Below are 57,409 nucleotides of genomic sequence, written 5' to 3'. Positions count from 1 at the left end.
GAGAGTCTGGTTCTGGGAGGAGGCTCGGCTGATGAATTTAGTAGAAACATTAAACACATACGATTCAAACAGCGTCATTGAGGATTGTTCAGGAAGCATCAAGTAGACTAGTAGGTTGAGTAGGTAAATGGTAAATTTATTTTTTTGAATATAAACATACAAGACTTTATAGACTTTTTTCCAATAACGTTATTTTATGCGCTTAAAACTTCATTTTCAGGCTATATGATAACACCAACGTGCGCTTTATGTCGATTTTTACTACAACATCTACCGTAATTTCATTGCTCAGCTCGAAGCCAACATACCCAGAGGCAAGCATCCTGATTCGTTGGCCTATTATCTGACCGATCGCAATCAGCAGGATCGGTATCGGCGCTGGGCAAACTCTAAAACCACGGTCTACAACTATGGTTCCAGCCTGGGTTTCGGTAGTCGGCGGGGCGAAACTGGGTCTTGTCGGGGAGTGCGTCGCTGGCCCGGCTCGACCGAACCGACCAGGGCGATGGGCTGGAAGAAGCCTTTAATACGCCGAAATGGATCACAAACGTGGTCTCTCGGACACCGACTTGCGGAATAACGTAGGCTTTTCGGTGCATTACAAATACCAGAGTTCGTTTTTAGGGCAGTCGTCGCTGGCCACCGGGCTCGTTCCGGCCATCAATACATTCGATGCCAAATCAGCTATACGCTGGCGACGTCAAGCCAGGATAGTGCCCCATTATCGCTTAAACTTGGCGGCACGAACCTCCTCAATCGACCTTACACTACCTTCCCGGCCGGGCCGAGTGTAGGCGCTTTTTACTACGCCACAATCGTTGTCACGCCTGTTTTATAGCCCCGTTATTTCAGCAAATCTTTCCGGATGAAGCTGTAGGTATTCGGGTCGAAGCCGGGTTTGCGGATAAACGTCTGCGGAGGCTGCTCAATGAAGCGCTGCATACTCGTATCGTTTTTATAATACTGCGCAATTTCGGTTCGAAAAATGATCAGGTTAATGTCGTTTTGCTCGACGAACTTATAGAAATCGGAATACCGCTTGTACCGGTCATACGAGATCGACGTTCCGCTGAGGTGCGTTGGTAATTCATCCGGATTATCGAAAATACGAATCCGGGTTTTATCCGGTATCGGTGCCGTCAATTGCTTGGTGTACTGGAGCAGTTTACGTCCGTTTGTTGTCGCTGGGGTTTGATGCTGCCATTCCCAAACCATCCAGGCACCAACGGCGATAAGAAATAGTACCGTCAACGCCCTACCTACCAAGCGAATAGTCGGTTTTCGGGAAGTGATAAGATCCTTCACCCACGGACGAAATACAAGATTCATCACGATAACGCCGACGACGACCGGAATGAAGAAATAGAAAGCAGGCAGGTAACGTATCTTGATGCCCATAGAATAAACCGAGCTGACCACGGGCGGAATAATGGCCGTCGTAGCAACGATATACGGCCAGGGATTATCAAGAACCGCACGACTGACGCCGAGGGCTGTCTTCCGGACAGACACCAGCGCCAAAAAGCCAGCAAGCAGCAAAACCCAGGTAATTTTTCGGTTCAATAATGACTGAATCACGCTTCCGCCCGGCAGATGCGTCAGCGGCTGAAAATAGCTGTCGATCACCGTTCCAAGCAATACGCCAAAATTGTAGATGTTCGGCAGCAGGTGGTCGGCCAACACGATTTTAGGGTGTTTGATCAGTGCATCGCCGAATCCTTTGACCCGTTCGCCAAAAATAATCTGCGACATCACCTCCGAGTCGACCCAGTTGCTGTAGGTGCTAAGCCGCTTGTCTTCGGGATGGCGCATGGCATAATTGTAAGAAAAATCCTGTTTGAAGGCCTTCTCTCCTTTCTCGGACAGGGGGCTTCCTACACCAAAAAACAAGACCAGAACAACCGCGACAACGGCCGCTATTGGATAAATCGACTGCCGAAACCAGAACGTAGCCCCAATCAACAAGACCAGACAAAGCCCAAACGGCACCACAAACTCCGGCCGGAAATAGGCAAACACAAAGTACGAAAGCGTTAGTAACGTAAAGGACAGGTGCAGGCGATTCCGAAGATACCGGGCGCAGATAATAAACAGCAACAGCGTCAGCAGAAAGAGCAGGATAGAGACTTTAACGCCCTCCGGAAAGTTCATCCGGGAAAAATGAAACACCAGCGTAGCATATAAGGACCAGTACCAGCGGAAACCGGTCAGGCGTAAAGCGATATAAAGCGCAATCGTCGGTAAGGACGAAAGCAAAGCCATGTTCAGGTAGTATAGCCGAATCGTATCGGATTCAAATAAGGAAAGAAACTTGTACCAGAGTGAATAAGCAGGTCCCCAGTCGGTTTGTAGGCCCAAACGAAAATTACTGATTCCCTGATACATATAGAACCCTTCGTCGCCCATTTGCACATCGGATATGGTCGTGAGCTGGTGGTCGAGAACGAAGATAGCAAGGGCAATCAGAAGCAGGCTTAGTCCGTCGAAAAGTTTATCTTTCATTAAAACAAAGAAGTCATAATCAGTCGGCAAAGGTAGGTCTAAACTGATAAAGCATAAAAAAAACGCGTATCACCCAACGGTAATACGCGTTTTTATCCGGCAGTCTTCAGCTTCGGGCAGACCAGCGGGCTGTTGCTGTCCTATTTTTTTGCGGTGTACATCACCCGCCAAACCTTTCCTTTCACGGAATCAGAGATGTAAAGTGAGCCATCCGGTCCCTGCGCCAGACCTACCGGACGGGCTTTTGCATCACCGGGGCTGGCCAGGTCGAGTTTACCCGCGTTAACATCGGTGCCGGGCTTACCCAGCTCAGGTACACCCGCGAAGTTCTCGGCGAACACTTCATATTTACCCGATGGCCGACCATCTTTTCCGAACGGGATGAAAGCCACGAAATAGCCACCCTGCTTGAGCGGAGCCCGGTTCCAGGAACCGTGAAAACAAACGAACGCACCATTTTTATACTTGGCCGGAAAGGCGTTCGCGCCCCCTCCTGTATAAAACAACAGGTCATTGGGTGCCCAGTGACCCGGAAAGGCCATTATGGGCTTATCTTTTCCGGCACATCGGTCTACTTTCGTGCCATCGCCACCGTATTCCGGGGCTAGAAGTTTCTGATTCTTCGCGTGGTTGTTATAACAGTAGGGCCAGCCGAAATCGGAGCCTTCCTTCACCATCAAAAACTCTTCTGAAGGAAACTCAGCGCTATACTCATCGGTGAAAATACCACCCCAGTTGTTTAAGTTATCGCGACCGTGCTGAAGGGCATAGAGTGTATTCGTCGCGGTATTCCAGTCCAGCGAAACGGCGTTACGGATGCCGGTAGCATACCGTTTGCCATCGGCTTTGTGCTGGTTTAATTTATTGGCATCGAACTGCCAGATACCAGCGTATTCTTCCAGAATTGGGCAGGGGTCCATGCCTTTCGAGCCTTTTTGCCGGTCTTTCTCCTGACAGGCGTTGGAGGGCGCTCCAAAATTGACAAACAGTTTACCGTCGGGCGAGATCGCAAACGACTTACTGGCGTGCTGGCGCTGGAGCGTCAAACCAGAGATGATCGGCTCCATAGGCGTTGTCTCCATCACTTTACCGTTCGTCAATTTGTATCGGTATACCGACGTATCAGACGAGGCATAGAGGTAGCCATTATAAATGCCCATACCCGTTCCGGTGTTTTCGCCAAACTTGATGGTCTGATCAGCGCGCCCGTCACCGTTGGCATCAACCAGTTCAACGATACCTTTGCCCTCGTTGAGCTTTTCCAGCTTCACGAATACCGTTCCAACCTTGTCGACGGCAATGTGCCGGGCTTTGCCCAGGTTATCGGCGAAGGTCAACGCCCTGAAGCCGGAGGCTAACTTAAGGCCGCCATTGTCTGGATCCGGCGCAATGACGCGCTTATCCGCGTGCGTTTTAACCAAATTTGCTTTAACGTTTCTGGCGGGGGGTACCGTAGCCGGGCCAGCCATAGCCCCGGCGGCAACGACCGTCAGTAAGAGTAATGTAGCGTTCATAGGTAAACTAGAGATTGGGTTACGACAACAGTGGGGTAACGGGCGGTAAGAGGCAAAAGTTTTTAAAGGCTCGTTCGAATTAGTCGTGTTGTCGCAAAATAAATGGGGACAAAGTTATAAGTTCAGGCTTCGTTTTTGTACTGGCCAACAAACAGCTCGTTCACTACTGCTTTTCCAATCATACAATTCATTTTTAGTTAAGCTATTGCCCTTTCTACGACATGATACCAGACACCCTTAGCTGGACTGATTTCGACAAAGTCGATATTCGTACGGGAACCATCATCGCGGTCGAAGCTTTTCCAAAGGCCCGCAAACCAGCCTATAAACTAACCATCGATTTCGGCGAGTTGGGTATCAGGCGCAGTTCGGCCCAAATTACCAGCTTGTACCAACCCGACACCTTGCTTGGCAAACAGATAGTAGCCGTTGTTAATTTTCCCCCGAAACAAATTGCTACCTTTCTGAGCGAATGTCTGGTGCTTGGAGCCGTAGCTGACGATGGCACCGTAACGCTGCTTCAAACCGAACGCCCTACCGAAAATGGACAGCGCATCGGGTAATAACGCAGCCGTGAACGCTTATCCATATGTAGCGATACGTAGGCAGGGGCGTGATTATTTTTACGCTGTACAGCTACCTAAGTCCCTTTTTCGTTTTATCCGTATGCGAACCGTTTTACTATTCCCTATACTCCTGCTTTTTACTTTGTCAGCCAGCGCCCAACGTCGGCGAGACGACGACACATCACACTATCGCAATGCGCCGATTCCGGCGCATTTGCTGCCCATTGAGCGCGCCTACGGATCATCGTCGCTGGGAAGCCTGTATTTTTATGGCGGCAAGAAGCTCTCTTCGACCTATTCACTGGAAATCCCGTTTTACGAATTAAACGACCCAACGATAAACCATCGGTTCCAGACGTTCCGGACGCTAACGACCCTGAGCCGCCTGACGGCTCTGGTCCCGCTGGCTTATATTGTACTGAGCACCAACCGCACTGGCGGTACATACTGGACTGTGTACGGCGGCTCCATTGTTGCCTCTCTTACCCTGTCGATCATTGGCAATGGGCAGATCAACAAAGCCGTTATCCGCTATAACGAGCTACTGCGTCAGCCCCGAATGGGCGTGTCGTTGGCCCCCATCCCCCTCACAGGCCAAGTGGCCACGGGCGTGGGTATATCCTACGGCTTCTGAAGCCAGTGCGTGATGAATCAATCCCGACATCTGATTGTTGACCAGGAACGAACCATCCTGTTTTCTATGAGATGACATTTCCGTTTCGCTCAATGCAAAAAGCACCCATTGAGTCTTATTTTCAACAACACTTCTCCGACGAGCGGCTGAAGCGAGAGGTCCAGCGAGCAGGCGTACTATCGGCTATTTTCCTGTTTACGACACTTATTTTGCTGCTCTTGCAGCCTTTTCTTAAGGCCGACAACCTGATGTACCTGCCCGGTCCGATCATGCTCACCATTACGCCCTATTTTCTGGGGATGAGCGCGTATGAATGGAACATTCGTCGCTGGTTGAAGAGGCAGTTGCAACGGCACAGGGATTTACCGGCGATCTTCAAATTTGCCAATGCGTCGTTTGAAATCACATCGATTTCGTTCATTCTGTTCATTGTATCGCGGCACCTCTACGATCCATTGCTGATCCTGAATAGTCCGCTAGTGTACATGTATCTTTTTTTCATCATTCTTTCCACCCTGCGGCTTACCTTCTGGCTATCAGCCTATACGGGTATTATTGCCGGGGCCGAATTCATTGCCCTCTATTTTCTGATTACGCGCCCTACGCTGGTAGAGCCCTACCTGGAAATAGACATGTTCGTGCATTTACCGCTGATGTTTATTGCCAAAGGAGGGTTGCTGATGATGGCGGGTTTAGCCGCCGGATACGTCTCCCGCCAAATTCGGGACATCATTCGGGATACCATCCAGGCTACCGAAACCGAACAACAGGCCGTTCTGCTGTTTGGCCAGCAGGTATCGCCCGAAATTGCCCAGGCCGTGCTGGAGCAAAAAGGGAACTACAAGAGCCGACACATGCGGGTGGCGATCATGTTTCTGGATATTCGCAATTTCACCAATTACGCCAGTCACCATACGCCCGAGGAAGTGATGGATTACCAGAATACATTCTTCGGGATCATCATTCGGATTGTGGAAGAATACCACGGGGTTGTCAACCAGTTTCTGGGTGATGGGTGTATGATCACGTTCGGCGCACCCGTAGAAACCGAAAATCCGGCCGAGGTGGCTGTAGAAGCCGGATTTGCTATGCTTAAACAACTCCGAAAAGCAGTAAACGACGAGCTGATGATTCCCACAACGGTAGGCATCGGTATTCATATCGGCGACGCGGTAGTGGGTAACATTGGTACCGAAACACGCCAGCAATATTCCGTCACAGGCAATGTCGTGATTCTGTCAGCGCGGATCGAGCAGCTCAATAAATTTTTCAAAACGCAGTTTCTGGTTTCCAGCGACGTGTACAATGCCCTGGCCAATCCACCCGAAACCGCTCAATCACTCGGGCCAACGTTTATAAAAGGCGTCGATGAAGAAATCGAGTTGTATCAGTTGTTCTAGCAGATGCTGTCGTGCCGTCGGGTTTAAGAACCCGACGAGCAAGGTTTCTTAAAACCTCGTGCTACTAACTGGCTGATCGACAAGGCTTCGACAAACCTCGCCCGTCAGGTCTGAGGACCTGACTTCACAGACGCAAGCAACTTCTCAACCTGTCTCAAAAGAAGAACCCAACCCGAAGCATCGGAATACGATCCTCACGGGAAAGGGCGTAAATCAGCGAAATGACGGCGGTGTTATAGGGGGCCAACCAGATTCCACCGCCGTACCCATGATGCCAGGTTTGCGACCGTTCGCCGTCGAGCCACACGCGCCCGACGTCATTGAATGCCAGCACACCCGCATAAGCCGGGAAAAGGTAGGTTTTAATAGTGAACAAGCGCATCCGCAAATCGAGGTTGTGATAGAATGCGTTCTCCCCCGCAAATCGCGTCCGCCGGAAACCCCGCAGGTTGGTCAGACCGCCGAGTGTACTAGCCTGGAAAAATTCGTAATTATCGCTCAGATTCAGACTCGTACCTACCCGCGTAGCAATCGTTACGAGGGCCGGCAAACGGACACTGGCATAGAACGAGAGGTCGGACTGTAGCTGTGTAAATGAGTTGGACTGAGCATTTAGCCCTTTATAGGCCGTCAACGAGGTTCGCCAGAGTAAGCCACGAGTCGTCAGCAGCGGACTATTGCGGGTATCGACGGTGAAGCCCGCTTTCAGGCCGCCATACCAGAACGACTCAAACAGGTGCCTCCCGTTCGGAATACTTTGCGCATAGTCCTGAATGAATTTCTGCTGTTTCTCTTCGAGTTCGACCCGCTCGATGGCAGGCCCGTAATAAAAAGCAGCTTTCCCGATCCGGTGCTGAATCAGCGCATTCAGGTTCCAATTTTCGAACCGGACCCGGTAGTAATTAACACCCAGTGCTTTGTTAAACACCGTTTCATTGCCCAGGCCAAAGAAGTTCTGCACAAAATTCGGGGCTTTGATATCGGCATTCAGCACCAGATCGGCCCGACCAAACAAATCCGTATACGTCCCATCGTAGTGAAATGTAAAGGCATCTGTGGCAAAGGCGTGGCTGGCCGTCAGGCGGTGTTGCTGCGCGAAGGGTTCTTTGCGAAATCCCTGCGTACGGTGTAAAATACCCCCTCCCAGAAAGAGACCGTCATCGGGGTTCGCCTGAATAGTCAGCAGGGGCATGGTCAGGTTGTACCGAAACGCCATGCGGTCGTAGGTATTGACCGCTTTGTTATCAGACAGGCGACGGCGCGTTTCTGAACCACCCGTAATGGTCGTGTTTTTACGCAGGTCATACACCCACGTTTTTCGCGACAGCCCCCGAACGGATGAACTGTCGGAGATAACATCGTCACCCTTTCCGCCAATAATACGCACCAGGCTACCAGCGGGGGCATTTCCATGAAGAACGAACCGGTCATCGCCCCCTAATCCATACAAGCGAACCTCGTCGGTTTCGGACGGACTGAATCGGCGGGCGTATAGCTGCTGGGTAGGGGTATTGTCTTTATTCAATTTGTAAACCACCACATCGGTCTGGCCATCCGGCCGCCGGGTTACGTCAAACAACTCCTCTTTGTCGCTCCCCACCACATCGACCGCTTTTGCCAGAAACAGGTACTGTTCATCGGCATAGCGCGACAAATCAGCTCGGCGCTGACGAAGTTTAGCGGTAATTGTTTCCGCCGTCAGCTTCCGGGCCGACTCGGGCAGTTGACGCATGGCTTCGTCGATTGCCTGATCGGTCAGCTTTTGTTTGAGCGAATCGGCCATCGCCAGCCAATCGGCCCGGCTGGGTTCGGTCAGGAACGAACGGTCGAAAAAACGGGCGTTGGTATTGAAACCCGGCACATACCGCATCTTGTACCCAAAGCCCTGTATTTTAGGCATCAGCCAGCGCCGACTGGCAAAGCGGGGCAACACACCTTCGTTGACAAAAAACGCCTGATCGCGGTCGCGCGGGACGGGCTCAAACCGAAGTCCTTTGCCTGATTTGAAGCTGGCCCACCGCCACTGGTCGTCGTGCCGATCCCAGTCACCAATCCACATATCGAAAATTCGCGCCCGCAAAACCGACCGCTGGTCAACGCGATTGTCGTTATCGTCCTGCAATTTATCGAGCAATTTGGGCGTACTGTAGAGTTTGGTTGTATTACCGAACAGACCCGTTCCCTTATAATTCCCGTCGGCTCGCTCTTCATAGAGCATAAGCGTATTGGCAAAGTTCTGCTGGTAGTCGCGGAGGCTGGTATCGTTGGGCATCACGACAACGCGTGGGCGCGTATGGTACACCCCGGCAGCCTCGGCCAGTGGTGCGACAGCCAGCGCCCCAAACGGATGGGAAGCTGAAATCTGATCCTGCACAATGTCGTTCACCAGGCCACTGCGAAGCGTTGTCGGGATAGCCTTTTCAGGGTATTTCTCAATAGAGCGCACCGCAAACTCGTGTTTGCTTCGGTCCGTGAGCCGCAGGGAGAGGGTTTGCATACCGCCCCCCCGCTCGGTTGGGGTTAACCCTTCGGCCTGCAAATTCAACACGGGCACCATCAGGGGCTGCGCCCACACAGCGCGGTAGTTGGTGCCGAACCAGAAGCGCTTGCCTGGGCCAGCCGCGTAAAGGTTACTGGGAACAACACGAAGACTATCGGGCCGCTTTTCGGCACTACCTACCTTGGCGGCTGCCGGTGCCGGACGGAGTTGAATGGTAGTCTGGTACAGTAATTCGCCATCGGGCTTCTGCTCATTCGGTACGTAAAAAGAAATTGTCACCTGGTCGCCAACGCCAAAATCCAGCCGGGCAAACCCCTTCCGCTCGATAGCAAACAGCGTTTCTTTCCGCTTGCCAACCGGCTCATGTTTGGCTCCGCTGCCACTGGTAACATAATACAGGCTATCGTGCTGAATAAGCTGGAGGTTATGGTCATGGCCGTTGGTGTAAATCAGGTTCCGGTATTTAGTAAAAATGGCCACCATCCCATTGCGCATCTCGCGGTATACCGGGTTAGGCAAATCCTGCAAGCTCCCGAATACCGACCGATAGACCGGGTAAATGGAGCCAATAACGGGCAAGGGGATATAGAGCGGCTTCCGAATGGCCGTCAACGGAAACAGGTGGTCTCTGAGGGTGTAATGCCCGCCGTGCTGCCCGTGACTATACATGGGGTGATGCCCGGCCACAACCACCCGCCGGTGCCGGTTCCGGTACAGAATATCGTCCAGCTTCGCCAGGAAGTCGGGCAGGTTTTTGGTGGCGCAATCCGATCCTTCGCCTGGCTTATCCCAGGGATGAAGCCAATACTGCGTATCCATCAGGACCAGCGTCAGCGAATCCGACAACTGTATTTCGACCGGGCCAGGGCAGCCATCGCTGGGAAAAAACACATCGTCGCGGCCCGTATATTGCTGCACGTAGGCCTGCTGATTTTTGATCCGCTGCCACCCTTCCCGACCACTTCTATCCCAGTCGTGGTTACCCGGAATGGCAAATAGCCGCCCGCCGAACGCTGTCCGCAAATCGAGCTGTTCACGGATTCGGCGCTCGGCGTCGGCCCGTTCAGGATGGTCGGCATCGGGCATGCCATGCTGGTAAATGTTATCACCCAGCAGAATCAATGAACTGTTCGGGCCAGACTTCTGGAGTTGTGTACGCAGCGTATTCAACACCGGATCATGGCCACTGGCTTGCGGTGCGCCGGCATCGCCAAGCAAAAAAACGGTATAGCCCGTTTGCGGCTGCGCCCAGACGCTGACGTCGTCGAGACAATTGATAAGACCCAGAATGGTAAGGACGTATAGAAATCGCATATGGTAACGGTTAGTCGAATAGGTACTCTGGCACATTAAGAGGATCAAAAAGACTGATAACCAATAGTCTACAGACAAAGAATCCGGAACTAGTCGGCAACGAAATCGGAATTTTGTTCGTTAGGTTGTAGCTTACAACACGTATAGTAAAAGCAAACCCCATGATCGCCCAGGAAACCTCGCTGCTTCAACAAACCCAAATCTACGCCGAATCGTTGCTAAAGCACCTTGCGTTAGATTATACCTACCACAACCTGAGTCATACGCGGTCGGTAGTGGCGTTTGCCAAGGAGATTGCCGACCATGAAAAACTATCGGATACCGACCGGGAAACCGTGCTTATTGCGGCCTGGCTGCACGATGTAGGGTATAAAGAAGGCTGTGACAATCACGAAGCAAGCGGGATCAGCCTGGCACAGCCCTTTCTGGAGAAACAGGGTTTATCTCCTAAACGCATTGACGAAATAACGACCTGTATTCAGGCAACTAAAATGCCCCAGAATCCGCAGGGTAACCGATTAGCGGAAGTCCTGTGCGACGCCGATCTGGGCCACCTGTCGACCGACGATTTTCTGGAACGCAGCGAAGATCTCCGGCAGGAGCTGAAACATACGGCCGAAAAAATCAGCAAGAAGAAATGGCGAAAAAAGACGGCGGGTTTTCTGGAAAACCATCATTACTTCACGCACTACGGCAAAACGGTTCTGGAACCGCGTCAGCTGGCCAATCTGGAGAAACTCCGGCAGCAGTTGGATGACGATGATGCCGAAGAGGAGCCCAAACACGGCAAACACGAAAAAGACAAGCCGGATAAGGACAAGAGCAAGCACCACAAAGAGGTGACGGATGCGCTGAACGAACTGCCCAAAGAGGTAGACTCATACCGTCCACTGAGTGAACCAAAGCCAGCCGATAGTGCCAAGAAAGAGCGTAAGCCCGAGCGCGGTGTGGAGACAATGTTTCGCCTGACCTCAACCAACCATTTCCAGTTGAGTTCGATGGCCGATACCAAAGCAAACATCATGATTTCGATCAACACCATCGTGTTGTCATTGATTGTCAGCATCTTGACCCGTAAACTGGAAGAATGGCCTATTCTGACCATTCCAACCGTAATGCTGGTGGTAACATGCCTGGTGGCTACCGTCCTGGCGGTACTGGCTACCCGACCCAATGTAACGAGTGGTTTTGTGAGCCGAGAAGACATTGAAAACAAAACGGCCAATCTGCTCTTCTTTGGCAATTTCCACCAGATGGGGTTGTCTGATTACGAATGGGGCATGCGCCGGATGATGGATGATTCCGATTTTCTGTATTCCAGCATGATCCGCGACATCTACTTTCTAGGCAAAGTACTGGGCCGGAAATACAAGCTTCTGCGCTGGTCGTACTCTGTCTTTATGTTCGGACTGGTCATATCCGTCATTGCCTTTGGCGTTGCCACCTATATGAGCAAATAATCAATTATGTTATTTTGCACGAGTGCCAATTGACAAAATATTAATCGGCATGAAGTCGATCCAGAAGCGCAAACTAGGCTAGTTTGCGCTTTTTTAGTAGCTTCGCCTGTTCAATCAGCAAACTCATGCAAACAAAAACGTTACTCTCTTTTCTTCTCGCATCCGTTCTCGTTTCTCCTCTACTCAACGCCCAAACCATCGTAAACCGCGACCCTCAGATTGCGGACCTGGTCAGTCAGATTTCTGCCGATAGCCTGCGCGCGCACATCAATGGACTTGTCAGCTTTGGTACGCGCCATACCCTGAGCGTACCTGCCGATGCCACCACGCAGGTGGGTAAAAAGGGTCTGGGAGCCGCCCGCCAGTGGATTCTGGGTAAATTCAACCAATACGCCAAACAGTCGGGCGGACGCATGACGGCCACCCTTGACACCTGGATACTACAGCCCGATGGCCGACGTGTCGACAAGCCCGCCAACATGGGTAACGTGATGGCTACGCTCAAAGGCACCGATCCGAACGACACCCGCGTTTTTATTGTGCAGGGGCATATGGATAGCCGCGTCACGAATGTCATGAACCGAGAATCAGACGCGCCGGGGGCCAATGACGATGGCTCGGGTACGGCAGCCGTTATTGAACTCTGCCGAGTCATGAGCAAATCCTCATTTCCGGCTACGGTCATTTTTGTAACCCTGACGGGTGAAGAACAGGGACTACTCGGAGCCGAACACTTATCCGAACGGGCGCTGAAAGAGAAGTGGAACGTAGAAGCCGTTCTCAATAACGACATCATGGGCAGCAACAACAGCAGCGATACCCGCATCATCGATAACACACGGCTACGGGTGTTCAGTGAGGGGCTTCCGGGTGTGCTGCTCAAAGACACAACCGGCCGTATCGGCCAGATTCGGCAGTTTGGCAACGAAAACGACGGCAAAGCCCGTACGCTGGCCCGTTATCTGAAAGAAGTTGGCGAGCGGTATGTCGAAAATCTGGAAGTCGTCATGGTGTATCGGAATGACCGATACCTGCGTGGGGGTGATCACACGCCCTACGTCCAACGGGGCTTTGCGGCCGTTCGTTTGACAGAGATGAACGAGAACTACGAACACCAGCACCAGGATTTGCGAACGGAGAACGGGACTGAATTTGGGGATTATGCCAAGTTTATGGACTTCGAGTACCTCCGCAAAAATACTGCGGTCAATCTGGCCACGCTGGCCAATCTGGCGAAAGCCCCGGTAGTGCCCCAAAAAGTAACGGTCGACGTTCGGAACCTCACCAACGCCACGGTTCTGTATTGGCAGGCGCCCACGTCAGGCAAAGTAAAAGGCTATTATGTGCTCATGCGCGAAACCTACTGGCCCTTCTGGCAGAAGAAGTTTTTTACGACGAAGCTCGGCATGACCCTTCCTTATTCGAAAGACAATTATTATTTCGCCGTGCAGGCTGTCAGTGAAGACGGCAATGAGAGTTTACCCGTATTACCAGTGCCGAATCTGCGGTAAAAAATTCGCCGGGTTAATTGGTTTGCATTAAGTAAGCATCAACTAAATTTTTTAGTAGCCCCCGGTTGAAACCGGGGGAAACCGCCCATAAACACCCGCATTTCCTCAACCGTTTCAACGGTTTGCCGGATACCCAAACCGTTGAAACGATTGAGGAAATGCATTTTATTCTGGAAACCCACCACTAAAGAGCGATGGGCTGATAGAAGGTCGATTTGGCGCTCATTTAACGCAAACCAATCAATCCGGCGAATTATACACATCATCCCCTCCCCGCCTATGACCTCCCTCTCCAAGCGACAATTCCTCAAATCCCTCGTCGGTACAGCCGCGTTGTCAACCTGGGCGGGACTGAATGAGGCTCTGGCCAGCGCAGCAACGACACCGCCCCTTGTGCTGGCGCAGCAGGAGGATTTTTGGGCCACGATTCGGGCAGCGTATCCCGTCACGACCGATTTTATCCAGCTCGAAAACGGCTACTACTCGCTGGCCGCCCGGCCAGTGATGGACAGTTACCTGAAACACATTCAGGCGGTGAATTCGGTATCATCTTACTACATGCGAACGCGGCAGTTCGACGATAAGCGGGCTTCGCAAACGCAACTGGCCAAGCTGCTGGGCTGCTCCCCCGATGAATTGATCATCACCCGCAACACGACCGAATCGCTCGACACCGTGATTGGCGGCCTGAACTGGAAAGCAGGCGATGAAGCGGTTATGGCCCAGCAAGATTACGGGGCCATGCTGGATATGTTCAAGCTGCAGGCCCGCCGACACGGTATTGTTAACCGGATGGTGTCCCTGCCGAACCATCCTCAGTCTGATGCGGAGATTGTGCGTCTGTACGAGAAGGCCATCACACCCAAAACCCGGCTGCTGATGGTTTGCCACATGGTCAATATTACGGGCCAGATTTTACCGATTCGTCAACTTACGGAGATGGCCCATAAACACCGCGTTGAGGTATTGGTCGATGGTGCCCACGCGTTCGGGCAGTTGGCCTTTACGATGAGCGATCTGGGTAACGTTGATTATTATGCCAGCAGTTTGCACAAATGGCTTGGCGCCCCTCTGGGCGCGGGTATTCTGTATGTACGCCAGGACAACATTGCGAACCTGTGGCCTCTGTTTGCCGACAGCAGCGTGGCCGATACGGATATTCGAAAACTGAATCATACCGGTACCCATCCCGTAGCCACCGATCTGGCCATTCAGGATGCCATTGCCTTCCATAACAGCATCGGCATTGAGCGCAAAGAAGCCCGGCTTCGCTATCTGCAACGCTACTGGACGGATCAGGTGCGGCACCACCCGAACATCACGCTAAATACACCCGAAGCGCCCGCCCGCTCCTGCGCCATTGCGAACGTGAGGGTCGCCGGAAAAACGCCCGCCGAACTGGCTAAAACACTGTTCGACCACTACAAGATTTTCACCGTCGCTATCGACTCGCCCCCGGTACAGGGCGTCCGCGTTACGCCCCATCTGTATACGACTACGGCCGAACTGGACGCATTTGTGCGGGCGTTGACGGAACTGGCGGGGTAAATGACGATAGCGCGGACGTTTATGCTATCGATTGCCTTACTCACAACCTCTAGTAACCATGACAAACCGAATACTCTTAACATTCTTTACCCTCTCGGCGCTGGTCAGCGTGGCGCAGACGCCAGTAAAAAAGCGGCCCATTAGTACAAAAGATATTTACCGACTCCAAACGATCAGCGATCCGCAGGTGTCGCCCGACGGCAAATGGATTACCTACGGCCTGTCGACGGTTGATACAACAAAAGACAAACGCAATTCAGACATCTGGATGGTGAGTTGGGATGGAAAAGAATCTGTTCAGTTAACCAGCACACCCGACGGTGAATCGAGAGCGCGCTTCAGTCCGGATGGAAAATATATTTCGTTCGTATCAGCGCGGCAGGGCGCTACCAAAGGACAAATCTGGCTGATGGATCGGCGGGGGGGCGAGGCTAAGAAATTAACCGATCTGAAAACCGACCTGGAAGATTATGCCTGGTCGCCGGATGGCAAGAAGATCGCCATGACCCTGCGGGACCCCGACTATGCCGATTCGGCCAAAACGAAAGTCCGGAAGCCATATGTGCTTGATCGTTACCATTTCAAAGCCGACATCAAAGGCTATATCGAAAAAGGCTCTGTTCACTTGTATGTATTCGACGTAACAACCAAAAAACTGGACACGCTCACCACGGGTCTGTACGACGAGAGTTCGCCCGTTTGGTCGCCAGATGGCTCGCAACTGGCTTTTGTCAGCAACCGAACCGAGGACCCGGACCGAAATCAGAACACCGACATTTACGTGATCGATGCTAAACCCGGTGCCAGCGCAAAGCAACTGACTACCTGGGCGGGTGCGGATAATAATCCAGTCTGGAGTCCGGATGGGAAGCGAATTGCGTACACACGGTCAACGGCATCGGGCAATTTCCTGATGTACGACCAGCCTATTCTGGCAGTCATTAATCGGACTGGGGGCGAACCGACCTTATTGTCCAAAACACTGGATCGGCCGGTACGGAATCCACGCTGGACCAAAGATGGGCAAACGATTGGCGTACTGGTGCAGGACGACCGCCAAACCTATGTTGGGCAGTATGCCGTCGCCGACGGAAAATTCACGAAAGTCGCGAGCGGCAATCGGGTATTTGGCGATCTGGAGACTGTATCGAGTGGTAACTGGCTCACCCTGATGAGTGAACCACACACCCCTGGCGAACTGTATGCAGTAGAAAACGGAACTCCCCGCCGACTCACCCATACGCACGATACGTTTCTGGCTCCGCTCGAACTGGCCTCGGTCGAAGGATTTACGTCGAAGAGTAAAGACGGGACGCAGGTATCCAACGTATTGTATCGGCCCGCCAACGCCCCAGCCAATAAAAAGCTGCCTACTATTTTCTACATCCACGGCGGCCCCGTTTCGCAGGACGAGTTTTCCTTCGACCTGACCCGGCAACTGTTGTCGGCGGGCGGATACGCGGTGGTAGCGGTCAACTACCGGGGCAGCAATGGCCAGGGCCTTGACTACACCAAAGCCATTTACGCCGATTGGGGCAACAAAGAAGTGCTCGACATACTGGGTGCCACCGATTACCTCGTCGAGAAAGGCATCGCCGACCCCGACCGGCTGGGTATTGGCGGCTGGAGTTACGGCGGTATTTTAACTAACTACACCATTGCCACCGACACGCGCTTTAAGGCTGCGGCCAGCGGAGCCGGTAGCTCGCTGCAACTGTCGATGTATGGCATCGACCAGTATACCAATCAATACGAAACGGAACTGGGGGCGCCCTGGAAAAACACCGATAAATGGCTAAAGCTGTCCTACCCGTTCCTGAAAGCTGATCGCATCAAAACGCCAACCCTTTTTATGGCAGGCGAAAAAGATTTTAATGTACCCACGGCGGGCAGCGAGCAGATGTTTCAGGCGCTGCGATCGCTGGGTATCCCAACGCAATTGATCATTTATCCGGGTCAATTTCACGGTATTACCGTTCCCAGTTACCAGAAAGATCGGGTTGACCGGTACCTGCAGTGGTTCGACAAGTATTTAAAGCCAAAGACCTTATAAGCAATTTGAGCGGCTAAGAAAGCTCAATTGGTATATGGCATTGCATCGGAAAGGAGGTATTTTGCGTAAGAGAGGTATTGCCCTATCTATTTTTTCTGTAGTTTACAATCTCATTCGTCTAAATCTGACCAAAAAAATCAACTGCTTATGAAGCCCTACGTGTATGCTGTTTGTTTTTCTTTACTTGCCTTGATCGGCCTGGACTCCTGTTCTAAATCAAACGATCCAGTGGCGGTTTCGCCTGTAGTTGGTCGTTGGGAATCGAACAGGGGGCTAGCAAGTGGTTTCCCCACTTCTCTGAGTGCGATTAACGGTGTTCCATTAGACTTATACTTCTTTAATTCAGAGGCTTCAACCATAGATGTGTACTCAGATAACACATTTAATGAAAATTATCGGTATCAAGCAGTGACTGATGCCGGAGGCACCTGGGATTTCACAAATAATACGTTAACGTTGAAATATGATTCGGGACAATCGGATACATACACCTATTCTAAAACAAAAAATATAGAAGAACTTGCTCAGGTCACGCCTTCAAATTACACCATTCCGATATCCAGTACTGCAACGGCGTCTGGTAAGATTCAGTGGATATACAGAAAGTGAGGTGACTTTCGTCAATCACGTAAGTAGGTCATCGAGAATACGTCAGCATGACAAAAACACTAACATGAAATACACTAAGCTATTTGTGCTTTGATACATAGATAGCCTTGACTTATAAAAAAGCCGATGCGGGTGCATCGGCTTTTTTTATGCGTAGAGTGGTAAAAATCAGCATTGTTCCCTTTTTTTAAGAAACAAACGCCTTACTCTCATGCAAGCGATTCGTTTACTTCTCACGAGTACGCTCCTACTCGTTTACGCCTTTACCAATTCTCTCCTGGCCCAGCCCCGTAATTCGGGTGCGTTCAATGGACTGGACATGAATCTGGGTAACCTGTCCCGCTTGTCGAACGCCAGAACCCGGTCCATCAGCCCCGAGAATTTTACGGGCGAAAAAGGCAAGGGCGGCATGGACGACCTGACCGATACGCGCCCCAACCACGCCAACGCCAAAGAGGCCGCCCGTGACCTGGGCCGGGGCTGGAAAGTGAATCCGTTCATTCACATTAAAGCCGGTGAAACCTTCACCCTGGCCGATGTGCAGGGACCGGGGGCCATTCAGCACATCTGGATGACGCCCACCGGCAACTGGCGCTTCTCCATTCTGCGGGTCTACTGGGATGATGAACCGACACCGTCCATTGAAGTGCCCGTGGGCGATTTCTTCGGCATGGGTTGGGGCGAGTATGCCCAGCTCAATTCGTTGCCGGTCAGCGTTAATCCGGGGAGTGCGTTTAACTGCTACTGGCAGATGCCGTTCCGCAAACGATGCCGGATCACGATGGAGAACATCAACGAGAAAGACGCAATGACCCTGTATTACCAAATCGACTACACGCTCACCGAGGTGCCCGACGACATGGCTTACTTTCACGCGCAGTTTCGCCGAACAAATCCGAATCCGTACAAGAAAGATATTACGTTGCTGGAGGGCATAAAAGGAAAAGGTCAATATGTGGGCACATTTCTGGCCTGGGGCGTCAATAACAATGGCTGGTGGGGCGAAGGCGAAATCAAATTCTTTATGGATGGCGACACCGATTTCCCCACCATTGCGGGTACAGGGACGGAAGATTATTTCTGCGGCTCCTACAACTTCGACCGGGGTGGGCAATATGTGCCCTTCTCAACGCCGTATGTTGGTCTGCATCAGGTTACTAAGCCCGATGGCACGTATAAATCCCAGCAGCGTTTCGGCATGTACCGCTGGCACATCATGGATCCCATCCGGTTCGAAAAAGAATTAAGGGTAACCATTCAGGATCTGGGCTGGCGTAGTGGCGGGCGTTATCTACCCCAAATGTCCGACGTATCCAGCACCGTGTTCTGGTATCAGGCTGAGCCGCATGCACCATTCCCTAAATTGCCCGCGAAAGATGTCCTGGAAGTAAACTAACCTTTTTTATTTGGCTCATAGTCATTTGTAACTATATAAATTTTGACTATACTCCTGTAAGCAAAATATTTCAAAAGCGTTTTCGAGCCGAAGACGCTTTTTTGTTGTCATTAATTCGTACTTTCACAAAACCCTATCTACTAAGGACTTATATTCCACTTTACTTTTATTTAATCCTAGATAAGTACAAAATTTTACAAATATGTCCTCACAACTAACTCGCCGGGACTGGCTTCGCGCCAGCGGCCTTCTAACTGCTGGTCTTGGCTTGAGCCGGTTTACGCCAGCTGCTGCCAGCCAACCTAATGCGCCATTTGTTTCGGGCTTCACCAATGAGTTTGCTTTTACCGATGATCCGTTTGACAAGATGCCTAAGCTGAAGGCTCGCTTGCTGGCAAACGAAAACCCATTGGGCATCGCTCCCAGTGCTAAAGAAGCGCTGGTTAAAGCAGCCGACCTGGGCAACCGCTACGCCTGGATGGAATTTGCGCAGCTAAAAACACTGCTGGCTACGGATGAAGGCGTAAAACCCGCCAACATCATGATGTCGCCCGGCTCGTCGGATATTCTGATGGCCGCTGCGGATTACTTCGCCAAAGGAGGAGGCACCATTCTGACCAGCACCATGACGTATGACGACCTGCTCCAGCGGGCCGAAAAGTTTGGGGCAAAGATCAAGGCGTTGCCCATGACAAAAGACTATAAATTTGACCTCCCGGCCATCAAAGCGAACATTACGCCCGATGTAAAGATGGTCTATATTGTGAACCCCAATAATCCGACGGGCACTATTATTCCAACGGCCGAGCTGGAAGCATTTATCCGTGAAGTAGCCCCCAAAGTACCGGTGTTCATCGACGAAGCCTATATCGACTTTTTCGAACCCGCCGAACGGCCAAAGCTAGGCAAGCTGGTCAGCGAAGGCATGAACGTAATCCTGGCGCGTACCTTCTCGAAGATTCACGGCTTTGCGGGTTTGCGGTTAGGATACGCCATTGCTCAACCCGAGATGTTGAAAACGCTACACGCCTACACCAATGGCGAGTTCGCGGTGAGCATCACGACCCTGATGGCCGGGATCGCCAGTTACAAAGACATTGACTGGCAGAATCACTGCCGGGCCGAAAACGCAAAAGCACGCACATACACCACAAAAGCCCTGACGGATATGGGTTATGAGGTCATTCCGTCGTCGGCTAACTTTATCCTTTTCCCCATTCGGATGAAAACGTCGGCTTTCAGCAACCAGATGTTTGCCAATGGTATCGGTATCCAGACACGCGACTTCAACGGGCAGCCTTATTGCCGGGTCAGCATTGGGACGATGGACGAGATGGCCATGTTTATGGATAGCTTCAAAAAGGTAGTCGGGTAACTCCGTACGGGACAGCATCGCTCCGGCCACCCGGCCTGCTGCTCCGTACTTATACATTATGACAAGAAGAGATTTTATTAATTCAACCAGTGCCAGTTACGCCAGCCTGCTGGCCTGGGGAATGGTCCAGCCCGCCCCGGCGTCGGCGATCCATTTGCCGGCCAATGGCAAGGTAGCGGATGGTAAAGGCCGGAAAGTAATCATTTTAGGCGCTGGGCTGGCCGGTATGGCAACGGCCTACGAACTTGGCAAACTTGGCTACGATTGTACCGTACTGGAAGCCCGTTCCCGGTCGGGCGGGCGCGTCTGGACGATTCGTGGCGGCACAAAAGAAACGGAGCTGGGCGGTGGTACGGATCAGACCTGCCAGTTTGGCGAGGGGCTGTATTTCAACGGGGGAGCCGCCCGCATTCCGCACCATCACCAGTTAACCCTGAATTACTGCCGCGAACTGGATGTACCGCTGCAAATTTTCAATGGCAATAACGAAGCCGCCTACCTCTTCAATGAAGGCGGAACGGGTGATCTGGCCAACCGGCGGCTGCGCATCAAAGAGTACCACAACGACATGCGCGGCTATACTGCCGAATTGCTGGCGAAAGCCCTGGACCAATCAGCCCTGGATCAGCAGTTGACGAAAGAAGACGTTGAAAAACTGATTGATTTTCTCAAAAATGAAGGTGACCTCAACACGGCCCACCTCTACAAAGGCACCAACCGGCGCGGTTATAAAACCAAAGCCGAACCCGGTGCGGGCACAATGCCTGGTAGCACGACCGATCCATTTGGACTGACCGATTTATTACGGTCGGGGTTCATGCAGCCCGTGTTCTACAACGTTGGTGATTACATCTACGAACAGCAGACAACGCTGTTGCAGCCGGTGGGTGGCATGGATGCCATTCCGAAAGCATTGGAAAAGAAGTTGACCGGAAAAATTATTTTCAACGCCCCCGTTTCGGAACTCCGCAAAACAGAGAACGGGGTTCGGGTCGTGTACCAGAAAGACGGTAAACCGGTAGAGCTGACGGGCGAATTCTGCGTCTGTACCTTGCCCTTACCAATGCTCAAGAATCTGGAATCTGATTTGTCGGGTACCATAAAGCGGGCCGCGGACTTTGTTCCGTATATTAAAACAGGCAAGATCGGGCTGCAATTCAAGCGTCGGTTTTGGGAGGAAGACGACTGGATTTACGGCGGCATTTCGCGTACCAATATGGATATCAACCAGATATGGTATCCGTCATTTGGTTTCCAGGGAAAAAAAGGCGTTCTGATTGGCTACTACAATTTCTACAGCCGGGCCGAAGCCGTGGGCGCGTTACCCGTTGCCGAACGTGAAAAAGTGGCGCTCGCGCAAGGCGTCAAAATTCACCCGCAATACCCGGCCGAATTCGAGAATTCATTTTCACTGGCCTGGCATCGGGTGCCTTACAGTGGCGGTGGCTGGGCTACCTACGACGACGCAACCCGAAAGAAATATTATCCTTCCTTGCTGGAGCCCGATGGTAATATTTACTTTGCCGGAGAGCATACGACGTACCTGACCGCCTGGATGGCCGGCGCATTTACCTCCGCCCACCGAACGGTCGAAGCGATTCATGCCCGAGTGGGCGAGTACTCAAAGAAATAACATGAAAAATAACCTACTGTCAATTCTGATTTTCTGCTGCTGCGCTATTGCCACGCAGTTTTTGAGTCAACGCGTTTCGGCACAAACGGCCTCGGCCAGCGCCAGTATGACCGTTGAGCAACTGAGAGCCATCAAAGCCATCAAAGTAGCCAACCTCGACAAGGATACGTATTTCAAATCGGGTGGTTTTATTCTGGATCGCTACGAGGAGCGTCCTGCTTATGTGTTTACGTACAGCGACGGCATTACCCGTAAAATTTATCTTTACAAGGTTTTTACGGCCGAAGACACAAAGGAGCTTGGTCTGCTGGCAATCTACCAGAACACGAAAACATCGGCAATCAAGCCATTCGTTATTCCCGGTGCATCAGCCGACCGCAAAGCCTGGGACGCGTACATCGACGACCTCAAATACGTTGGCGAGAAAGAACCCGGTCTCATGTCGACGTTGACATTTGTGTTATCGCGCGAGATGGCGGGGCTGTTATCAGGTGGCGGTGCTAAATCCGACGAAGGTGGTGCCAAGAAAAAAGAAGAATACAATTTCTGCTTTGCCCCCGATGCCCCCGTGACCATGGCCGATGGCTCGTCAAAAAACATTAGCGCTGTTGTCGTGGGTGATGTCGTTCTGGGTTACGATGCCAAAACGAAAACCCTCCAACCAACAACCGTAACTCAGTTGGATACGCACCAGGGCAACTTCGAGCTGGCAGGCGTATGGCTGTCGGCAGCACATGAACTCACCGCCGATACGCGCGGAGGGCTAACGACCCCGATGTTACTCGAAGCCACAGCCAACCACCCTGTCCTGACTGCGGCTGGCCGCAAAGCGTTGGGCGAGGTCAAAGCGGGTGACGTTTTGTACCGATACGATGCAACAACCAACGGGGTTATAGCCTACAATGTCGTGCGGACTCAGAAAGCGGTTCGTTCAGTGAAAAGCGTATATAATCTGGCGACCCAATCGGGCGCTTATCTAGTTGATCAGACGGTAGTTATGGATAAATAAGTCAGGCTATTCACCTGATTTATGGCATTTGTAAAGCGGCCAGACTTATCAATGATAAGTCTGGCCGCTTTACGTTATCTGTACACCATCCCTACCTGTAGCAGACTGTCAAGTGAAAAAATTTAGTTTTTCTTTCTTTAAGCAGTCTATCAATTTAACCCGAATTTATTGCCTCGTTCACCTTTCACGATTACTTTTGCCTGCTCGAAAACCGTATGCACGCATACTAATTTTCACTAGTACTATGGCCGAAGCCTTCATTTATGATGCCGTACGAACACCTCGGGGACGAGGTAAAAGCGACGGTTCGCTGCACGATATGCAGCCCATTCAGCTCCTGACGAGTGTACTGCGCGAACTCCGCGACCGTAATCAACTTGATACTTCCTTAGTGGATGACGTCATTATGGGTTGCGTAACACCCATCGGCGAACAGGGTGCCGACATTGCTCGTACGGCTGCTTTGGAAGCCGGTTATAATGAGTCGGTGGCGGGGGTGCAGTTGAACCGATTCTGCTCATCGGGCCTGGAGGCCATCAACATGGCCGCAGCTTACATCATGTCGGGGCAGATCGATGCTATTATCGCCGGTGGTGTTGAATCAATGTCACGGGTACCAATGGGTTCTGATGGGGGCGCGATTTTTATGAATCCACAAATTATTGCGCGTCACAACATTGTTCCGCAGGGTATTTCGGCCGATTTGATCGCCACCAAATACGGCTATTCCCGGTCCGACGTGGATAGTTTTGCGGCTGAATCGTACCGCCGGGCTGTTCAGGCCCAGGCCGATAATCGCTTTCACAAATCCCTTATACCGCTAAAAGATGAAATTGGGATTACCGTCCTTGACCGCGACGAAGGCGTACGGCCCGGTACAACGGTCGAAAGCCTGAGTAAACTTAAACCCGCTTTTGAAGCCATGGGGCAACTTGGGTTGGATGCCCTGGCGCTGCTTAAATACGCGCAATTTGATAAAATCAATCACGTTCACCACGCCGGAAACTCTTCGCAGATCGTTGACGGAGCGGCTGCCGTACTCGTTGGGAGCGCAGCTTTTGGGGAGCAATCGGGTCTGAAACTGCGAGCCCGCATCAAAGCATTTGCGGTTGTGGGTTCTGAACCAACGATCATGCTTACAGGTCCTGTTCCGGCGACGCGCAAAGTGCTCAAACGGGCGGGTATGAGCATCAGCGATATTGACTTGTTTGAAGTAAACGAGGCCTTTGCCGCAATTCCCATGCTATTTATGGATGAGTTCCGGGTCGACCACAGCAAGCTGAACGTAAATGGAGGAGCCATTGCCTTGGGCCACCCGCTGGGGGCAACCGGAGCCATTATCTCGGCTACGCTGCTTGACGAACTGGAACGCACGGGTAAACAAGTCGGCTTGTCGACGCTTTGCATCGGGGGCGGTATGGGCATCGCCACCATCTTTGAACGAGTTAACTAAGCCTCACAAACTTCTTAAGCATGATCAAGTACAGCATTGACCAGAACGTAGCCATAATTTCGTGGGAGATGACCTCGTCGCCGATGAACGTCCTCAACGACGAGTCGATCCCTCAGTTCGAAGCTGCGTTGCAGCAGGCAATGGCCGATGAATCGGTCAAGGGGCTGATCATTACGTCGGCCAAACCCGAGTTTGTAGCGGGGGCCGACTTAAAAATGATTCTGCGCAATAATGATAAAGAACCGACGGAGATGCTGAAAGTCTCCTCGGAATTGAATCGGGTATTCCGCAGCATCGAAACCTCGGGTAAGCCAACCGTAGCCGCCATCAACGGAACGGCCCTCGGTGGTGGTTACGAAATCTGCCTGGCCTGTCACCATCGTGTGGCTCTGAATAATCCCAAAACGCTCATTGGCCTGGTCGAAGTAACCATAGGCTTACTCCCCGGAGCGGGCGGCACGCAGCGACTGCCCCGCATGATTGGTCTTCAGGCGGCATTGCCATTGCTCCTCGAAGGGAAAAAGGTGGGTGTTCGGGAAGCGAAAGCTTTGGGCATGATCGACGCTATTGCCGAGAACCCGGCCGACATGCTGGCACAGGCTCGCGCCTGGATCGAGGCTAATCTGAACCCCATCAAACCATGGGACGAGATTGACCGCAAGTCGGGTAAAATTGTTGGCAAGGATAATTTCAAGGTGCCGGGCGGCAACGTTCAAAGTCCGGTGGGGGCACAGACATTTGCGGCTGGCACGGCCATGCTGATGGATAAAACGAAAGGGAACTACCCCGCCCCGCTCGAAATTATGGCGTGTGTATACGAAGGCCTGCAAGTTAATATCGACCGGGCGCTGGTTATTGAAGCGCGCCATTTCGTGAAGGTAGCTACCTCTAAAGTAGCAAAAAACCTCATTCAGACTATGTTCCTGGGACTGAATGAGGCTAACAAGGGCGCGAGCCGGCCGAAAGATCTCCCTAAGACAGATGTCAAGAAACTGGGTATTCTGGGTGCGGGCATGATGGGAGCAGGTATTGCTTACGTATCGGCCCAGGCAGGCATTGAGGTCGTTTTGAAGGATATTTCTACCGAAGCTGCTGAGAAAGGGAAAGACTATTCCCGTGAACTCCTTAAAAAAGGGGTCGAACGGGGAAAAGTGGACCCGCAGACTGTAGACGGAATTCTTAATCTGATCAAGCCAACAGCCAACGCGGCCGACCTGGACGGCTGCGACCTGATTATCGAAGCCGTTTTCGAAAACCGGGAGCTGAAAGCGCAGGTGACCCGAGAAGCCGAACCTATGTTTGCATCCGATGGCCTGGGTGTTTTGGGTTCCAATACCTCTACCCTACCCATCAGCGGACTGGCCGAGGCCTCGGCAAACCCGGCCAATTTTATTGGTATTCACTTCTTCTCACCGGTCGACAAAATGATGCTGGTGGAGATTATTATGGGAAAACAAACGTCGGACTATGCGCTTGCCGTTGCCATTGACTTCACCCGCAAAATTCGTAAAACGCCCATCGTTGTCAATGACGCCCGTGGTTTCTACACCTCGCGTTGTTTCGGTACGTATTCGGCGGAGGGGATGGAGTTACTGAAAGAGGGTGTCAATCCGATTTTGATCGAAAATGGCGGAAAAGATGCCGGAATGCCCGTCGGGCCGCTGGCCGTAACCGACGAGGTAGCGTTGGATCTTGTCTATAAAATAGCGGGCCAGGGTATTCAGGACGGTGCCGTTCGCGAAGACGACACGAGCTACGAAGTGGCCAAAAAATTCGTTGATCTTGGCCGTCTGGGCAAGAAGTCAAAAGCGGGCTTCTACGATTACGCCGAAGACAGGAGTAAAAAACTGTGGCCCGGATTACAGGATCTTTTTCCACGGGCCGAACAGCAGCCTACGCTCGATGAGGTGAAAACCCGTTTGCTCTACCGGCAAGCTATTGAAGCCGTACGTTGCTTTGAGGAGCATGTCGTACGCACCAAACTAGACGCGGACCTGGGCTCAATTCTGGGCTGGGGTTTCCCCGCTTACACGGGTGGAGCGTTATCGTTCATCGATTTTGTTGGCCTCGAAACGTTCATCAGCACATGTGATCGTCTGGCCGACCAATACGGTGAACGCTTTCGGCCAACAGCACAATTGCGGGAACGGGGACGCAAGCCTGAATGGGTATAAGCCTATACCCTGGCGTATTGCTTTGCGTAAACGGTAGTTACCCGAAGCAATACGCTAAAAACGTTCACGGATACGATATCGTGTTGTAGAAAGTCGTCTAAGCGGGTAAGCGTTTTTACACCAGCCGGAAACTCATCCGATGGTATTTCGTAGGGCCAAATTGCCGGATGGCGGCCCGATGAACAGGGGTTGGATAGCCCACGTTTCTGGCCCAGCCATAGGCCGGAAATTCCAGTCCAAGTTGCTCCATCAGGTCATCGCGGTAGGTTTTAGCAAGAACTGATGCCGCAGCAATGGATAAATAATGCGCATCGCCTTTGACAATACAGGTGTGTGGAATCATCGGGTATGGCACAAACCGATTCCCATCGACCAGTAAATGTTCCGGTTTGATAGCCAGCGTATCCACCGCCCGATGCATAGCCAGAAAACTGGCATTCAGAATGTTGATCCGGTCAATGTCTTCGTGAGATACCTCAGCGACAGCCCAGGCCAGCGCATCGCGTTCGATGTCTTTTTTCAGCAGTTCGCGCTGAACACGAGACAACTGCTTCGAATCATTCAGGATAGGGTGCGTATAGTCCTTCGGCAGAATAACCGCAGCCGCTACCACAGGTCCGGCTAAACAACCCCGCCCCACTTCATCTAAGCCCGCTTCGACCGCATCGGCATTGTAATAGGATTTCAGCATAGTGTATCGGTTTACGGTCAATCTTCCAGTACATTACCAAAGATTGTGTTTTTCAGAAATAAAGCAATCAGCAGAAATGTGATTCCCCAATACACGTAAATTCGATAATAGTCCTGCACATCTTCGTAAACCTGTACGCGTATTGGTGACTTCTCCAGTCGGCTAATCTGGGCAAACACAGCTTGTAAGCGTCCCGCATCGGTAGCCCGAAAAAAACTCCCGTTACCAATCGTGGCAATAGCCTTTAGAACACCTTCATCAACCGTGGTTGCCATGGCTGCCGACGCCGTTGGGCGACCCACCGCAATGGTATACAATTTGATACCGAATGCTTTAGCCAACTTCGCAGCGGTAATAGGATCAAGGTTTCCCGCCGTATTATCACCATCACTCAGGAGAATGATTACCTTACTGCGTTCCAGCCGCCGGGCATCTTCATCGGTCTGCAGGGTGTCCGTTGTGGATACGGTGCGGTCGCGCATCCGGTTAATACAGCGGGCCAGCGCATCGCCAATGGCCGTTCCCGAGGTGCGAATCATTCGATCGTTCAGTTCGCTTAAGTATTGTTTCAACAACCCATAATCGGTGGTGAGCGGGCAAAGGGAAAAGGCCTCTCCCGCAAACACGACCAAACCAATACGATCATTTTTGCGACCGTTTACGAACGTCTGGGCAACCCGCCGGGCAACAGCCAGGCGCGTAGGACGCAGGTCTGTTTCACTCATCGACTCCGATACGTCCAGCGCCATCATGATGTCGATGCCTTCGGATTGCTCACTGCGCTGTTGTTTGATAATCTGCGGCCGGGCCAGGGCAACCAGCAAACACGAAACACTAAGGAACACACTGACTGGCAACAAATAGCGGCCTAAGCTTAGCAATGAACGGGGTACCTGAAAACCAGCCCTACTGTCAGATGACCGAAGTTGCCCGATGGACATATTCAGGCGCTGTTGTGCATTCCGGTATAAATAGTAGCGCAGAAAGAACAGCAGCAAAATACCCGGAATCAACCACAGAGCCAGTGGCTGCGCCAGTTGAAATTGCTGCCATTGTGCCGGCCCAAACCAATGAAGTGAATACCAGGGTTGCATAGGTCAGGATAGAGAAACTGGTTCGGCCGGGCGAGTAGAGGATGACTCATTCCTACGTCCGTCTGACTGCATCAACGTAGTTCGACACTGAAGGTACATCTGCGTGGCTACATCCTTCAGGACTTGCAAGGCCGATTGCGACTGGGGCGTGTACGTACCGCCATAAATCATCCGGTCTGCTTCCCGGAGAGCGATCGCAACGCGCTCGTCGCGCAGCCGGGTAGCTAGCTCCGGCGTAGTCAATGACATATACGGCTGCGGGTCTAACTGCTCCAGATACGCTTTCCAGATGACAACAGCCTCGTTAGCCGTTTCGGCGGCTGTGAATGAACTGAGCCGGTCACTTAACCGGGTGTACTCACCCAGAAAACGAGCATGGCGCCGATCGAGCAGATAGATGCGCCATTGCCGACGCGCTAACCGCCCAAATAGCAGGTACAGTACACCCAGTCCCAGGCTGGCACTTATCACACCAGCGGCCAGAGCCACATAATTAAACTGCTGTTGAAGGGGTGCCAGTGTTGTGTCGGTAGCCAGCCGAAGCGGGTGCGAAGCCAGCGAATCGCGTAAAACCAGTGGTAGTTTCGATCGCAGAAAAACGGTATCCAACTGAGTCCACTGGGCCGTACAGTCGGTAGCATTGACCACTCGAACAGGCAACCGCAACCATTGAATGGAATCGGTTTCGAACGAGACCAGTGTGTAAACAGCGCTATCCCGGCTGACGGCCGTTGGCCCGGACCCAAGGGTACTGGTCGCAAACACGGCTACTTTCTGCACTCGGTAAGGGGCAAAATAACGGGCGGTATCCGGAAACAGAACATCCACATTAGCTGGGTGACGATACGTCAGCGAATACCGGAACGGCCGGCCAATCTCAATACTATCCACCAGAAAATAGCCCCACAGTAGGTTCTGCCGCAGAGAATTCGGCTTCGGCATATCCTGTCGAAGTGGTGGCTTGCCAGACAGTGATTTCGCCTGCCCCGGACTGACCAGAAAACAGAAAAAACCAAGAAGGAGAAAGCCGAATCGTTTCATCAATATTTTCTGACCCTAAATAATTCGACAAGTTTGGGCACAAAATCCTCCTGAGAATCAAGCGCCAGGTAATTTGCATTATACTGTTTGCAAAGCCGTTCGAGCCGCAGTTGATTCTGGCGGAATGTATCGTGTAACTCCGTCCGAAACGACACCGACGATGTATTCACCCAGACCGTGCGGCCAGTTTCCGTATCGTGTACCGGAATGATTCCCAGTTTGGGGAGCTTTACTTCCCGCTGATCGTATAGGTGAATAACGACCAAATCGTGTTTCTTAGCCAGCGCCTTAAGATTATGCTCATAACTCAGGTCGATAAAATCGGAAAGCAAAATGACGACACTACGGCGCTTGAGGGCATTGAGTGTAAAGAGCAGGGCGTCGGCAATGCTGGTTCTGGTCGATTGAGGCTGTAATTTATACAGGCTCATAATCAACTGGTAGCCCGTTTTCAGCCCATTGCCCGGTTTGATATAGTTCTCTTTCTGATCCGAAAAGCAATACATCCCTACGTGGCTGGCCTCCCGAATGGCCGATAGGGCCAGAACGCCACAAACCTCTTTGGTCGTCTTCAGTTTGTCACGGTGACGAGCCCCAACCTGCTGGGATGCACTGACATCGACCATAAAAAAAACGGTCTGGTCTTTCTCTTCCCGAAAAACCTTCACGAACGTACCGTGTCCTTTCGAAGACACGTTCCAGTCGATGGCCCGCACGTCGTCGCCATACTGATATGTACGTAAGTCGCTAAATTCCAGGCCTGTCCCTTTGAACACCGACCGAAAACTACCGCGCATCTGCGAGTTGACCGCCTTGCGGATACGGATATCGAAATTACGGAGACGGGCCAAGAACTCGTCCATGCAGAACAGGCGTTATACTATTTTAACAGTCAATCCCGAACTTTGCTACCGGGGATTGCCTTACAAAGTTACCCATTTCAGCGTATGCATCGAAACCTATTTCAACGGCATCTGTGGAGCCTGCTGCTCAGCGGTTGGCTGATAGCGGCCTGCTCAGCCCCCGAAAACAAACCACCCGACAACCTGATCAGCGAAGCGAAAATGGCCGACATCCTAACGGAAGTGCATATGGCCGAAGCCCGCGTTAGCCGAATCAATCTGCGTTCTGTCGATTCATCGCATATTGTGTATAAGCAACTGGAGAACCAGATTTTCAAAAAATTTGGCGTCGACACGACTACTTACCGAAAGAGTTATACCTTCTATTCCTCGCACCCGGCCGATATGGAAGCAATTTATAAGCAGGTTACCGAGAATTTGCAGAAGAAGATCAATTCAAAAACGAAGAAGCCCTTATGACAATCGGAATTATTGGGGCGGGAATTTCAGGCCTGACAGTTGCCTACGAATTACAAAAGCAGGGCATTGATTATCGCCTTTGGGAAGCGGCCAGCCAGCCAGGTGGCTACATTCAATCCCAATGGGTAGGTCCTCCCGCAACGGACCAACCGGATCACGGCAGATACCTCTGCGAAATTGGCCCCAACTCTCTGCTGGGCGACGCCGACCTGCTGGCCTGGCTCGATGGCCTTGGCCTGACGCCCGATCTGACCTTCAGCCGACCCGTCAGCAAAGCCCGTTATATTTTTCGGGCGGGTAAGTACCGGCAATTACCTTCCGGCCCGCTCTCTCTGCTATTTGGCACCTTCGGCGAGCCTTCGTTTTTTAGCTGGAAAACCAAACTCGCCATTTTCCGCGAACGAAACAACAAAACATTGTCTCCTCCCGGCGAAACACTGGCCGACTTTTTCAGACGGCGGTTTTCCAGCGAGATTGTCGATTACGCCCTGGGACCGTTTGTGGCAGGAATTTACGCCGGAGACCCCGAGCAACTGCTGGTTTCGGAGACGTTTCCGGTATTACTTAAGTACGAAAACGAATACGGCTCGGTGCTTCGTGGCCTAATCAAGAACCAATCGGCAACGGGCAGGCGGCAATCGTTTAGTTTTCGGAATGGGATGCAGATGCTCCCCGACGCGCTGGCCACTAACGTAACAAACCTATCACTCCAGGACGCCGTCAGGTCGATTAGCCCAATCAACGGCGGCTGGCAGGTAGAAGCGCGATCAGGCACTCGGTTTGTCGATAAACTGGTTCTGGCCGTTGGCACCGACGCGGCCGCCCGCCTGGTAGAGCCGCATTATGCCGACTTTGCCCGTTCGCTTCGTCAGGTTAGCTACCCACCCATGACCGCCGTCCATTCGGTCTATAAACGCGCCGATGTTCAGCATCCACTCAATGGATTTGGCGGGTTAAATCCAAAAATTGAAGGTCGCTTTGCCGCCGGGCATATCTGGAGCAGCTCAATTTTCGAGGGGCGCTGCCCCACGGATGAGGTACTTTTCACCACCTTTGTGGGTGGACAGACAAACGTCGGCAACGCTCAGCTTCCGGATGACGTACTAGGCGATCAGGTGCATCAGGAACTGGCCAATGGATTCGGGATTACGGTCGGCAAACCCGTTTTTCGTAAAATTTCGCGTTGGGAACGCGCCATTCCCCAATATGATGCAGGAATCGTGGCCGTAAAGCAGCCGATAAAGGCCGCCGAGGCTGATCACTTGTTTGTGTGCGCTAATTGGTACGGGGGTGTTTCTCTGTCGGATTGTATTGGAAAAGCCAGAGCATTGGTTACTCAACTGGTTGATAGTCCACAGATTAACAATTTTTAATGATTTTATTAGACAAAAAGGGAGTAATTTGCTGTTCTAGTTATATACCCTCCCTAACTTAATTAAAAGCCTGTGAAAGATCGTCTGGTCGTTATCCCAACCTATAATGAAATCGAGAATATCGAAGCCATCATTCGGAAGGTGTTTAGCCTACCGGAGCCTTTCGATATTCTTATTGTAGACGACGGCTCGCCGGATGGTACGGCACAGCGTGTCCGTGATTTGCAGGATGAGTTTTTGGCAACCAGCTCTTCTCTCCGGGGGTCAATGGCTCGGCTGCATTTGCTCGAACGGCGTGGTAAACTGGGCCTAGGAACGGCTTATATCGACGGCTTTAAATGGGCTTTATCGCGGGGGTACCAGTATCTGTTTGAGATGGATGCCGATTTCTCGCACAACCCTGAAGACCTTATTAAACTGTACCACGCCTGCGCCGATGAAGGTCCTAACCGGGCTGACGTAGCCGTGGGATCGCGCTATATTCGGGGCGTGAATGTGGTCAACTGGCCAATGGGACGGGTTCTGATGTCATACTTCGCGGGGGTTTATGTCCGCTTCGTAACGGGTATGTCGATCATGGATCCAACAGCCGGATTTATTTGCTATCGGGCCGAGGTACTGGAAGTGATTCTACACAATCCAATCAAGTTTGTGGGCTATGCCTTCCAGATCGAGATGAAGTTTACCTGCTGGAAATACGGCTTTAAACTCCGGGAAGTCCCCATTATTTTCACCGATCGCACACGGGGCGTTTCTAAAATGTCGTCCAAGATCTTTAAGGAGGCCGTTTTTGGTGTTCTCCAGATGAAAATCAGCAGTTTTTTCCGGCATTATATTCCCCGCCGGGAATCGACGAAGAAGGTTGAAGAACCGGTCGATGCAGTATAGTAGGTAACCGGGACATTCAGGCTTGGCGACTAAGCAGTGGCCCGTGAGCTTACAAACTGTCAACCAGGCAATTCAGATCCTCCTCACGTTCAATTGGTTAACCACACGTTATAACAATTCGGGCGCTCGGCAGTATTAACTTCGGTACCACTCCGGTGTGTGAAGGGCAAATGTGAAGAGAAGTGATGATAGCTGCCAACACGATTCCGTCTCGTTTTCGTGTTGGGCAACCTATCTTAACTGTGTGGCCATATCCAATAGCAAATACGAAAAGCCCAATGGTCATCAGCGCTTCCAGTTAATAGTGGATTGCAATGATGCAACTAACCAATCGCCAGTCGGGGCGTCACTCTTTCACGTGGCAGCTCTTTTTTCTTAGCCGTTTCCTCCCAATTTTCTTTCTTCTTTCATCATCGGTTTACGCTCAAAAGAAGCCCGAAACGAGCCGGGTCGATAGCTTACCCATTATTCCACAACCCGGCATTCCTGCCGATAGTATCATTGCCCGATTGGAGAAAGGGCACACGGCGCTGAATGACATCAACAACCGAACGCGCCGGGGATTTAACACCTGGCAAATTGATGATAAGCTGCCCGAAGTTCAGTCTTATATAAAGACGATACGCACCAACCTGGCGCTGTATAGCAAGGTACATGACATGAAAAACATGCTCATGTTCCAGGTCTTATTAGGGGATATTCAGCAACAACTTAAGGACTGGCGAGGGGGGTTATCGGATTACGAAAATCAGCTATCGGGCATGAACGGTCAATTGATTAGCCTGGCCAAAGATTCGATTTTCGTTGTTCCAGCCGATAGTAATTACCGGGCTTTGTATGCTAAATCGCTGAAGGATTTGCGCCAGCAATGGATAGCTGCCAGCGAATCGACGAACAAAAATCTGACCCGAATCAATAAACTACAGGCTGCGGTTTCGGATGGTTATTTCGAAACCGCCGAACTGTCCAACGTTGTCAACGAGCGGATTCGGGAGTTTAATGCCAAGATCATTGGGAAAGAATACGACGTTATCTGGTCGATTCCGAAAAGCGAAGGGTCCGATGAAACACTGGACGACCTGGTGGCTAAATCGTATGAAGGCCAGCGGTATATGCTGTCTTACTACATCAACCGAAGTGCCGAAAACTGGCTCTACATGTTTGTCATTGGGCTGGTATTTTTTGGCTGGGCTTATTCAAACTTCACCGCGATCAAGCGGCACGAACCCATTGAGAATATTCTCGCCGAAGCCAAAATCCGTTACCTTAAACCAGTACCCGTTTTTGCGACATTCGTTCTTGTCTTTAACATTGCGCCATTTTTTGATCTACGTCCGCCAGCCGTTTATGTCGAGTTGATGCAGTTCATTCTGCTCATTGCGCTTACGTTTCTGTTTTATCGAAGCTGGACAAGGCAGTTGTTTTACTACTGGCTGGCCATTGTGGGTTTGTATATTTTAGTGATTATAACCCGGTCGTCGATCATCGACCCCGGCTTGCTTTTCCGGCTGTGGTTCCTGCTGTTAAGCTTACTGTCCATCCTGTTTGGCTTCCTGTTCCTGTTTCGAATCCGGAAGGCGCTGGCGCTTACGGGCTTTATCAAACAGGTGTCTATTCTCTACATTATTTTAAATATACTGGCCGTATTCTGTAATGTATTCGGACGGCTGAGTCTGGCTAAAATCTTCAGTACAGCCGCTATTTTTGGGTTGACACAGGCGATTGGTTTGTTCACCCTCGTGCAGATTGTCAATGAGGCATTTGCCCTTCAGGTCATTAGCGGCCGGTTATCAAACGGCATCACCTCACGCTTCAATTACGAGAAAATCAAAGTTGGCTTACACGCCTTTCTGAGCTTTGTTTCCCTGATTGCCTGGGTTATTATTTTCACCAATAACCTCTATATCTATAACGCCATCTATGGTCGGATCGAACATTTTCTGAGCGCCGAACGCACCGTAGGCAGCACATCATTTACCTGGGCCAATATTATCATGTTCACCATTGTGTTGTATATATCCAGCACAATGCGGAAATACATTGGCTATTTTTTCGGGGAAACCGAAGACGAAGTGGGCGGATCGATCAGTAAGTCTGACTCGCGGCTGGTGATCGTCCGGCTGGTGATCCTGATCGGCGGCTTGCTGCTGGCGGTGGTCGCATCCGGAATTGGGCTCGATAAAGTGACGGTTATGGTCGGAGCGCTGGGCGTAGGTATCGGTCTGGGTCTTCAAAACATCGTCAACAACTTTGTTTCCGGCATTATTCTAATCTTCGACAAGCCCTTCCAGATTGGCGACTTCATTGAAATTGCGGCTAAGAAAGGGCGTGTTAAAACGATCGGCATCCGATCCAGTCGGCTATTGACTACCGAAGGATCGGAAGTGATCATTCCAAACGGCGACCTCTTGTCCGGTCAGGTTGTCAACTGGACCATCAATCACAAAGCGAAACGCATTGAGCTAACGCTGAAAGCCGATGCTGAACATGACCTTCACACGCTTGAGCCACTTATTAAAGAGGAAATCATGAAGCATCCGAATGCGGTGAAACGCATAGCCCCCGAAATTTTCCTGTCGGCAATTACCAGCGATGCCATTGAGTTAAAAGTGCGGGTCTGGATCAACTCGGTCAATAAGGAAGATCTATTCAGAAGCCAGGTGCTGCTGAGTATCTATCGGCGCTTCAAGGAAAATGGCATCAAGATGATGTAAAAAAAATAGCGGAACTAAGTCCTTCACTGACTTAGTTCCGCTACAAATGCGGCATAAACATCGGCCGCCACATCAATCTCAAGCCGTTTATTTGGGTTTGTAAACCCAGAAACTATCGTGACGTTCGACTTGGCGATACCGAGTCGTTTGGCCAGGAAATCAACGAGGTACGCGTTTGCTTTACCATCCTGCGCCGGAGCCCGAATTTTGGCATTGAGCTGGCCAGCCGCATCGTAAAATAGCTGGTCAACTTTGCTGCCAGGCTTTACCCGAAGATGGAGCGTCATGGTTCAGATAGCAACGGAATAGTTGAGCTTGATCTCGTCGCCGGTTAGACCCCGGAAGCCCCAGTTATGAGCCGGGCTTTCCAGTATACAGATTTCGAGGTCGGTAACCGCCAGTCCAATTTGTTCGCCAATCCGTTGGTATAACAGGTGAATCAGCTTCTTTTTGGTTTCCACCATACGCCCTTCCATTATCATAATCTCCAGAATTATGTAGCGCTCTGAAGCGGTAGCGGGCCTGAAGAAGTCTTCCTGATCAAGGTAAAAAAAACGGTGTGCCCGCTTGTCCTGCGGAAACTGAAGAGCTTCTACCACGCACGAGTGAATGGCATCGGAGAGCGCTTGCCGAATGGGCTGTAGCTGTTCCCGCACCCCGTAAATTTTCACCTGACCCATCCGCGTATGTTAGTTAAGTTGCTCAGCCAGCACGGCAATTCCCTCGGCAAAACTGTGCGGATTGTAGCCCAGTACTGTTATAGACTTATCCAGAATAAATCCGGTGCGCGGAGGGCGTCGGGCCACCTGCGTAAAGGTCGACGCATCGGCCTGAGTAATCAACGATTTATCGAGACCAAAATAATCCGCCGTTTGAATGGCCATCTCGTAAGGCGTCAGCACCTCTTTACCGGAAATATTGAAAATACCTTCCGCTTCCTGATCGGCAATCAGGTAACACCCCATTGCCAGGTCTTCGGCCAGCGTTGGGCTACGCCACTGGTCGGTCACGACTTTGATCGTCTTACCATCTTCCAGCGATTTCTTCACCCACAGAATAATGTTGCTCCGGCTCATATCGTGGGCAATGCCATACACCAGCACCGTTCGGGCAATAGCCCACCGAAGGTTAGAGTGCCGCACGGCCGATTCGCCCGCCTGCTTGCTCCAGCCATAAAAGCTGATTGGATTGGCTTCAGCCGTTTCATCATAAGGCCCGGCAGCTCCATCGAAAATGAAATCAGTCGATACGTGCAACAGAAACGCGTTGATTTTCTGGCAAGCCTCAATGATGTACTCGACAGCGTGCACATTTTGTGCCCAGCAGGCATCTTTCTGTACTTCGCACTTATCCACATCGGTCATAGCCGCCCCGTGAATAACAACGTCTGGTTGCACCTCACCAATCACCGCAAGCACCTGCTGGCGATCCGTGATATCCATCGACCGATACGTATATCCCTCCGAAAAGGGAAGCCGATTTTCGCCCCGCGCTGTAGCGACTAGTTCAACGGTTGGTTGCTGCACAAGCAGGCTAACCAGTTTCTGGCCCAGCAGCCCATTGGCCCCGGTAAGAAGAATTTTTTTCATATGCTGTGAATATGTAGAGATGCAGGATATTGCGTCTCTACATGTATTTATATCCGTACTGTTTTGTAATCTTCTTTTTCTTTATCCAATCGCCGGTCATGGTCATGCGCACGTTTTTCTCCGGCCGATCCATTTCGTTACGGGGTTGTTTGGCAATGCTATCGACGATTGCCAACCCATCAATGACCTCCCCAAAAACGGTGTAATTCCCATCCAGATGGGGGGCACCGCCGAGCGTTTTGTAGACTTGTTTCTGCTCATCAGTCGGCACATGTCCTTTCAACGCCTGAATACGGTCGATCTGTTTCTGTAATCCGGCATCGTCCCAAACGCGCCCCTGCACAATATAAAACTGGCACCCACTCGACGCCTTTTCGGGATTGTTATCGCGGGCAGCCGCTAAGGCTCCCTTTTTGTGAAAAAGGGACGGAACAAACTCCGCCGGAATTTTATAGCCCACATCGCCATTGCCCAGCGGTTGGTCGTCCTGCGCCTTTCGTGAGTTTGGATCGCCCCCCTGAATCATAAACAGCGGAATGATGCGGTGAAACAACAGGCTATCGTAGAACTTCTGATTGACGAGTTTAATGAAATTCTCCTTATGCTTTGGTGTTTGGTCATATAGCACAAGCCGCATGGTTCCATACGAGGTGTTAAGCGAAACAAGGTAGTCTTTTTTCTTTCGGTTTTGGGCAATTGAAAGAACCGGAATCAGCAAAAAAATAAGTACAAGTTTACGCATAGAGTTTTATCAATGTTTTCAGCAGCTAAAAACAGACCCGAACGGACAGACAAAAAATTACAGATTTACGCGATTTTGAAAAGCATCTTTCAAACGCTGATCGTGGGTAACCACAATCAGGCTGGCACCAATCTGCTCCGATTGCTGCCGCAGCAGTGCGACAACACGGCTGGTATTTTCATCGTCGAGGCTGGATGTGGGTTCATCGGCCAGAATAACATCCGGCTGGTTCATCACAGCGCGGGCAATGCTGACCCGTTGCTGTTCACCCTGGCTGAGTTGGTTTGTTTTCTTGGCCAGATGGTCGGCAAAACCCAGTTGACCGGCCAGCTCCCGTGCCCGAGCTTTATCCTGCGGTTTATTGGCTAGGTAATTTGCCATCAGCAGGTTATCCAGCACCGACAGCGAACTAACGAAGTGGGGTTTCTGGTAAACGATGCCCAGGTGTTTGGCCCGAAAAGCCGCCGTTTCAGCCACGCTGAGTTTGGTCAGATCTGTCTGGTCGATAATGACCGATCCACTTTTGGGCTTGAGCAGCAAGGCCAGCAAATGCAGAAACGTCGTTTTGCCAGTACCAGATTGCCCCAGAATCAGGAAGGCTTCGCGATTGGCGCAGTGTACGTCGGGGAACGTGAACTGTTTCGCAGAGCTATAGTCAAACGTGAGTTGATGGGTTGCCAGCATTGGATTAGAGCAAGTACCGACAAAAATAGGCAAAAGTTGTAATTTTGATGGTGTCATGCCGCGTCGGGTTTAAGACGTCGGCACGGCCTACCAGTTCCTTACATATTTACCTGCCTTGAAACACATCGCCCTGTTTGCTTCCGGTTCCGGCTCCAACGCCGAAAAAATTGCCGAATATTTTGCCGGTAACACCGAGGTTACGGTATCGCTCATTCTGTCGAACAACCCCAAAGCGGGTGTTATCGAACGTGCCCGACGACTCCATATTCCCGTACTGCTTTTTGATCGAACAACGTTTTATACCACCAGCCAGATCACCGAACTTCTGCTTAATCAGTCTATTGACCTGATCGTTCTGGCTGGTTTTATGTGGCTGATGCCTGCTGATCTGGTACGAGCTTTCCCCAACAGGATTATTAATATTCACCCGGCTTTACTACCTAAATTTGGCGGCAAAGGTATGTACGGGCATTTTGTTCATGAGGCCGTTGCGGCAGCCGGTGAAACGGAATCGGGCATCACCATCCATTATGTCAATGAGCATTACGACGAAGGGCAGATCATCTTTCAGGCCGCTTGCCCAGTTGCTCCATCAGATACACCCGACGATATTGCCCGCAGTGTGCAGGCGCTGGAACACATACATTACCCTCGCGTTGTAGCCGAGGTGTCAACTAGCCTCACCCCTCAAAAACCATGAAAAAATTATCCGTAGCGGTGCTCTTACTGGGTTTGACCGGCTGCTTTAAGCCCATGGTCTATCTACAAAACAAGCCCAGTTATCCGGTGGATGTCTTCTACGAAAACCAGCGGCCCGAGCGACCGTTCGACCCGCTCCAGGATCTGGAAGTGAAAGGGGAAGTCCCTTTGGATGACCGTCAGTCGGCGAACCGCCGAATGCTCAGCCGGGGTAACGACATGCAACAGAAAGAACTCATGCTATCCCGCCTGACGATTCAGGCCAAAAAGCTTGGTGCCGACGCCCTCGTATCGGTGCGTTACACCTATTACACATCCACAACCGACAACGGGTACATCATGAGCGGACTGGCCGTACGCTATAAACCGGAACATTGAGACGCACAGTGGTTACACATACCACGTCAATGGCCTACAGTCTTGCGGTGATTTCGAACGGAACAGCGGCTTGGTCCAGGTTGAGCTGCCCGAATAAATGTGTTGCCCCATTTGGCGCCTGGTGCGTTCATGCTGTTGCCTGGGTGATTGACTGAATTGATCCATAAAAGCAGTTTTGGCCAACTTTTCCCTAGCCAAGTCAGTCCAGCCCAATACACCAATTCGTTGTCATTGGATCAATTAAAGGAAGCCCGAAATTCCAGTGGCGATTGATTCGTCTTACTCTTGAATAACTTGCTGAATGACTGCGGGTAGCCAAACCCTAATTGGTAGGCTATTTCGCTAACGGACAATTCAGTCGTAGCTAAAATTTCTTTAGCGTGTTCGATCAGCTTTTCGTGAATATACTGCTGGGCTGTTTGACCCGTTAACTGCTTCAGACAATCGCTCAGGTAGTTGGCCGACAGGTTCATATGCGACGCCAGCACATTGACGGTGGGTAGGCCTTGCTCGGCTGCGTTTCGAACCAACTCATTGATTACGAGCTCAATTCGACTCAGCAATTCGCTGTGTCTGGGTTTGCGGGTGATAAATTGCCGATTATAGTATCGGTTGCAATAGGTGAGTAACAAATCGACATTCGACAAGACCACATCCTGACTATACCTATCGATGGGCAAATTGTACTCTTTTTCAATTTGTTGAAAGATGGTATCGATCGATTGTTCTTCGTCTTCCGACAGGATCAGGGCTTCATTCACCGCGTATTCGAAAAAGGCGTAGTCCTTTATTTTGTTTGCTAACGGAAACGTTCGGAAAAAATCAGCGTGGATAGTCAGCAACCAGCCCGACTTGGCCAATACGTCGCCAGGTTCCAGGATACTAACCTGCCTGGGAGCAAAAAAAGACATAATACCTTCGTCAAAATCGTAAGGGGTTTGCCCATACTGAATTTTACCGGGACAGTCTTTTTTCAAGACGATCTGGTATAAATTAGAAATCAAACGCACCCGTGCGTCATTGTTTATCCTTGGCAAGTCCTCAAAGCGCAGAATGCTAAACAACGGATGCTTTGGCTTGACAATGCCCAGGGCTTTGTGGCTTTGAGCGACGGTATCGAGTTTGACGGTTGGCAGGTTTTCTTTCGGCATGGTCGCTCGGCTTACGGATTCATTTGCTTTCGTTTTCGGCTGGCAAACAGCCGGGCAATGGTGGCATTGGGTATCAACGCCCCCAGCCGTACGCTCCAGGCATTTAAGCGGCCGGATACGTGAAAGGTTTCTTTCTTTTCCCAGGCCTGAATCATTTCGGTAGCCACCTGTTCAGGAGTCTGCGTATAAGCCCCATCGGTCAGCACTTTACCCCAGGCATTATCATTGGCGGGCGTATTCATGAAATTGGTGCTGGTGAAACCGGGGTTAAACAAGAGCACCCGAATGCCGTAGGGTTTGCACTCTTCGGTAAGGGCTTCCGTAAACGACCGTACGAACACTTTGGAAGCTGCATAAACGGCCATATAAGGGCTTGGAAAAAACGCGGCCAGCGAGGCTACGTTGATGATGCCGCCCTTTTTGCTGGCGATCATACCGGGCAGAAAAAGGTGACAAAGAGCCACCAGAGAAGCATTGTTCACCTGCAGCATGGCCGACTCCGCTTGCAGATCGTTTTTGACAAACTCACCACTGGAGCCAATGCCGGCATTATTTACCAGTAGCGTAACGGTCAGCTTTTTCTGCCGACATTCGTCATAAACCTGCCCGGCAGCATCGGGTTTACTCAGGTCCGCCGGAATATACTGAGCCTGAATGCCGTATGCGCTCGTGAGTTGTGTACAAAGCCTTTCGAGTTTGGCGGCACTGCGGGCTACCAGCAACAAATTATGGTTTCGTTGGGCCAGTTGGGTGGCCAGGGCTTCGCCGATACCGCCTGAAGCTCCGGTTATTAAGGTTACGTCCATCTCTCCGTTTATTTATGAGGCAAAATTGAGATAGGACGTGTTGAAACCCGTGTTCAAAAAGCGGTTCGTTGTGTTCAAATCATAGATGATCTTGGCTATCACTCAGGTATCTGGAAGAACGATTGAGTTGGTCGGCCAGATACTCTACCACAGGCCGATCACTCTGCAACGTTTCGATCCTGTCGAAGCAGTGAGTCAGCAGTAGTTCCATACGGGTTCGGAGTTCGTGGTTCATGAAACCGATTGCTGTCCCTGTGTTAGCGCCGTGAAAACAGAAATTTATTTAATGTCTGTCAACATCCGGCTTTGCGTAGGCGGTACCGGTCACGATTTCGAAAAAATTTATTTTTAATTAATCTAAATAATATTTACGCGCTTTATATTTGCAGCGCTTATTTATACCATTCATCCATTGATTACCAGCATTCACTCGCCTAATGAAACACAGTTACCAGTTAAGCTGGATACTATTAGTAAGCTTTACACTATTGCATTTTGCCACGCTAGCTCAAACGGGCAGCTTATCGGGGCGGGTGCAGACAGGCGTTGATTCCCCTGTTTTACAAGCCCATGTTATACTTAGCGGTAAGAATCTATCCGCGATCACTGACTCTGCGGGGCGCTTCCTGCTGCGTGATCTAGAGCCGGGCAGTTACTCCCTAGAAATCTCATCAGTGGGCTATAAGCGCCATAAGGAATCGGTTATCATTAGCGCCGGGCGCACGACCGAACTAGCGATTACCCTACAATCTACTTCTGTAGACTTGTCTGAAATTCAGGTGGTTGGTAAATCTGAGTCGGCCAGGCTCGCCGTTCAGCCCATCAGTGTGGCGAGTCTTGATATAAAAAATGTTTTTGAGAAAAAGTCATCGATCACTGATGCGCTCGATCAGGTGTCGGGTATTCGGGTACGGTCCACGGGCGCTGCCGGAGCTCCGGCCGACATTTCGATTAATGGACTGCGAGGTAATTCGGTGCGGCTGTACATCGATGGTATTCCGGCTGAATTTGTAGCAGCGGGTCTAAACATCAGTCAGATTCCGCTCAACTCCATTAAACGGGTAGATGTCTACAAAGGAGTAATGCCCGTCGCTGTAGGCACCGATGCGTTGGGAGGAGGCATCAACGTGGTGACCAATCAGGCACAAGTCAATTATCTGCGCGCGTCGTACCGAATTGGGTCGTTCAATACGCATCAGGGCGGCCTGGTGGTAGGCTTGGTTAACCGGCAAAAGTCCGCTTACATTAACCTGACCTCCTCCTACGATTACTCCGACAACAACTTCAAGATGCGGGCCATCGATCTGGAATCGGGCCAGCTTATGACCGTTCGGCGGCTTAACGATCAGTACCAATCGTTTTATAACCGGCTTACGGCGGGCTTCATGAATCGCCCCTGGGCCGACGATATTCAAATCGGTGTAACGTACGCCAACCTTTACCGGGAGTATCAGAATGGTCTGGCAATTGGCAATGTACCCTTTGGCGAAGCGCATTATGGAGCCAATAATTATACACTGTCACTCAAATACGAGAAGAGTTTTACCGACAGAATCACGATTTCGTCGGTATCCAGTTACGGTAATCTTAACTATGTTTTCACGGATACCACGAAAAACATCTACAGTTGGACGGGTAAGGTCCTTCGCCGGGCTAATATGGGGGGTGAAAGTAATAACCACGCGGGCCCGTTGTTTCCTCACATCGTAACCGACGGCATTGTTAACCGAACGACACTCGCGTACTCGTTGGGTAAGGCTGGGCAATTAACCTTCAGCAATTTTTACGCCTGGAAAAAGCAGACAGGCTATAATCCGCTTATTCAGGAAAGCGATGATGAGATTGATTACCTGAAACGACCTCAGTCATTAACTAAGAATGTGGCGGGGCTGCAATATGGATTGTCGCTGCTGGCGAATAAACTGACCGCAATCATTGGTAGCAAACTATTTGGGTTTTCATTACAAGGTATTGAACGTATCACGAACGTGCCCATCTCGTCAAAAGCCACTAAGCCAGGCGGCAACGCATCGTTAAAATACGCCATTAACGACGGTCTGTTTGTGCGCACCTCCTACGAAAACGCCATGCGTATTCCGGATTTCGTAGAGGTATTTGGGGATAACGCTACGATCGTATCGAACCTGGGCATTCAGCCCGAACGGAGCCACAATGTCAATCTTGGAGCGGTCTGGACGCGTAGCTTCGGTCGGCAGTTGGTGAACATAGAGCTGAATGGCTTCTACCGGGCGCAGAAAAATCGCATCATCCTGAATCCGAACAGTGGCCTTTTCGCCCGCTACGAAAACCGCGAAGAAGTAACGGTCAAAGGCGCCGAAATGGCCATCAAGGCTAGTCTACTGCCCAACCTGCTGGCCACACTTAACCTGACCTATCAGGATATTCGGATCATCAAGGTTGCCGACCGAACGCAGCAGTTCATGCAGGGGCTGCGTTTGCCCAACGAACCCATCTTTTTCTTCAATACCGAACTGCGCTACGCATTTCCAACCCTTGCTCACGGCAATCAGCTCAGTGCTTTCGTTTTCTACAATCGCATCAATGAGTTTGCCCATGTCCTGACCGGCGCGCAATACAATCCTGACAACTATGTACCAGCTCAGAACCTGATTGATGTGGGGGCATCCTACAAATTCTGGCATAAACAGCTGACAGCTTCGCTCAATCTTCAGAACGTTCTGAACAGCGAGGTATACGATTATTACCGAGTACCGCGACCCGGTCGCAACGCCAATTTTCAATTGATTTATGAATTACCCAATTTTTAATAACTAAATGAAAACCAGCCGCATTTGCCTATTGCTCCTTTGCTTAGTCTCACTAGCCGTTGTCAACTCCTGCACAACCGATACGGACACAACACCCGCCACAACGGATAAAACGTCGGGCTTCATAACGTCGACGGTTGCCTACTCGCCCTCGGGCTCCACTTATTTTGCGGGTTACTTTGATGGCATGCCCTCGGGCCAGATCGACCTCACCCAGAAAACAGCGTTCAAGTATATTTACCCGATCGCTACGTACAAGAATGCCTTTTTTTCGCAGGCTACAGACGGAACGATGGGTATAACGAAGTTGATGGTTGATGCAGCGGGCAAAATCATTGCCAAGGGCAATATTCCTACTGCTTCGTACATTGGCGGCCTTACGATCATCAATGACAACCTAGGCGTATACGCGGAGCAGTCAACTTCGGGTAAACTGTTCACGTTCGATCCATCGACGATGACTAAAACGGGAGAGATCGATATGACCGGCGCGAAGGTATTCGACACCAACGACGCGAACCTGTACTACAACATGGTGTACCGGGCTTCGGACAACCGCCTGTTTGCCCCCCTCTACACATCTAATTCGAAGACCCCGCAGTATTACGACGCCACCAGCATCTACGTCGAAGTAATTAACCTGTCGACAAAAAAGCGGGAAAAAACAATTGAGTTTTCCAACGCGATGGACCCCTTTCAGCGCGGTATGCTAAACCCGCTCATCGATGAAACGGGAAATATCTTCTTTCTGACCCAGGGTTCATACGGCCTGGATGGGAAAGTAGGCCCAACGGCCCCGGTGTCGTCTAAGCCCCAGATCATCAAAATTCCGGCCGGTACAACTGACTTTGATCCGAGTTACCGCTTCAATCCGGTTACGGCGCTGGGCTTTCCAAACCTGATTGTGCAGATTGCCGTGGGTGGTATTTACGATAAAAATGGCATTGCCTATGCCTGCGTAACGGCCGGGGAGTACCCCGCGCGCGTGACAGAACTGATTACCAAGTACGCCCAGGGCAAAGCTACGTCGGCTGAGATTGCTGAACTGTATCAACTGGTTATTTACGGTTCAAATTACAAATGGGTTAAACTGGATCTGAACGCAAAAACCGTCACGGCTATTCCCGATATGCCGTTCACGGCTGGCTTCTCGTATCCTAGCTCGTATAAGTACGATGGGAAGCTGTATTTCCAGATGTTCAACGACACGGATAAGATCAACGGCTTCTACGAGTTCGACCCCGCCAGCGGATCGGCGAAATCACTGTTTAACGTTACGGCCGGTGGCGTCTGCACCAACCTGGTCAAGCTGACGCCGTAGTTCTCAACGCCCGCAACCCGTTCTGTTTTGACACAGCGTCTTCAGCAGAACGGGTTGATTTCTATCTAAATGCCTGCTAATCATGCAACATACGTCAACGTCGCAGCCAAAAAACTGGGCCAGCCACCAGAAAACCTGGTACGGGAAGTGGCATGTCTGGTTAGGGTTACTAGCCGGATCCATTATACTGGTGATAAGCCTAACCGGAACCATCCTGGTATACCGGGACGAGATTGACCATGCATTAAACCCTGAGCTGTTCGAGTCGCCCGCCCAGGGAAAAAAACTCACCTACGGGCAGATTACAGAACAGCTCAAACGGGATCATCCGACGTGGAAGCTGGCATTCCTGTTCAGAACCGAAGGCGAAAATGAAGCGAATCTTCCCTATAGAGCCCACTTAAAAGGCGAAGACGTCGAGGTTTTCATTAATCCATACACCGGCAAAATAACGGGTTCGCGCATTCACGACTCGGCGTTTATCGAAGTCGTGCTGGACATTCACCGCACTTTGCTGATTCCAGTAGCTGGTCGTTACATCGTGGGTATCAGTGCCCTGATCCTGGTTATTCTGACCATCAGCGGATTACGCCTTTGGCTTCCCCGGCAGTGGAAACACCTGAAGTCCCGGCTAACGATTAAGCGTAAGGCCAGCCTGACCCGCCAGAACTACGACCTTCACCAGGTGCTGGGGTTCTATTCATCGCCATTCGTGCTGCTCATCGCCCTGACGGGGGTGGTCATTACGTTTCTGACGATCATTGCACCCGTCATGTTTTTGGTGAGCTTTGAAAAGCCAAAATCGCTGGCTCAGATTCTGAACAATAAGTCAGTATACATAACAGGCGCTAAGCCCATTGGGGTCGATTCGGCGATTGCCATTGCTCAGCGGGCGTTTCCGCCAAAAAGCGAGATTCGGGGGTTAACGTATCCTGATGGTGTAAAAGGCGCTTACGCCATTTATGGTCTCGGCCCGTACGTGACCCAAACGGGCGACAACAATTTTGTCTACATCGATCAGTACTCAGGTAAAATCAACTTCAATACCGCCACTGATCTGCCCAACACGGGTAAGATGTACCTGAATTGGGTAACGCCCATTCACTACGGCACGTTCGGCGGCAGCGTAACGCGGATAGTCGCCTTTGTTGCTTCGCTGGTGCCGTCCATTCTGTTCATAACCGGCCTACTTATCTGGTTGCCGCGCTGGCGGGGTAAGCGAAGAAAAAACCGGCTTCCTCACAGCACACGCAACACCGCAGTAAACATGCCTACTACTCCAAACTGATGCACCCATGATGGTTGATTTCACGCTTACTCCAACGCCTTTTATGTGGTTTACGGCTCAGGTTAAAGCGGGCATTCGGTACGCACTGTTCTTTCTGATTATTGCTTTCGCGATGGGCGTATTGTTTGGCCTCTTTGGCGGTCTATTGTTTCAACCGGGTCTTTTTGCCACCAGCCTGGTTGGTATCTTCTGCCTGATGAATTTTCCGTTCGCGCTTCTGGCCGCACTGATCAATTTAATCCTGGCTGCGTTTAAAAGAAGCCTTCAACCGGTATACCGGTACTTTGGATTGTCACTCGGATTTGCAGTTGTCTATCTGCTGTATTTTTATGTGCTCCATTTGGCGCATATAGAGGTGTTCTAAGGCGTATAGCTAACGGCAACTAATCCCCCATGTCGAAGGCGTTTGCTACTCATTAGCCGCAGTCGGTACGCATGCGCCTGCCAAACGTTAGCATTTGTCCACTAAGTTCTGATGCGAATTGGAGTATCTGATGTGAATACATTAGTTGGATTAGTCTACTGCGTATTTTGTAGATTGGCTCATTAAATTAGCTGAATTTGCCACCCCATCTCGTTATGACCAACCGACTAGCGCTTAGCCGGGTCTACCTTACCCTGGTGCCCTTTTTAGCCGCTGCGATAGCCCTTGCCCTTGGCCACAGCAGCCCCCAACTCTATCTACCCATCTGGCTGGCCCATGCAGCCCTGATGGCAAGTGCCATCTGGTACCTGGGAAAGAATTGCTTCACCAATCCCAATCCTGGGCAACGGCAACTCGGCACCATTGCGCTGCTGGTCATTATTCCCTGGATGGGTTTTACCCTATTCGCTGGCATGGGACCTCCGCCCACCTCCATACCCGAATGGGTGAACACCGCTGCCGAACAACAAATCCGCTATGCCCTGCTAATCGCAGGAGGGATACTGATCACGGCTGGGCTTGCCTTGTTGGCTAACAAACTCCGCCAGCGTGGTGAAACGCCCTATTGGTTACTGGGTGTACTGGGGATGGGCATCGCGCTGCCTTTATTTATCCTCAACATGGCTTATTGGGGCAGCTTTTTAGTCGAATCGTTTACCAATTTTTCAGCCGCTTCAATTGCCAAAAGACCCGATTGGTACTTGTCCATGCGCGCGCTTTTTACCTGGATTAGCGGAGTGGAAGTCGCGCTGTTTTATTTGGCTACGGCCGCATTTGCCCTTGCGCTGCAATCGGTTGGCTGGTTCAACCCCAGGGCCTGTCGTCTCTACCTGCTTTTCAGCCTAGTCGGCGCTCTGCTGAGTGTGCTGCCGTCGTTTTCTTTTGAACCAATCGTGATGGCTACCTATTTGGTGTCCATCCCTGCGTTCCCCTTTATCATGCCCTATCTGATGGCGCTTAATTTGATAAACCTGGCCAATCGCCTTCCTGACGTGGATTTATGAACACTCTTTTGTCTCAGGGGTGAACCTTATTTGAGAATACGGAAAAATGTAGTGTACTCAAACTGCTCTAGAGGCATTAATGCTGGATTATTTAGATTTAAGTTGTTTAGGATTTTAATTTTTGTCAATAAACTAGTTAAGAATGGGTGTGTTTTTGTCATCCCGACGTAGGAGGGATCTTCGGACGCAGGCGACGGTAAGATCCCTCCTACGTCGGGATGACAAAAACACGTTGTTTAAGAAAATCATAAACAGCTTCATTAGATTAAATACTCACAGCTTCAGATCATTTCTAGGCTCACCCCCCTGACCAGCACCGCTAACCTCACTCACCAATCAAGCGGATGCTTGGATGCTCGGCAATGATGGATAGTACAGTGTCAAAATACGTTTCGCCACGACCACTCTCCAAAGCTTCCAGCTTTTCTTCAAACAGCTTTTTGTTGTAGGGCGATCCGGGCTTGAGTTTATCCAGATAATAAGTTCGGGTCGTCTCATACCCTAAAGCCTGTCGGCTGTGGTCCATATGGTGCCAGACTAGTTCAACCGATTGGGCGCCCTGTAAGGTGCCATAGCCCCCAAACAGTAAATCATTGAACGCATCGAGGCTAGGGCCGATCTGCCAGCTCTCTGCGGCCATAAATACGCGATTAACCTCCTCATAAAACGAGGCAATGTCGTTGATTGCGCTTCCGTCGATCTGGATTTGTTTAACCATAGTTTAGTGCTGGGCCCACCTACCAAACTGGCCCATTGTTTAGCTAAAGTAGCTTGTTTCGCCTGGAATTTCTCTCTCCTATTTAAATCATGCAGCTAACGGTGGCATGAATCTCTGCGACTTCAGCAGCACGGTTAACTCGCTGATTGAAGAGCTTCGCTTGCGTTCCCCGTCTGCCTGACTTGCCTGTTAACTTAATGAGGGATTGGACAAATGGCTTACAACTAAACGTATATCCAAGTTCATAGACAAGGAACTACTCATTGGGGTAACAAGCGCGTGTGTTAGTCGCTTTTCCAGATTTATTCCAGAATTTCCTGTTTGTTTTGAGGACAAATCAGGTACAGCATGAAGTTATTGATTGTCGAAGACGAGCCCGGACTTAGCCAGACCCTAAGTCAGTTCCTGCAAAGTCAGGGGCATATTTGTGAAACGGCAACCACCTACCAGCAGGCAGACGAAAAGATAGGGGTATATGCCTACGACTGTGTGTTGATTGATCTGATGCTACCAGGGGGAAACGGATTGGACATCTTGAAGCGCCTGAAACAGGACCACCCGCAAACAGGGGCTATTATTATCTCGGCAAAAGATTCATTGGACGATAAACTGGCGGGGCTGGATTTGGGTGCCGATGATTACCTGCCGAAGCCCTTTCATCTGGCAGAGCTCAATTCACGAATCAAATCAATTCTACGCCGAATGAAATTTGAGGGATCGGCGAGCCTGGAAGTGGGCCGAATACGGATTGATACCGAGGCCCGAACGGTTTTTGTCGATGAGCTACCCGTCAGCCTGAATCGAAAAGAATACGATTTACTCCTCTTGTTTGTTACCAACAAGAACCGAGTGATTAAAAAATCGGCTCTGGCTGAACATGTTTGGGGCGATCAGGCGGATCAGGCAGACTCCTACGATTTCATTTATTCGCAACTAAAAAATCTACGCAAACGATTCAGTCAGGTAGGCTATGAACTGAATATCCAAACGGTTTATGGGATTGGCTACAAATTCTCCCCCGACTGTTGAGTAAACGCCTTTACACCCATGCGACTTCTCACCCGTAGTACGCTCATTAGCGCACTGGTTTTTTTTATGGCTCTGATTGGTAGCGGATTTTACGTCTTCGACCAGGTTAGTCAGGAGGTACACGATGAGATCGACGAAGAATTACAGAACCGAAAACTGGAAATTCTGGCCAGCATAGCCGCGCACCCAAACGCGCTGATCGTGCAGCCAGGTATTGCGACGGACTTTCAGCTGGACACCATTAGTGCCGCTACGTACTCAGCGTTGCATGAGCATACAGAAGATATACCCATGTATGAGCGGGTGGAAGAAGAATACGAGCCGCATCGTCAGCTAGTCACCAAGTTTATCCACAAGGGCATTTATTATCGATTGCGTATCCATATGTCGCTGCTGGATCTGGAAGATATGGGTGAAGTAATCGCACTCAGCACCGGCGCGGTCATTGCCAGCCTGCTCGTGCTGAGTTTTCTGCTCAACTTTTTTCTTCAGCAACGGCTCTGGCGGCCCTTCTACTCAACATTATCGCAACTGCGAACCTTTAAAATCGACCAGGCCGATTCGTTGACCTTACCGGTGAGTTCAGTGCATGAGTTTACGGAGCTGAACAAGACAATCACCTGGTTAACGACGGTTAATCAGCGGGCTTATCAGCATCAAAAACAATTTGTTGAGAATGCCTCGCATGAATTACAAACACCCCTAGCCATCGCGTTGCACCAGACCGAACAACTCATTCAGAGTCCGGCTTTAACGACCACTGACGCACAGGCGCTGGAACTACTCAACCAGCAGTTGGAACGGTTATCGGCGCTTAACAGGGCGCTGCTGCTGCTGAGCAAAATTGATAACCAGCAGTTCGGCGAGACGCAGTCCGTCAACCTGGGCGCTTTGATTCGTCAAACCGTGGAGGAATATGAATTCATGGCCGAGCATAAAGGCTTACGCGTTCAGCTACTATTGCTGGATGATTTCGACGTATCGGCCAACCACCACCTCATAGTGGTGCTTCTTCGAAACCTGATCCGAAATGCCCTGGTCCACACGCCGACCGACGGCACCATTACCATTCGATTGGCCAATCAGTCGTTACAAATTGAGAATACGGCTGCTGCCAGCATTGATCGGCCGGAAACGCTTTTCGACCGATTCGTCAAGCAAAGTGATCAATCTCAGTCCCTTGGGCTGGGATTGGCAATCGTCAAATCGATCTGTGATACGTACGGGTTCACCCCCCATATCACGCAGCAGAAAAACCTGTTTATTCTGTCCATTCAGTTCTAGTATTCCAGATTCGTTCCAGAAACGCTGGTGAGCTTTGCCCTAACCAAACGGCAAGCGAGATGAACAAGGTCTTATTTTACTGGATCAGCTTCCTGATAATCAGCCATTCAACCGGCCAGGCTCAAGCTATACCCACTCCCGTTCCAGCCATGAGCGATACCGCACAAATTGCTAAACCCGCTAAGATTTCGCACGCGGAACCACTGTATCTGGACTTAGTTCGCGATCTGGGTGCCCGTAAAGGCGAGCGGGAATGGAACGTAGGCACGCAATTTAGCCAGCGCGGGGGTGGAACATCCTGGCATCCGTTCGTCGAATATGAATTTGCACCCATTAATCGACTGGGTTTGGAGGTTGAATTGCCTTTTCAGCTTACCGTTCCAGCCGCCAATCAGGAAGCCCCCACGACCGCGACCTTCCGGTTACACAGTGTCAAAACATCGGTTCAATGGACGTACGCGGTGATTGTTCCCTGGCAAACGTCGCTGGCGATTGGCTACACCAATGAACTGGTTGTCAACGCGGGCGGGATTCAGGCAGGAAAGCCTGTATTCACCACCGAGGAAGGGCACCCGTTTTTGGTGGCGGCCAAAAAGTGGGGGCAACGCTGGAACACACTGGTTTATGCCGCCTTGGGAGGGCAATTGCCGCATCAGGGCACTCTTCGCTCCAGTGGTTACGAACTTAATCTGGCGCTTCACTACGTCATACCGCGTAACAAAGCATTTCTGGGCGTCGAACTGTATCAGTATCAAAACGGCTCGCAGTACGATCGACTGATTCGACCACAGGTTCGGGTAGCCCTGAAAAATAACCTTCTTATTGGCTTAGTAGGCAACATACCCCTAACTGGTTCAGAAGGACCCAGTTCGTTTATCCGGCTCATTTACGAACCCCGCCGACGCTAATCCTGATTGCCGGTGACTAAAACCAGTACTCGTTCTTTACTACCTACCTTAGCAACGAGTGTCCTGAAAAGCAGCCTCATATTGCAAAAAGAGCCTTTACTGAGGTGATGTGCTTTCTGAAGATTTATAGTAGGTCTACACAAAAGTTAGCCAATCCATTAAAAAAACGTCCCGGTAGAGTTCATCAATTGGGACTTCCGTTGTGGCAATCACAACGTGGTTACGCTCGATACTGTCATAGTATAAGGAAAATAGGTATAGCAAAGCTCTCCCACATCATATACTTCACAAAGTTGGCTCTTGCCTTCCCACTGTTCACTATCGCTGCGGTGCTCCTGTTGGATGTATTGGTGGGTGATTAGCGCATAGGTAGGTGAGTGAATATGGTTCTTTAAAAGGCGATGTGCTTCAATGACCGCCTGCCCATAAATCTTGTGAAACCGTCCAACTATCAATTGGCTGTCGATCCTGCCTGAAAAATTAGCCGATCCGATTTGCCATCATGATCGTTTTTGTGCAAACCCTTTTTTTCTTCGGATTGCCTATTTTCTATGGCTGCACAATATGACACCATTATCTACTTTTCTTGTTATTATAAGATAAAAAAAGGAAGGGCTAAAATTAGCCACTCCCACTTACCCTGTAATTCTCAATGATTGTATCAATTCATCAGCTATTTCCAGATGATAACTCAATACAATAGGGCTTCCGGGAAAATTTCCAGATGTTTCTGCTTTTAAAATGCTCTCTGTTTCTTTTTCTTCAAAGCTGACGGGCTGCATTGTGGCCTTGTATCGCTCGTTTGCATCCGCAATCCAATGCGCTATTTCTTTTCGTCCATTGTGCGTTTTGCCCTCATCGAAAACTACGGCAGTTTCGGAAAAACAAGTTGAATATGCAGCGCTATCAAAGTTGTTTTGCGCTATTACCAAATCGGCTAGTATTTTGGGTAAATTCATTTTTCTAAATTTTTAATAGTACTAAATTGTTGGTACTGTACCACCGTCAATTACAAAATTTGTTCCTGTTAAATAATTGGCTCTTGGCGAAACCAAAAAACCAACCAATTCAGCTACTTCTTCTGGTTCGGCAGGTCTGCCATAAGGTATTCCACCCAATGCATCCATTACACTTTGTTGCGCTTCTTTTACAGTACTATTCGCGTTTCTTGCGATCTCGCCCAGCCAGGCGTTCGAGGCTGTCGTGCTGATCCAGCCTGGCGAAACAGTTAGCACGCGAACACCTTTTGGTGTAACTTCATTTGATAAGCTTTTACTATAATTGATCAATCCTGCCTTTGCGGCTGCGTAAGGCAACGTAGATTCATACAGCGGCAGTCTGCCTTGAATGGAAGCGATGTGAATAATAACGCCACTTTTTCGATCAATCATTTGCGGTACAAACCCTCTGTCAAGCCTGACAGGAGCCAGCAAATTGGCTTGTAGGGTTGATTCCCAATCGTCATCCGTTAATACGGTAAAACCACCAGCGGGTGTTACGGAAGAACCCAGGTTGTTGACGAGAATATCCAGCCTCCCATACGTTGTTAGCACCTCGTTGATTACTTTTTGTGATCCTTCTGCCTTGCTTAAATCGGAGGAAATGAAATGCAACTTGCTGTTTTCTTTTTCCGGTGCGTTTCTGGCGGTAATGATAACCGTTGCACCCGCTTGTAAAAGTCTTTCTGCAATTGCTTTTCCGGCTCCTTTTGTACCTCCTGTTACCAAGGCAATCTTGCCTGACAATTCATTGTTAAAATTAAACTGTTCCATTTTATCGTCCCTCTTTTACGAATTAACTATAGGGCAAAATTGGCGTATAAAAGAAGTTTGGACAAGTACGGCATTACGATTCATATAGGGATAAATTTTTCCCCTATTGCACAAACTGGTACATACGTTTAATTTTGCCATATGTATGAGAGAAAAACAACACCGAACTTGAATTGTGGACTTGACCTGATCGGTGAAGTGCTTTACGGCAAATGGAAGATACGTTTGCTTTGGTTTATTAATGAGGGATATAAAAGACCAAGTGAATTGCAGCGTAAGATACCGGATGCTTCACGCAGGGTTTTGACTATTCAGTTGAAAGAATTGGAAGACCACGAACTGGTTACGAGAAAAATTTATCCCGTTGTACCGCCAAAAGTAGAATACAGCCTTACCGAATTTGGTAAGACGCTAATTCCCGTGATTGCCGCATTAGGACAATGGAGCGATGAACACGAAGCCCGTTTGCGGGATGTGATTTTGAAACAAGCTGTACCTTCTGATTTGAACGCACCCCTACTTAGTTAATCTGTTTATCAACGGTATTATCCCGTTCTTCACTTATGGAGGCTGTTTAGGATTTTGCTTTTAGCCCATAAACCGGCCGATGAAAAAGTATCCTAAAACAACTTCATAGTTATAATTCTTAAATCCTACCGTGTCCTTATTTCAGTCGATAATTAATTCCAATACTGGCCTGCCAACGATTAAAGTCAGCAGGAGGTAGAAAACCGGAAGACGTAACTGTTGAATTACTCAGCCAGCTTCGACCACCCATTACTTCAATAGACCACCGCTTACTGACTCGATAATGAGCCCCCAGCCCCACCTCAGTCTGCCAGGTATCAGAGATCGTAGCGGGAGAAGCGGGAGCATCGGGTGTGAGATGAAAAGTACTTTGGCCATACATAGCCCCGATATGGGTAAAAACGGCCAGTCGTTTGGTACGTACAAAATAATACCGAGTTGAAAGACCACCCGCAAATAATTGGTAATCAGGTTTATTACCTGACTGATGATAAATATTGCTTGTTAAGAAGCGCCCCTCAGCAGCAATTGACCAGCCGTTGGTAATAAAATACTGTATACGAGGGGATATGTAGGATGTAGTTGGATAACCACCGCCCCGATAACCCTGTCCGACACGGATGCCTACATTCACATGCCCCTTTCCAAGTAAATCCTGCTGATGCTCGTCAAAAGTCGCCTGAGCAAATCCAAGTAAGGGTAAGAAAAGACTCATTAGTAATACACAACGTTTCATTATTATCCTATTTTGTTCTAGTCAATGATACCGGCATGATCAAATTGGATGGAAGGCGTTACTGCTATTTAGGCTTTTTTAACAACCATCCAGGAGGAGACCAATGTTGTATAAGTGGCGTGACTGCTGCAAAAGTCAAAATGGCGTTGATGACTCCTGTTTGCGCCTTTGTCATGGGCGGGTGCAGTTATAGAAAAGATAGAGAAGAACTATAAGGTGTACCCTGCACCAGTACGTTGAGATTGGTGGTCGTAGGCGAGGAATCGTAGCGAACTCTATCCCAATGTTACGCTCAGGTAGGCTCCGGTCTTGTCCTGTATACGTTCACTTAATCGCTCAACATCAGCCGTCGTCCACCCCTCCCCACTTCCCAGACTGCTGATCTATTTAATCTGGTCGCGACAGTGAGCCAAATTGTCCTGAGTCTTTTTTCCGACCATGCCTCTGTCAATGAACTACTTACCGGTTTGGCAAAACTTGAATGCAACGTGAACACGATTGATTAGGCATCCGAATCGTTGATGGATAGGTTTACGGCTAGAAACTCGTCCGAGTAGTTCACCTTTATTTATAGCCTGCCTGATGATACAAAGATATTATGCATCGATCTTACTTTACCTGCCGCTTAGCCTGCTTCTCAATGGCTTCAGTTTGGCACAAGTATCCACTCCTCTTTCCCCGGACCTGCTAACGTTGGCTAGCCATCCGGAAGCCGCCGTCAATCGCACGATGAGTGCGCTGAGGGAACAAGGGCATACCGGCATCCGGATCGACGCAAGAGCCAACGAAGGTATCGTCTGGATACCCGACGTTCTCCTGGCCAATGGAGTGCTTGAAGTCGATGTTCGCGGGAAAGACGTCTTCCAGCAAAGCTTCGTGGGTATCGCTTTTTGTGGCCAGAATGACAAAACCTACGAAGCCATCTATTTCCGACCCTTCAACTTTCAGAGCACCGATTCCATTCGACGGGCTCATGCCGTTCAGTACATCGCTCATCCTACGTATACCTGGAAAAAGCTGCGTAACGAGTTTCCAAATCAGTTCGAAGCCGCCCTTAGCCCCCCACTCAACCCCAATGACTGGTTTCATGTGCGGGTAGAGATTCAATCGCCCATCGTGCGGGTCTTCGTGGAGCAAAGCACGACGCCCATACTGGTCGTCAACCGACTGGCCCAAACCACGAACGGTCGCGTTGGGCTTTGGGTCGGCGACAGCTCGGGAGGTGACTTCGCTAATCTCAGGGTGTTTTCAACCCGCTAGTCCTCCCGCTATGGTTCAGAATTCCGTCCGACGCCCGTAGTTCACCCGATACAGTCACCGCGTCGTAGTCAATCCTCCCAGTTGCAACGGCGTAGTCAATAGGTTTAGTGAGCCCTAAAATTCCATTTAGAATTATCACTGCTAAAATCAAATTCTGCCAGGGTCGGTGTGCTGTCTCCGGAAGATACCAGCGCTTCCTTCTTTCCTGAATTGGGCACACTCTTGGGCATTATCCGGTAGGAGCCATCGGTTAATTGATCGATGCGCCATACTTGTTCGGGTGCGCCGGTAAAAGCCGGTACGGTTATCACTTCGGCATCAGCAGTGGCCGCTAAGGCGCGATCGGTTCCGGCCAATACAATCTTATAATAGGGACCCCCTAAATAGCCGGTGCTATCAGGCGCATCGGTAATCGTCCATTGCTGATGAGGCCGGGACATGTAGTCGCCTATTCTTACATTAATCGTACCGGTTGGCCAGGCTTTCATGACATCAGCCAGTTGCTGAGCCGGAACGGGCTTTATG

53 protein-coding genes (2 of these 53 only partly in view) are annotated in these 57,409 nt (G+C 50.5%); 31 read left to right on the top strand and 22 right to left on the bottom strand.

The genetic code is table 11. The features are described from left to right. On the bottom strand, window positions 1-99 hold the start of the coding sequence (locus tag ACYU8Y_RS03275; protein WP_460934165.1) for a hypothetical protein. The gene continues 411 nt to the left of window position 1, outside the view; only the first 99 of its 510 coding nucleotides appear in the window; it begins with the start codon at window positions 97-99; its stop codon lies off the left edge, out of view. A 437-nt stretch (window positions 100-536) separates the two neighbouring features. Here ACYU8Y_RS03275 and ACYU8Y_RS03270 point away from each other — a divergent pair, with 437 nt between their 5' ends. After that, window positions 537-794, top strand: coding sequence for a hypothetical protein (locus ACYU8Y_RS03270; RefSeq protein WP_460934163.1), 258 nt, complete (start codon window positions 537-539; stop codon window positions 792-794). Between the two features lie 49 nt (window positions 795-843). Here the strand turns inward: ACYU8Y_RS03270 and ACYU8Y_RS03265 are convergent, their stop codons facing one another. Continuing rightward, on the bottom strand, window positions 844-2,502 hold the full coding sequence (locus ACYU8Y_RS03265) for a hypothetical protein (RefSeq protein WP_460934161.1): 1,659 nt from the start codon (window positions 2,500-2,502) through the stop codon (window positions 844-846). 140 nt (window positions 2,503-2,642) lie between these two features. Continuing rightward, window positions 2,643-4,016 carry a PQQ-dependent sugar dehydrogenase gene (locus tag ACYU8Y_RS03260; protein ID WP_460934159.1) on the bottom strand — a complete coding sequence of 458 codons (1,374 nt, stop codon included), beginning with the start codon at window positions 4,014-4,016 and terminating at the stop codon, window positions 2,643-2,645. A 221-nt stretch (window positions 4,017-4,237) separates the two neighbouring features. Between ACYU8Y_RS03260 and ACYU8Y_RS03255 the strand changes: the two genes are divergently transcribed. The 3 genes from ACYU8Y_RS03255 (at window position 4,238) to ACYU8Y_RS03245 (ending at window position 6,616) form a co-directional block, all read left to right on the top strand. Then, on the top strand, window positions 4,238-4,579 hold the full coding sequence (locus ACYU8Y_RS03255; protein ID WP_460934157.1) for a tRNA-binding protein: 342 nt from the start codon (window positions 4,238-4,240) through the stop codon (window positions 4,577-4,579). 103 nt (window positions 4,580-4,682) lie between these two features. After that, complete coding sequence (locus ACYU8Y_RS03250; RefSeq protein ID WP_460934155.1) at window positions 4,683-5,216, top strand: hypothetical protein; 534 nt, start codon at window positions 4,683-4,685, stop codon at window positions 5,214-5,216. A gap of 92 nt (window positions 5,217-5,308) precedes the next feature. After that, a complete protein-coding gene (locus ACYU8Y_RS03245; protein WP_460934153.1) occupies window positions 5,309-6,616 on the top strand; it encodes an adenylate/guanylate cyclase domain-containing protein in 1,308 nt (435 codons plus the stop codon). Between the two features lie 154 nt (window positions 6,617-6,770). Here the strand turns inward: ACYU8Y_RS03245 and ACYU8Y_RS03240 are convergent, their stop codons facing one another. After that, a complete protein-coding gene (locus ACYU8Y_RS03240) occupies window positions 6,771-10,430 on the bottom strand; it encodes a BamA/TamA family outer membrane protein (RefSeq protein ID WP_460934151.1) in 3,660 nt (1,219 codons plus the stop codon). Between the two features lie 161 nt (window positions 10,431-10,591). On the opposite strand from ACYU8Y_RS03240, the gene ACYU8Y_RS03235 reads away from it, so the two are divergent. Further along, window positions 10,592-11,890: a Pycsar system effector family protein gene (locus ACYU8Y_RS03235; RefSeq protein WP_460934149.1), complete on the top strand. Its 1,299-nt coding sequence runs from the start codon at window positions 10,592-10,594 to the stop codon at window positions 11,888-11,890. A gap of 125 nt (window positions 11,891-12,015) precedes the next feature. After that, window positions 12,016-13,401: a M28 family metallopeptidase gene (locus tag ACYU8Y_RS03230; protein WP_460934147.1), complete on the top strand. Its 1,386-nt coding sequence runs from the start codon at window positions 12,016-12,018 to the stop codon at window positions 13,399-13,401. A gap of 38 nt (window positions 13,402-13,439) precedes the next feature. On the opposite strand, the gene ACYU8Y_RS03225 is transcribed toward ACYU8Y_RS03230, so the two are convergent. Continuing rightward, window positions 13,440-13,667, bottom strand: coding sequence for a hypothetical protein (locus ACYU8Y_RS03225; protein ID WP_460934145.1), 228 nt, complete (start codon window positions 13,665-13,667; stop codon window positions 13,440-13,442). A gap of 13 nt (window positions 13,668-13,680) precedes the next feature. Between ACYU8Y_RS03225 and ACYU8Y_RS03220 the strand changes: the two genes are divergently transcribed. The 9 genes from ACYU8Y_RS03220 to ACYU8Y_RS03180 all read left to right on the top strand — a co-directional run bounded on the left by ACYU8Y_RS03220 (window position 13,681) and on the right by ACYU8Y_RS03180 (window position 26,651). Then, window positions 13,681-14,949 (top strand): aminotransferase class V-fold PLP-dependent enzyme, encoded by a 1,269-nt coding sequence (locus ACYU8Y_RS03220; protein ID WP_460934143.1) that lies wholly within the window; start codon window positions 13,681-13,683, stop codon window positions 14,947-14,949. 58 nt (window positions 14,950-15,007) lie between these two features. Continuing rightward, entirely contained in the window at window positions 15,008-17,002 is a 1,995-nt protein-coding gene (locus ACYU8Y_RS03215; protein WP_460934141.1) for a S9 family peptidase, read from the top strand. A 147-nt stretch (window positions 17,003-17,149) separates the two neighbouring features. Then, window positions 17,150-17,611 carry a hypothetical protein gene (locus ACYU8Y_RS03210; protein ID WP_460934139.1) on the top strand — a complete coding sequence of 154 codons (462 nt, stop codon included), beginning with the start codon at window positions 17,150-17,152 and terminating at the stop codon, window positions 17,609-17,611. Window positions 17,612-17,822: 211 nt separating this feature from the next. Then, a complete protein-coding gene (locus ACYU8Y_RS03205) occupies window positions 17,823-19,007 on the top strand; it encodes a glycoside hydrolase family 172 protein (RefSeq protein ID WP_460934137.1) in 1,185 nt (394 codons plus the stop codon). A 202-nt stretch (window positions 19,008-19,209) separates the two neighbouring features. Then, window positions 19,210-20,382: a pyridoxal phosphate-dependent aminotransferase gene (locus ACYU8Y_RS03200; protein WP_460934135.1), complete on the top strand. Its 1,173-nt coding sequence runs from the start codon at window positions 19,210-19,212 to the stop codon at window positions 20,380-20,382. Window positions 20,383-20,440: 58 nt separating this feature from the next. Beyond that, a complete protein-coding gene (locus ACYU8Y_RS03195) occupies window positions 20,441-22,015 on the top strand; it encodes a flavin monoamine oxidase family protein (RefSeq protein ID WP_460934133.1) in 1,575 nt (524 codons plus the stop codon). Between the two features lies 1 nt (window position 22,016). Then, window positions 22,017-23,024, top strand: a complete 1,008-nt coding sequence (locus ACYU8Y_RS03190; RefSeq protein ID WP_460934131.1) for a Hint domain-containing protein — start codon at window positions 22,017-22,019, stop codon at window positions 23,022-23,024. Window positions 23,025-23,268: 244 nt separating this feature from the next. After that, window positions 23,269-24,477 carry an acetyl-CoA C-acetyltransferase gene (locus tag ACYU8Y_RS03185; protein ID WP_460934129.1) on the top strand — a complete coding sequence of 403 codons (1,209 nt, stop codon included), beginning with the start codon at window positions 23,269-23,271 and terminating at the stop codon, window positions 24,475-24,477. Window positions 24,478-24,497: 20 nt separating this feature from the next. Beyond that, on the top strand, window positions 24,498-26,651 hold the full coding sequence (locus ACYU8Y_RS03180) for a 3-hydroxyacyl-CoA dehydrogenase NAD-binding domain-containing protein (protein WP_460934128.1): 2,154 nt from the start codon (window positions 24,498-24,500) through the stop codon (window positions 26,649-26,651). A gap of 115 nt (window positions 26,652-26,766) precedes the next feature. Here the strand turns inward: ACYU8Y_RS03180 and ACYU8Y_RS03175 are convergent, their stop codons facing one another. From ACYU8Y_RS03175 to ACYU8Y_RS03160, 4 genes are read right to left on the bottom strand one after another with little or no spacing between them, the layout of a single operon-like run. Continuing rightward, a complete protein-coding gene (locus tag ACYU8Y_RS03175) occupies window positions 26,767-27,342 on the bottom strand; it encodes a ribonuclease HII (RefSeq protein WP_460934126.1) in 576 nt (191 codons plus the stop codon). A gap of 17 nt (window positions 27,343-27,359) precedes the next feature. Then, complete coding sequence (locus ACYU8Y_RS03170; protein WP_460934124.1) at window positions 27,360-28,436, bottom strand: VWA domain-containing protein; 1,077 nt, start codon at window positions 28,434-28,436, stop codon at window positions 27,360-27,362. A 3-nt stretch (window positions 28,437-28,439) separates the two neighbouring features. Continuing rightward, window positions 28,440-29,477 carry a hypothetical protein gene (locus ACYU8Y_RS03165; RefSeq protein WP_460934122.1) on the bottom strand — a complete coding sequence of 346 codons (1,038 nt, stop codon included), beginning with the start codon at window positions 29,475-29,477 and terminating at the stop codon, window positions 28,440-28,442. After that, window positions 29,477-30,340, bottom strand: coding sequence for a DUF58 domain-containing protein (locus ACYU8Y_RS03160; protein ID WP_460934121.1), 864 nt, complete (start codon window positions 30,338-30,340; stop codon window positions 29,477-29,479). Before ACYU8Y_RS03160 ends, ACYU8Y_RS03165 begins: the two co-directional genes overlap by 1 nt. An 84-nt stretch (window positions 30,341-30,424) precedes the next feature. Here ACYU8Y_RS03160 and ACYU8Y_RS03155 point away from each other — a divergent pair, with 84 nt between their 5' ends. The 4 genes from ACYU8Y_RS03155 to ACYU8Y_RS03140 all read left to right on the top strand — a co-directional run bounded on the left by ACYU8Y_RS03155 (window position 30,425) and on the right by ACYU8Y_RS03140 (window position 35,774). Next, window positions 30,425-30,799: a DUF4296 domain-containing protein gene (locus ACYU8Y_RS03155; protein ID WP_460934119.1), complete on the top strand. Its 375-nt coding sequence runs from the start codon at window positions 30,425-30,427 to the stop codon at window positions 30,797-30,799. Further along, complete coding sequence (gene hemG / locus ACYU8Y_RS03150; RefSeq protein WP_460934117.1) at window positions 30,796-32,172, top strand: protoporphyrinogen oxidase; 1,377 nt, start codon at window positions 30,796-30,798, stop codon at window positions 32,170-32,172. The genes ACYU8Y_RS03155 and hemG overlap by 4 nt, the downstream gene beginning before the upstream one ends. A 72-nt stretch (window positions 32,173-32,244) precedes the next feature. Then, window positions 32,245-33,060, top strand: a complete 816-nt coding sequence (locus ACYU8Y_RS03145) for a polyprenol monophosphomannose synthase (protein ID WP_460934115.1) — start codon at window positions 32,245-32,247, stop codon at window positions 33,058-33,060. Between the two features lie 314 nt (window positions 33,061-33,374). After that, complete coding sequence (locus ACYU8Y_RS03140; protein ID WP_460934113.1) at window positions 33,375-35,774, top strand: mechanosensitive ion channel family protein; 2,400 nt, start codon at window positions 33,375-33,377, stop codon at window positions 35,772-35,774. Window positions 35,775-35,797: 23 nt separating this feature from the next. Here the strand turns inward: ACYU8Y_RS03140 and ACYU8Y_RS03135 are convergent, their stop codons facing one another. From ACYU8Y_RS03135 to ACYU8Y_RS03115, 5 genes are read right to left on the bottom strand one after another with little or no spacing between them, the layout of a single operon-like run. Then, window positions 35,798-36,061 (bottom strand): DUF167 domain-containing protein, encoded by a 264-nt coding sequence (locus ACYU8Y_RS03135; protein ID WP_460934111.1) that lies wholly within the window; start codon window positions 36,059-36,061, stop codon window positions 35,798-35,800. Window positions 36,062-36,064: 3 nt separating this feature from the next. Continuing rightward, window positions 36,065-36,454: a tautomerase family protein gene (locus ACYU8Y_RS03130; protein ID WP_460934109.1), complete on the bottom strand. Its 390-nt coding sequence runs from the start codon at window positions 36,452-36,454 to the stop codon at window positions 36,065-36,067. A gap of 9 nt (window positions 36,455-36,463) precedes the next feature. Beyond that, window positions 36,464-37,363, bottom strand: a complete 900-nt coding sequence (locus ACYU8Y_RS03125) for an SDR family oxidoreductase (RefSeq protein ID WP_460934107.1) — start codon at window positions 37,361-37,363, stop codon at window positions 36,464-36,466. 37 nt (window positions 37,364-37,400) lie between these two features. Continuing rightward, a complete protein-coding gene (locus ACYU8Y_RS03120) occupies window positions 37,401-38,105 on the bottom strand; it encodes a peptidylprolyl isomerase (protein ID WP_460934104.1) in 705 nt (234 codons plus the stop codon). Between the two features lie 57 nt (window positions 38,106-38,162). Then, entirely contained in the window at window positions 38,163-38,789 is a 627-nt protein-coding gene (locus ACYU8Y_RS03115) for an ATP-binding cassette domain-containing protein (protein WP_460934274.1), read from the bottom strand. A gap of 115 nt (window positions 38,790-38,904) precedes the next feature. On the opposite strand from ACYU8Y_RS03115, the gene purN reads away from it, so the two are divergent. Both purN and ACYU8Y_RS03105 read left to right on the top strand, forming a co-directional pair. Continuing rightward, window positions 38,905-39,489 (top strand): phosphoribosylglycinamide formyltransferase, encoded by a 585-nt coding sequence (purN, locus tag ACYU8Y_RS03110; protein WP_460934101.1) that lies wholly within the window; start codon window positions 38,905-38,907, stop codon window positions 39,487-39,489. Then, entirely contained in the window at window positions 39,486-39,866 is a 381-nt protein-coding gene (locus ACYU8Y_RS03105; protein ID WP_460934099.1) for a hypothetical protein, read from the top strand. The genes purN and ACYU8Y_RS03105 overlap by 4 nt, the downstream gene beginning before the upstream one ends. A gap of 236 nt (window positions 39,867-40,102) precedes the next feature. Here the strand turns inward: ACYU8Y_RS03105 and ACYU8Y_RS03100 are convergent, their stop codons facing one another. Together ACYU8Y_RS03100 and ACYU8Y_RS03095 are read right to left on the bottom strand one after the other, a co-directional pair. After that, window positions 40,103-41,017 carry a helix-turn-helix domain-containing protein gene (locus ACYU8Y_RS03100; RefSeq protein WP_460934097.1) on the bottom strand — a complete coding sequence of 305 codons (915 nt, stop codon included), beginning with the start codon at window positions 41,015-41,017 and terminating at the stop codon, window positions 40,103-40,105. Between the two features lie 11 nt (window positions 41,018-41,028). Continuing rightward, window positions 41,029-41,823: an SDR family NAD(P)-dependent oxidoreductase gene (locus tag ACYU8Y_RS03095; RefSeq protein WP_460934095.1), complete on the bottom strand. Its 795-nt coding sequence runs from the start codon at window positions 41,821-41,823 to the stop codon at window positions 41,029-41,031. 437 nt (window positions 41,824-42,260) lie between these two features. Between ACYU8Y_RS03095 and ACYU8Y_RS03090 the strand changes: the two genes are divergently transcribed. The 5 genes from ACYU8Y_RS03090 (at window position 42,261) to ACYU8Y_RS03070 (ending at window position 48,649) form a co-directional block, all read left to right on the top strand. Continuing rightward, a complete protein-coding gene (locus ACYU8Y_RS03090) occupies window positions 42,261-44,612 on the top strand; it encodes a TonB-dependent receptor (protein ID WP_460934093.1) in 2,352 nt (783 codons plus the stop codon). A gap of 7 nt (window positions 44,613-44,619) precedes the next feature. Next, window positions 44,620-45,933, top strand: coding sequence for a hypothetical protein (locus ACYU8Y_RS03085; protein WP_460934091.1), 1,314 nt, complete (start codon window positions 44,620-44,622; stop codon window positions 45,931-45,933). An 82-nt stretch (window positions 45,934-46,015) separates the two neighbouring features. Beyond that, window positions 46,016-47,221: a PepSY-associated TM helix domain-containing protein gene (locus tag ACYU8Y_RS03080; RefSeq protein WP_460934089.1), complete on the top strand. Its 1,206-nt coding sequence runs from the start codon at window positions 46,016-46,018 to the stop codon at window positions 47,219-47,221. 7 nt (window positions 47,222-47,228) lie between these two features. After that, window positions 47,229-47,585 carry a hypothetical protein gene (locus tag ACYU8Y_RS03075; RefSeq protein WP_460934087.1) on the top strand — a complete coding sequence of 119 codons (357 nt, stop codon included), beginning with the start codon at window positions 47,229-47,231 and terminating at the stop codon, window positions 47,583-47,585. A 215-nt stretch (window positions 47,586-47,800) separates the two neighbouring features. Continuing rightward, window positions 47,801-48,649 carry a hypothetical protein gene (locus ACYU8Y_RS03070; protein ID WP_460934085.1) on the top strand — a complete coding sequence of 283 codons (849 nt, stop codon included), beginning with the start codon at window positions 47,801-47,803 and terminating at the stop codon, window positions 48,647-48,649. A gap of 325 nt (window positions 48,650-48,974) precedes the next feature. Here ACYU8Y_RS03070 and ACYU8Y_RS03065 read toward each other — a convergent pair whose 3' ends face one another. Continuing rightward, window positions 48,975-49,367 (bottom strand): barstar family protein, encoded by a 393-nt coding sequence (locus tag ACYU8Y_RS03065; RefSeq protein WP_460934083.1) that lies wholly within the window; start codon window positions 49,365-49,367, stop codon window positions 48,975-48,977. Between the two features lie 348 nt (window positions 49,368-49,715). Between ACYU8Y_RS03065 and ACYU8Y_RS03060 the strand changes: the two genes are divergently transcribed. From ACYU8Y_RS03060 to ACYU8Y_RS03050, 3 genes are read left to right on the top strand one after another with little or no spacing between them, the layout of a single operon-like run. Continuing rightward, complete coding sequence (locus ACYU8Y_RS03060; protein ID WP_460934081.1) at window positions 49,716-50,396, top strand: response regulator transcription factor; 681 nt, start codon at window positions 49,716-49,718, stop codon at window positions 50,394-50,396. Between the two features lie 18 nt (window positions 50,397-50,414). Continuing rightward, window positions 50,415-51,680: a sensor histidine kinase gene (locus ACYU8Y_RS03055; protein ID WP_460934079.1), complete on the top strand. Its 1,266-nt coding sequence runs from the start codon at window positions 50,415-50,417 to the stop codon at window positions 51,678-51,680. A 59-nt stretch (window positions 51,681-51,739) separates the two neighbouring features. Beyond that, on the top strand, window positions 51,740-52,588 hold the full coding sequence (locus ACYU8Y_RS03050) for an HAEPLYID family protein (RefSeq protein ID WP_460934077.1): 849 nt from the start codon (window positions 51,740-51,742) through the stop codon (window positions 52,586-52,588). Window positions 52,589-52,797: 209 nt separating this feature from the next. Here ACYU8Y_RS03050 and ACYU8Y_RS03045 read toward each other — a convergent pair whose 3' ends face one another. The 3 genes from ACYU8Y_RS03045 to ACYU8Y_RS03035 all read right to left on the bottom strand — a co-directional run bounded on the left by ACYU8Y_RS03045 (window position 52,798) and on the right by ACYU8Y_RS03035 (window position 54,360). Continuing rightward, on the bottom strand, window positions 52,798-53,043 hold the full coding sequence (locus ACYU8Y_RS03045) for a DUF2652 domain-containing protein (RefSeq protein ID WP_460934075.1): 246 nt from the start codon (window positions 53,041-53,043) through the stop codon (window positions 52,798-52,800). 180 nt (window positions 53,044-53,223) lie between these two features. Further along, a complete protein-coding gene (locus ACYU8Y_RS03040) occupies window positions 53,224-53,547 on the bottom strand; it encodes a nuclear transport factor 2 family protein (RefSeq protein ID WP_460934073.1) in 324 nt (107 codons plus the stop codon). Window positions 53,548-53,568: 21 nt separating this feature from the next. Beyond that, on the bottom strand, window positions 53,569-54,360 hold the full coding sequence (locus tag ACYU8Y_RS03035) for an SDR family oxidoreductase (protein ID WP_460934071.1): 792 nt from the start codon (window positions 54,358-54,360) through the stop codon (window positions 53,569-53,571). Window positions 54,361-54,501: 141 nt separating this feature from the next. On the opposite strand from ACYU8Y_RS03035, the gene ACYU8Y_RS03030 reads away from it, so the two are divergent. Next, entirely contained in the window at window positions 54,502-54,888 is a 387-nt protein-coding gene (locus ACYU8Y_RS03030; RefSeq protein WP_460934069.1) for a winged helix-turn-helix transcriptional regulator, read from the top strand. 136 nt (window positions 54,889-55,024) lie between these two features. On the opposite strand, the gene ACYU8Y_RS03025 is transcribed toward ACYU8Y_RS03030, so the two are convergent. Further along, window positions 55,025-55,603, bottom strand: coding sequence for a porin family protein (locus ACYU8Y_RS03025; RefSeq protein WP_460934067.1), 579 nt, complete (start codon window positions 55,601-55,603; stop codon window positions 55,025-55,027). A 603-nt stretch (window positions 55,604-56,206) separates the two neighbouring features. Between ACYU8Y_RS03025 and ACYU8Y_RS03020 the strand changes: the two genes are divergently transcribed. Then, entirely contained in the window at window positions 56,207-56,884 is a 678-nt protein-coding gene (locus ACYU8Y_RS03020) for a hypothetical protein (protein ID WP_460934065.1), read from the top strand. Between the two features lie 104 nt (window positions 56,885-56,988). On the opposite strand, the gene ACYU8Y_RS03015 is transcribed toward ACYU8Y_RS03020, so the two are convergent. Then, window positions 56,989-57,409: the final stretch of a family 43 glycosylhydrolase gene (locus ACYU8Y_RS03015; RefSeq protein WP_460934063.1), read on the bottom strand. Its footprint extends 1,013 nt past the window's final position; 421 of the gene's 1,434 nt are visible here — the last part of the coding sequence; its start codon lies off the right edge, out of view; it ends in the stop codon at window positions 56,989-56,991.

It is taken from the genome of Spirosoma humi (genome assembly GCF_054776575.1).
Note: the sequence above shows the minus strand (reverse complement) of the source record. Positions and strands in the feature narration are given on the sequence as shown.

What these genes read in the sequence shown, in the direction of transcription:
- ACYU8Y_RS03120 (WP_460934104.1), bottom strand. Translation starts at nt 38,105, where the DNA reads ATGCGTAAACTTGTACTTATTTTTTTGCTGATTCCGGTTCTTTCAATT.
- ACYU8Y_RS03245 (WP_460934153.1), top strand. Translation starts at nt 5,309, where the DNA reads ATGCAAAAAGCACCCATTGAGTCTTATTTTCAACAACACTTCTCCGAC.
- ACYU8Y_RS03075 (WP_460934087.1), top strand. Translation starts at nt 47,229, where the DNA reads ATGATGGTTGATTTCACGCTTACTCCAACGCCTTTTATGTGGTTTACG.
- ACYU8Y_RS03130 (WP_460934109.1), bottom strand. Translation starts at nt 36,454, where the DNA reads ATGGGTCAGGTGAAAATTTACGGGGTGCGGGAACAGCTACAGCCCATT.
- ACYU8Y_RS03050 (WP_460934077.1), top strand. Translation starts at nt 51,740, where the DNA reads ATGAACAAGGTCTTATTTTACTGGATCAGCTTCCTGATAATCAGCCAT.
- ACYU8Y_RS03230 (WP_460934147.1), top strand. Translation starts at nt 12,016, where the DNA reads ATGCAAACAAAAACGTTACTCTCTTTTCTTCTCGCATCCGTTCTCGTT.
- ACYU8Y_RS03180 (WP_460934128.1), top strand. Translation starts at nt 24,498, where the DNA reads ATGATCAAGTACAGCATTGACCAGAACGTAGCCATAATTTCGTGGGAG.
- ACYU8Y_RS03085 (WP_460934091.1), top strand. Translation starts at nt 44,620, where the DNA reads ATGAAAACCAGCCGCATTTGCCTATTGCTCCTTTGCTTAGTCTCACTA.
- ACYU8Y_RS03100 (WP_460934097.1), bottom strand. Translation starts at nt 41,017, where the DNA reads ATGCCGAAAGAAAACCTGCCAACCGTCAAACTCGATACCGTCGCTCAA.
- ACYU8Y_RS03215 (WP_460934141.1), top strand. Translation starts at nt 15,008, where the DNA reads ATGACAAACCGAATACTCTTAACATTCTTTACCCTCTCGGCGCTGGTC.
- ACYU8Y_RS03225 (WP_460934145.1), bottom strand. Translation starts at nt 13,667, where the DNA reads ATGATGTGTATAATTCGCCGGATTGATTGGTTTGCGTTAAATGAGCGC.
- ACYU8Y_RS03260 (WP_460934159.1), bottom strand. Translation starts at nt 4,016, where the DNA reads ATGAACGCTACATTACTCTTACTGACGGTCGTTGCCGCCGGGGCTATG.
- hemG (WP_460934117.1), top strand. Translation starts at nt 30,796, where the DNA reads ATGACAATCGGAATTATTGGGGCGGGAATTTCAGGCCTGACAGTTGCC.
- ACYU8Y_RS03115 (WP_460934274.1), bottom strand. Translation starts at nt 38,789, where the DNA reads ATGCTGGCAACCCATCAACTCACGTTTGACTATAGCTCTGCGAAACAG.
- ACYU8Y_RS03200 (WP_460934135.1), top strand. Translation starts at nt 19,210, where the DNA reads ATGTCCTCACAACTAACTCGCCGGGACTGGCTTCGCGCCAGCGGCCTT.
- ACYU8Y_RS03070 (WP_460934085.1), top strand. Translation starts at nt 47,801, where the DNA reads ATGACCAACCGACTAGCGCTTAGCCGGGTCTACCTTACCCTGGTGCCC.
- ACYU8Y_RS03205 (WP_460934137.1), top strand. Translation starts at nt 17,823, where the DNA reads ATGCAAGCGATTCGTTTACTTCTCACGAGTACGCTCCTACTCGTTTAC.
- ACYU8Y_RS03160 (WP_460934121.1), bottom strand. Translation starts at nt 30,340, where the DNA reads ATGGACGAGTTCTTGGCCCGTCTCCGTAATTTCGATATCCGTATCCGC.
- ACYU8Y_RS03165 (WP_460934122.1), bottom strand. Translation starts at nt 29,477, where the DNA reads ATGAAACGATTCGGCTTTCTCCTTCTTGGTTTTTTCTGTTTTCTGGTC.
- ACYU8Y_RS03210 (WP_460934139.1), top strand. Translation starts at nt 17,150, where the DNA reads ATGAAGCCCTACGTGTATGCTGTTTGTTTTTCTTTACTTGCCTTGATC.
- ACYU8Y_RS03250 (WP_460934155.1), top strand. Translation starts at nt 4,683, where the DNA reads ATGCGAACCGTTTTACTATTCCCTATACTCCTGCTTTTTACTTTGTCA.
- ACYU8Y_RS03020 (WP_460934065.1), top strand. Translation starts at nt 56,207, where the DNA reads ATGATACAAAGATATTATGCATCGATCTTACTTTACCTGCCGCTTAGC.
- ACYU8Y_RS03025 (WP_460934067.1), bottom strand. Translation starts at nt 55,603, where the DNA reads ATGAGTCTTTTCTTACCCTTACTTGGATTTGCTCAGGCGACTTTTGAC.
- ACYU8Y_RS03140 (WP_460934113.1), top strand. Translation starts at nt 33,375, where the DNA reads ATGATGCAACTAACCAATCGCCAGTCGGGGCGTCACTCTTTCACGTGG.
- ACYU8Y_RS03235 (WP_460934149.1), top strand. Translation starts at nt 10,592, where the DNA reads ATGATCGCCCAGGAAACCTCGCTGCTTCAACAAACCCAAATCTACGCC.
- ACYU8Y_RS03030 (WP_460934069.1), top strand. Translation starts at nt 54,502, where the DNA reads ATGTATGAGAGAAAAACAACACCGAACTTGAATTGTGGACTTGACCTG.
- ACYU8Y_RS03080 (WP_460934089.1), top strand. Translation starts at nt 46,016, where the DNA reads ATGCAACATACGTCAACGTCGCAGCCAAAAAACTGGGCCAGCCACCAG.
- ACYU8Y_RS03090 (WP_460934093.1), top strand. Translation starts at nt 42,261, where the DNA reads ATGAAACACAGTTACCAGTTAAGCTGGATACTATTAGTAAGCTTTACA.
- ACYU8Y_RS03170 (WP_460934124.1), bottom strand. Translation starts at nt 28,436, where the DNA reads ATGCAACCCTGGTATTCACTTCATTGGTTTGGGCCGGCACAATGGCAG.
- ACYU8Y_RS03055 (WP_460934079.1), top strand. Translation starts at nt 50,415, where the DNA reads ATGCGACTTCTCACCCGTAGTACGCTCATTAGCGCACTGGTTTTTTTT.
- ACYU8Y_RS03095 (WP_460934095.1), bottom strand. Translation starts at nt 41,823, where the DNA reads ATGGACGTAACCTTAATAACCGGAGCTTCAGGCGGTATCGGCGAAGCC.
- ACYU8Y_RS03195 (WP_460934133.1), top strand. Translation starts at nt 20,441, where the DNA reads ATGACAAGAAGAGATTTTATTAATTCAACCAGTGCCAGTTACGCCAGC.
- ACYU8Y_RS03240 (WP_460934151.1), bottom strand. Translation starts at nt 10,430, where the DNA reads ATGCGATTTCTATACGTCCTTACCATTCTGGGTCTTATCAATTGTCTC.
- ACYU8Y_RS03175 (WP_460934126.1), bottom strand. Translation starts at nt 27,342, where the DNA reads ATGCTGAAATCCTATTACAATGCCGATGCGGTCGAAGCGGGCTTAGAT.
- ACYU8Y_RS03270 (WP_460934163.1), top strand. Translation starts at nt 537, where the DNA reads ATGGATCACAAACGTGGTCTCTCGGACACCGACTTGCGGAATAACGTA.
- ACYU8Y_RS03190 (WP_460934131.1), top strand. Translation starts at nt 22,017, where the DNA reads ATGAAAAATAACCTACTGTCAATTCTGATTTTCTGCTGCTGCGCTATT.
- ACYU8Y_RS03035 (WP_460934071.1), bottom strand. Translation starts at nt 54,360, where the DNA reads ATGGAACAGTTTAATTTTAACAATGAATTGTCAGGCAAGATTGCCTTG.
- ACYU8Y_RS03265 (WP_460934161.1), bottom strand. Translation starts at nt 2,502, where the DNA reads ATGAAAGATAAACTTTTCGACGGACTAAGCCTGCTTCTGATTGCCCTT.
- ACYU8Y_RS03135 (WP_460934111.1), bottom strand. Translation starts at nt 36,061, where the DNA reads ATGACGCTCCATCTTCGGGTAAAGCCTGGCAGCAAAGTTGACCAGCTA.
- ACYU8Y_RS03065 (WP_460934083.1), bottom strand. Translation starts at nt 49,367, where the DNA reads ATGGTTAAACAAATCCAGATCGACGGAAGCGCAATCAACGACATTGCC.
- ACYU8Y_RS03255 (WP_460934157.1), top strand. Translation starts at nt 4,238, where the DNA reads ATGATACCAGACACCCTTAGCTGGACTGATTTCGACAAAGTCGATATT.
- ACYU8Y_RS03060 (WP_460934081.1), top strand. Translation starts at nt 49,716, where the DNA reads ATGAAGTTATTGATTGTCGAAGACGAGCCCGGACTTAGCCAGACCCTA.
- ACYU8Y_RS03220 (WP_460934143.1), top strand. Translation starts at nt 13,681, where the DNA reads ATGACCTCCCTCTCCAAGCGACAATTCCTCAAATCCCTCGTCGGTACA.
- ACYU8Y_RS03125 (WP_460934107.1), bottom strand. Translation starts at nt 37,363, where the DNA reads ATGAAAAAAATTCTTCTTACCGGGGCCAATGGGCTGCTGGGCCAGAAA.
- ACYU8Y_RS03105 (WP_460934099.1), top strand. Translation starts at nt 39,486, where the DNA reads ATGAAAAAATTATCCGTAGCGGTGCTCTTACTGGGTTTGACCGGCTGC.
- ACYU8Y_RS03185 (WP_460934129.1), top strand. Translation starts at nt 23,269, where the DNA reads ATGGCCGAAGCCTTCATTTATGATGCCGTACGAACACCTCGGGGACGA.
- ACYU8Y_RS03040 (WP_460934073.1), bottom strand. Translation starts at nt 53,547, where the DNA reads ATGAATTTACCCAAAATACTAGCCGATTTGGTAATAGCGCAAAACAAC.
- ACYU8Y_RS03155 (WP_460934119.1), top strand. Translation starts at nt 30,425, where the DNA reads ATGCATCGAAACCTATTTCAACGGCATCTGTGGAGCCTGCTGCTCAGC.